Origin of the sequence: Sulfurimonas sp. (genome assembly GCF_050296975.1) — a bacterium.
Classification (GTDB): domain Bacteria; phylum Campylobacterota; class Campylobacteria; order Campylobacterales; family Sulfurimonadaceae; genus Sulfurimonas.
On the sequence record NZ_JBNKRX010000031.1, the window covers coordinates 1 to 57,671 of the forward strand.

Annotated in this window: 56 protein-coding genes, 2 tRNA genes, 1 other RNA gene and 1 pseudogene; 33 read left to right on the forward strand and 27 right to left on the reverse strand. The window is 34.3% G+C overall.

All coding sequences use genetic code 11. The annotated features are described in order from the left end of the window. From ACQY56_RS08955 to ACQY56_RS08965, 3 genes are all read right to left on the reverse strand, one after another. Positions 1 to 1,300: TonB-dependent receptor (locus ACQY56_RS08955; RefSeq protein ID WP_428743751.1), on the reverse strand; the 1,300-nt coding region annotated here is incomplete at its 3' end. Between the two features lie 147 nt (positions 1,301 to 1,447). After that, positions 1,448 to 2,017: an acyl-homoserine-lactone synthase gene (locus ACQY56_RS08960; RefSeq protein WP_428739539.1), complete on the reverse strand. Its 570-nt coding sequence runs from the start codon at positions 2,015 to 2,017 to the stop codon at positions 1,448 to 1,450. 120 nt (positions 2,018 to 2,137) lie between these two features. Next, the gene (locus tag ACQY56_RS08965) at positions 2,138 to 2,776 is read right to left on the reverse strand and encodes an acyl-homoserine-lactone synthase (RefSeq protein WP_428739540.1); all 639 of its coding nucleotides are present in this window, start codon (positions 2,774 to 2,776) and stop codon (positions 2,138 to 2,140) included. Between the two features lie 174 nt (positions 2,777 to 2,950). Between ACQY56_RS08965 and ACQY56_RS08970 the strand changes: the two genes are divergently transcribed. Continuing rightward, a complete protein-coding gene (locus ACQY56_RS08970; protein ID WP_428739541.1) occupies positions 2,951 to 4,906 on the forward strand; it encodes a diguanylate cyclase in 1,956 nt (651 codons plus the stop codon). A gap of 86 nt (positions 4,907 to 4,992) precedes the next feature. Further along, positions 4,993 to 6,255 carry a sensor domain-containing diguanylate cyclase gene (locus ACQY56_RS08975; RefSeq protein ID WP_428739542.1) on the forward strand — a complete coding sequence of 421 codons (1,263 nt, stop codon included), beginning with the start codon at positions 4,993 to 4,995 and terminating at the stop codon, positions 6,253 to 6,255. Here the strand turns inward: ACQY56_RS08975 and ACQY56_RS08980 are convergent. After that, the gene (locus ACQY56_RS08980) at positions 6,242 to 7,090 is read right to left on the reverse strand and encodes a TraB/GumN family protein (RefSeq protein ID WP_428739543.1); all 849 of its coding nucleotides are present in this window, start codon (positions 7,088 to 7,090) and stop codon (positions 6,242 to 6,244) included. The genes ACQY56_RS08975 and ACQY56_RS08980 overlap by 14 nt on opposite strands. A gap of 93 nt (positions 7,091 to 7,183) precedes the next feature. Here ACQY56_RS08980 and ACQY56_RS08985 point away from each other — a divergent pair, with 93 nt between their 5' ends. Beyond that, entirely contained in the window at positions 7,184 to 8,119 is a 936-nt protein-coding gene (locus ACQY56_RS08985; protein ID WP_428739544.1) for an A/G-specific adenine glycosylase, read from the forward strand. On the opposite strand, the gene ACQY56_RS08990 is transcribed toward ACQY56_RS08985, so the two are convergent. The 3 genes from ACQY56_RS08990 to ftnA form a co-directional block, all read right to left on the reverse strand. Beyond that, positions 8,082 to 8,504 carry an N-acetyltransferase family protein gene (locus ACQY56_RS08990; RefSeq protein ID WP_428739545.1) on the reverse strand — a complete coding sequence of 141 codons (423 nt, stop codon included), beginning with the start codon at positions 8,502 to 8,504 and terminating at the stop codon, positions 8,082 to 8,084. The genes ACQY56_RS08985 and ACQY56_RS08990 overlap by 38 nt on opposite strands. Beyond that, complete coding sequence (locus tag ACQY56_RS08995) at positions 8,501 to 9,481, reverse strand: DUF2156 domain-containing protein (RefSeq protein ID WP_428739805.1); 981 nt, start codon at positions 9,479 to 9,481, stop codon at positions 8,501 to 8,503. The genes ACQY56_RS08990 and ACQY56_RS08995 overlap by 4 nt, the downstream gene beginning before the upstream one ends. 204 nt (positions 9,482 to 9,685) lie before the next feature. Next, the gene (gene ftnA / locus ACQY56_RS09000; protein ID WP_428737919.1) at positions 9,686 to 10,180 is read right to left on the reverse strand and encodes a non-heme ferritin; all 495 of its coding nucleotides are present in this window, start codon (positions 10,178 to 10,180) and stop codon (positions 9,686 to 9,688) included. A 651-nt stretch (positions 10,181 to 10,831) separates the two neighbouring features. Between ftnA and ACQY56_RS09005 the strand changes: the two genes are divergently transcribed. The 4 genes from ACQY56_RS09005 to ACQY56_RS09020 all read left to right on the forward strand — a co-directional run bounded on the left by ACQY56_RS09005 (position 10,832) and on the right by ACQY56_RS09020 (position 13,706). Further along, positions 10,832 to 11,959, forward strand: coding sequence for a hypothetical protein (locus tag ACQY56_RS09005; protein WP_428737920.1), 1,128 nt, complete (start codon positions 10,832 to 10,834; stop codon positions 11,957 to 11,959). Further along, positions 11,959 to 12,369 (forward strand): hypothetical protein, encoded by a 411-nt coding sequence (locus tag ACQY56_RS09010; protein ID WP_428737921.1) that lies wholly within the window; start codon positions 11,959 to 11,961, stop codon positions 12,367 to 12,369. Before ACQY56_RS09005 ends, ACQY56_RS09010 begins: the two co-directional genes overlap by 1 nt. Continuing rightward, positions 12,369 to 13,064 carry a hypothetical protein gene (locus tag ACQY56_RS09015; RefSeq protein WP_428737922.1) on the forward strand — a complete coding sequence of 232 codons (696 nt, stop codon included), beginning with the start codon at positions 12,369 to 12,371 and terminating at the stop codon, positions 13,062 to 13,064. Before ACQY56_RS09010 ends, ACQY56_RS09015 begins: the two co-directional genes overlap by 1 nt. 117 nt (positions 13,065 to 13,181) lie before the next feature. Further along, the gene (locus tag ACQY56_RS09020) at positions 13,182 to 13,706 is read left to right on the forward strand and encodes a GGDEF domain-containing protein (RefSeq protein WP_428737923.1); all 525 of its coding nucleotides are present in this window, start codon (positions 13,182 to 13,184) and stop codon (positions 13,704 to 13,706) included. 3 nt (positions 13,707 to 13,709) lie between these two features. On the opposite strand, the gene ACQY56_RS09025 is transcribed toward ACQY56_RS09020, so the two are convergent. The 9 genes from ACQY56_RS09025 to mraY form a co-directional block, all read right to left on the reverse strand. Further along, the gene (locus ACQY56_RS09025) at positions 13,710 to 15,089 is read right to left on the reverse strand and encodes a PhoH family protein (protein ID WP_428737924.1); all 1,380 of its coding nucleotides are present in this window, start codon (positions 15,087 to 15,089) and stop codon (positions 13,710 to 13,712) included. 176 nt (positions 15,090 to 15,265) lie between these two features. Further along, positions 15,266 to 15,649, reverse strand: coding sequence for a HepT-like ribonuclease domain-containing protein (locus ACQY56_RS09030; RefSeq protein ID WP_428737925.1), 384 nt, complete (start codon positions 15,647 to 15,649; stop codon positions 15,266 to 15,268). Beyond that, positions 15,633 to 15,920, reverse strand: a complete 288-nt coding sequence (locus ACQY56_RS09035; protein ID WP_428737926.1) for a nucleotidyltransferase family protein — start codon at positions 15,918 to 15,920, stop codon at positions 15,633 to 15,635. The genes ACQY56_RS09030 and ACQY56_RS09035 overlap by 17 nt, the downstream gene beginning before the upstream one ends. 60 nt (positions 15,921 to 15,980) lie before the next feature. Then, positions 15,981 to 16,356: a transfer-messenger RNA gene (gene ssrA, locus ACQY56_RS09040) on the reverse strand. A gap of 83 nt (positions 16,357 to 16,439) precedes the next feature. Continuing rightward, positions 16,440 to 16,515 (reverse strand) — tRNA-Phe (locus ACQY56_RS09045). A gap of 22 nt (positions 16,516 to 16,537) precedes the next feature. Beyond that, positions 16,538 to 16,613, reverse strand: a tRNA-Phe gene (locus tag ACQY56_RS09050). A 48-nt stretch (positions 16,614 to 16,661) separates the two neighbouring features. Further along, complete coding sequence (locus ACQY56_RS09055; RefSeq protein WP_428737927.1) at positions 16,662 to 17,261, reverse strand: trimeric intracellular cation channel family protein; 600 nt, start codon at positions 17,259 to 17,261, stop codon at positions 16,662 to 16,664. Continuing rightward, positions 17,249 to 17,812 (reverse strand): phosphoribosylglycinamide formyltransferase, encoded by a 564-nt coding sequence (gene purN / locus ACQY56_RS09060; protein WP_428737928.1) that lies wholly within the window; start codon positions 17,810 to 17,812, stop codon positions 17,249 to 17,251. The genes ACQY56_RS09055 and purN overlap by 13 nt, the downstream gene beginning before the upstream one ends. Further along, on the reverse strand, positions 17,809 to 18,870 hold the full coding sequence (mraY, locus tag ACQY56_RS09065) for a phospho-N-acetylmuramoyl-pentapeptide-transferase (RefSeq protein ID WP_428737929.1): 1,062 nt from the start codon (positions 18,868 to 18,870) through the stop codon (positions 17,809 to 17,811). The genes purN and mraY overlap by 4 nt, the downstream gene beginning before the upstream one ends. An 85-nt stretch (positions 18,871 to 18,955) precedes the next feature. Between mraY and gpmI the strand changes: the two genes are divergently transcribed. The 5 genes from gpmI (at position 18,956) to accA (ending at position 23,786) form a co-directional block, all read left to right on the forward strand. Further along, entirely contained in the window at positions 18,956 to 20,431 is a 1,476-nt protein-coding gene (gene gpmI, locus ACQY56_RS09070) for a 2,3-bisphosphoglycerate-independent phosphoglycerate mutase (protein WP_428737930.1), read from the forward strand. A gap of 18 nt (positions 20,432 to 20,449) precedes the next feature. After that, positions 20,450 to 21,196, forward strand: coding sequence for a 3-oxoacyl-ACP reductase FabG (gene fabG, locus ACQY56_RS09075; RefSeq protein WP_428737931.1), 747 nt, complete (start codon positions 20,450 to 20,452; stop codon positions 21,194 to 21,196). 63 nt (positions 21,197 to 21,259) lie between these two features. Further along, a complete protein-coding gene (acpP, locus tag ACQY56_RS09080; protein ID WP_428737932.1) occupies positions 21,260 to 21,490 on the forward strand; it encodes an acyl carrier protein in 231 nt (76 codons plus the stop codon). 125 nt (positions 21,491 to 21,615) lie between these two features. After that, complete coding sequence (locus ACQY56_RS09085; protein ID WP_428737933.1) at positions 21,616 to 22,833, forward strand: beta-ketoacyl-ACP synthase II; 1,218 nt, start codon at positions 21,616 to 21,618, stop codon at positions 22,831 to 22,833. Between the two features lie 17 nt (positions 22,834 to 22,850). After that, the gene (gene accA, locus ACQY56_RS09090; protein ID WP_428737934.1) at positions 22,851 to 23,786 is read left to right on the forward strand and encodes an acetyl-CoA carboxylase carboxyl transferase subunit alpha; all 936 of its coding nucleotides are present in this window, start codon (positions 22,851 to 22,853) and stop codon (positions 23,784 to 23,786) included. Between the two features lie 2 nt (positions 23,787 to 23,788). Here the strand turns inward: accA and ACQY56_RS09095 are convergent, their stop codons facing one another. Genes ACQY56_RS09095 through ACQY56_RS09115 form a run of 5 tightly spaced genes read right to left on the reverse strand, consistent with a single transcriptional unit; the run spans position 23,789 to position 28,066 of the window. Continuing rightward, positions 23,789 to 24,592, reverse strand: a complete 804-nt coding sequence (locus ACQY56_RS09095) for a 3'-5' exonuclease (RefSeq protein WP_428737935.1) — start codon at positions 24,590 to 24,592, stop codon at positions 23,789 to 23,791. Continuing rightward, positions 24,579 to 25,166 carry a phosphoribosylanthranilate isomerase gene (locus ACQY56_RS09100; protein ID WP_428737936.1) on the reverse strand — a complete coding sequence of 196 codons (588 nt, stop codon included), beginning with the start codon at positions 25,164 to 25,166 and terminating at the stop codon, positions 24,579 to 24,581. Before ACQY56_RS09100 ends, ACQY56_RS09095 begins: the two co-directional genes overlap by 14 nt. Positions 25,167 to 25,175: 9 nt before the next feature. Next, on the reverse strand, positions 25,176 to 25,817 hold the full coding sequence (rpe, locus tag ACQY56_RS09105; protein WP_428738062.1) for a ribulose-phosphate 3-epimerase: 642 nt from the start codon (positions 25,815 to 25,817) through the stop codon (positions 25,176 to 25,178). A gap of 51 nt (positions 25,818 to 25,868) precedes the next feature. Continuing rightward, positions 25,869 to 27,263 carry a chemotaxis protein CheX gene (locus ACQY56_RS09110; protein WP_428737937.1) on the reverse strand — a complete coding sequence of 465 codons (1,395 nt, stop codon included), beginning with the start codon at positions 27,261 to 27,263 and terminating at the stop codon, positions 25,869 to 25,871. Then, entirely contained in the window at positions 27,260 to 28,066 is an 807-nt protein-coding gene (locus tag ACQY56_RS09115; protein WP_428737938.1) for an HDOD domain-containing protein, read from the reverse strand. Before ACQY56_RS09115 ends, ACQY56_RS09110 begins: the two co-directional genes overlap by 4 nt. Before the next feature lie 157 nt (positions 28,067 to 28,223). On the opposite strand from ACQY56_RS09115, the gene rpmB reads away from it, so the two are divergent. The 7 genes and pseudogenes from rpmB to ACQY56_RS09150 all read left to right on the forward strand — a co-directional run bounded on the left by rpmB (position 28,224) and on the right by ACQY56_RS09150 (position 33,074). Then, the gene (gene rpmB, locus ACQY56_RS09120) at positions 28,224 to 28,412 is read left to right on the forward strand and encodes a 50S ribosomal protein L28 (protein WP_428737939.1); all 189 of its coding nucleotides are present in this window, start codon (positions 28,224 to 28,226) and stop codon (positions 28,410 to 28,412) included. Positions 28,413 to 28,429: 17 nt separating this feature from the next. Further along, a complete protein-coding gene (locus ACQY56_RS09125; RefSeq protein WP_428737940.1) occupies positions 28,430 to 29,560 on the forward strand; it encodes a potassium channel family protein in 1,131 nt (376 codons plus the stop codon). Next, positions 29,553 to 30,731 carry a bifunctional glutamate N-acetyltransferase/amino-acid acetyltransferase ArgJ gene (gene argJ / locus ACQY56_RS09130; RefSeq protein ID WP_428737941.1) on the forward strand — a complete coding sequence of 393 codons (1,179 nt, stop codon included), beginning with the start codon at positions 29,553 to 29,555 and terminating at the stop codon, positions 30,729 to 30,731. Before ACQY56_RS09125 ends, argJ begins: the two co-directional genes overlap by 8 nt. A 10-nt stretch (positions 30,732 to 30,741) precedes the next feature. Beyond that, entirely contained in the window at positions 30,742 to 31,329 is a 588-nt protein-coding gene (locus ACQY56_RS09135; RefSeq protein WP_428737942.1) for a TetR/AcrR family transcriptional regulator, read from the forward strand. Positions 31,330 to 31,407: 78 nt separating this feature from the next. Further along, entirely contained in the window at positions 31,408 to 31,890 is a 483-nt protein-coding gene (locus ACQY56_RS09140; protein ID WP_428737943.1) for a hypothetical protein, read from the forward strand. Beyond that, the gene (locus ACQY56_RS09145) at positions 31,880 to 32,305 is read left to right on the forward strand and encodes a PaaI family thioesterase (protein ID WP_428737944.1); all 426 of its coding nucleotides are present in this window, start codon (positions 31,880 to 31,882) and stop codon (positions 32,303 to 32,305) included. Before ACQY56_RS09140 ends, ACQY56_RS09145 begins: the two co-directional genes overlap by 11 nt. 11 nt (positions 32,306 to 32,316) lie before the next feature. Further along, positions 32,317 to 33,074, forward strand: a pseudogene (locus ACQY56_RS09150) (ATP-binding protein). 9 nt (positions 33,075 to 33,083) lie between these two features. On the opposite strand, the gene ACQY56_RS09155 reads toward ACQY56_RS09150, so the two are convergent. From ACQY56_RS09155 to ACQY56_RS09165, 3 genes are read right to left on the reverse strand one after another with little or no spacing between them, the layout of a single operon-like run. After that, positions 33,084 to 33,617, reverse strand: coding sequence for a gamma carbonic anhydrase family protein (locus tag ACQY56_RS09155; RefSeq protein ID WP_428737945.1), 534 nt, complete (start codon positions 33,615 to 33,617; stop codon positions 33,084 to 33,086). 9 nt (positions 33,618 to 33,626) lie between these two features. Then, positions 33,627 to 35,720 (reverse strand): RNA degradosome polyphosphate kinase, encoded by a 2,094-nt coding sequence (locus ACQY56_RS09160; protein ID WP_428737946.1) that lies wholly within the window; start codon positions 35,718 to 35,720, stop codon positions 33,627 to 33,629. 56 nt (positions 35,721 to 35,776) lie between these two features. Beyond that, entirely contained in the window at positions 35,777 to 36,991 is a 1,215-nt protein-coding gene (locus tag ACQY56_RS09165; protein WP_428737947.1) for an apolipoprotein N-acyltransferase, read from the reverse strand. An 84-nt stretch (positions 36,992 to 37,075) separates the two neighbouring features. Here ACQY56_RS09165 and yajC point away from each other — a divergent pair, with 84 nt between their 5' ends. From yajC to ACQY56_RS09235, 14 genes are read left to right on the forward strand one after another with little or no spacing between them, the layout of a single operon-like run. Continuing rightward, positions 37,076 to 37,342, forward strand: a complete 267-nt coding sequence (gene yajC, locus ACQY56_RS09170) for a preprotein translocase subunit YajC (protein WP_428737948.1) — start codon at positions 37,076 to 37,078, stop codon at positions 37,340 to 37,342. Next, positions 37,332 to 38,897, forward strand: coding sequence for a protein translocase subunit SecD (gene secD, locus ACQY56_RS09175; RefSeq protein ID WP_428737949.1), 1,566 nt, complete (start codon positions 37,332 to 37,334; stop codon positions 38,895 to 38,897). Before yajC ends, secD begins: the two co-directional genes overlap by 11 nt. A gap of 2 nt (positions 38,898 to 38,899) precedes the next feature. Then, positions 38,900 to 39,871, forward strand: coding sequence for a protein translocase subunit SecF (gene secF, locus ACQY56_RS09180; protein WP_428737950.1), 972 nt, complete (start codon positions 38,900 to 38,902; stop codon positions 39,869 to 39,871). Between the two features lie 13 nt (positions 39,872 to 39,884). Continuing rightward, entirely contained in the window at positions 39,885 to 40,223 is a 339-nt protein-coding gene (locus tag ACQY56_RS09185; protein WP_428737951.1) for a DUF6394 family protein, read from the forward strand. A 25-nt stretch (positions 40,224 to 40,248) separates the two neighbouring features. Continuing rightward, the gene (leuS, locus tag ACQY56_RS09190) at positions 40,249 to 42,702 is read left to right on the forward strand and encodes a leucine--tRNA ligase (protein ID WP_428737952.1); all 2,454 of its coding nucleotides are present in this window, start codon (positions 40,249 to 40,251) and stop codon (positions 42,700 to 42,702) included. A 3-nt stretch (positions 42,703 to 42,705) separates the two neighbouring features. After that, positions 42,706 to 43,227: an LPS assembly lipoprotein LptE gene (gene lptE / locus ACQY56_RS09195; RefSeq protein WP_428737953.1), complete on the forward strand. Its 522-nt coding sequence runs from the start codon at positions 42,706 to 42,708 to the stop codon at positions 43,225 to 43,227. A gap of 2 nt (positions 43,228 to 43,229) precedes the next feature. Then, complete coding sequence (locus ACQY56_RS09200; protein ID WP_428737954.1) at positions 43,230 to 44,771, forward strand: GGDEF domain-containing protein; 1,542 nt, start codon at positions 43,230 to 43,232, stop codon at positions 44,769 to 44,771. Positions 44,772 to 44,773: 2 nt separating this feature from the next. Continuing rightward, positions 44,774 to 45,919 carry a bifunctional folylpolyglutamate synthase/dihydrofolate synthase gene (locus ACQY56_RS09205; protein ID WP_428737955.1) on the forward strand — a complete coding sequence of 382 codons (1,146 nt, stop codon included), beginning with the start codon at positions 44,774 to 44,776 and terminating at the stop codon, positions 45,917 to 45,919. Then, positions 45,912 to 46,865, forward strand: a complete 954-nt coding sequence (locus tag ACQY56_RS09210; RefSeq protein WP_428737956.1) for a M23 family metallopeptidase — start codon at positions 45,912 to 45,914, stop codon at positions 46,863 to 46,865. The genes ACQY56_RS09205 and ACQY56_RS09210 overlap by 8 nt, the downstream gene beginning before the upstream one ends. Positions 46,866 to 46,879: 14 nt before the next feature. Continuing rightward, positions 46,880 to 47,140, forward strand: coding sequence for a bactofilin family protein (locus ACQY56_RS09215; protein WP_428737957.1), 261 nt, complete (start codon positions 46,880 to 46,882; stop codon positions 47,138 to 47,140). Continuing rightward, the gene (locus tag ACQY56_RS09220) at positions 47,124 to 50,105 is read left to right on the forward strand and encodes a DEAD/DEAH box helicase (RefSeq protein ID WP_428737958.1); all 2,982 of its coding nucleotides are present in this window, start codon (positions 47,124 to 47,126) and stop codon (positions 50,103 to 50,105) included. The genes ACQY56_RS09215 and ACQY56_RS09220 overlap by 17 nt, the downstream gene beginning before the upstream one ends. Beyond that, positions 50,105 to 50,914, forward strand: a complete 810-nt coding sequence (locus ACQY56_RS09225; protein WP_428737959.1) for a TIGR00282 family metallophosphoesterase — start codon at positions 50,105 to 50,107, stop codon at positions 50,912 to 50,914. The genes ACQY56_RS09220 and ACQY56_RS09225 overlap by 1 nt, the downstream gene beginning before the upstream one ends. Positions 50,915 to 50,932: 18 nt before the next feature. After that, positions 50,933 to 51,607, forward strand: coding sequence for a response regulator transcription factor (locus ACQY56_RS09230; RefSeq protein ID WP_428737960.1), 675 nt, complete (start codon positions 50,933 to 50,935; stop codon positions 51,605 to 51,607). 20 nt (positions 51,608 to 51,627) lie between these two features. After that, entirely contained in the window at positions 51,628 to 51,948 is a 321-nt protein-coding gene (locus ACQY56_RS09235) for a hypothetical protein (protein ID WP_428743752.1), read from the forward strand. Positions 51,949 to 51,952: 4 nt separating this feature from the next. Here ACQY56_RS09235 and ACQY56_RS09240 read toward each other — a convergent pair whose 3' ends face one another. From ACQY56_RS09240 to ACQY56_RS09250, 3 genes are all read right to left on the reverse strand, one after another. Beyond that, on the reverse strand, positions 51,953 to 53,680 hold the full coding sequence (locus ACQY56_RS09240) for a DNA polymerase III subunit gamma/tau (RefSeq protein ID WP_428737962.1): 1,728 nt from the start codon (positions 53,678 to 53,680) through the stop codon (positions 51,953 to 51,955). 70 nt (positions 53,681 to 53,750) lie between these two features. Next, complete coding sequence (locus ACQY56_RS09245; RefSeq protein WP_428737963.1) at positions 53,751 to 55,001, reverse strand: DUF3999 family protein; 1,251 nt, start codon at positions 54,999 to 55,001, stop codon at positions 53,751 to 53,753. Next, on the reverse strand, positions 55,002 to 57,671 hold the full coding sequence (locus tag ACQY56_RS09250; protein ID WP_428737964.1) for a DUF2339 domain-containing protein: 2,670 nt from the start codon (positions 57,669 to 57,671) through the stop codon (positions 55,002 to 55,004).

Sequence of the window (57,671 nt, forward strand, 5' to 3'; positions counted from 1 at the left end):
CATCTTGCAATGAAAATATATAAGTGTCACGTTTAGCATTTTTATCAACGAATGGAAATGTCTCTGTATAATCAACTAAAGCTGCATCTCCTGTTGACCAGTTTGAGAGTTTAGAGGTCATCTTGACAGTTTTTTCTTGAAGTACTCTATATCCAGTTGTAATGGCATGATTATCAAATCCATTATAAGTAAGATAAGATGACTGGTACAATGTTCGTTGTCGTGCTTTATGCTCACCATACATACCATTAGTGAAGTTAACATCATTGATAGGATGAGATGGATTTGTACTAAATTGATAATAATCAATGAATTCAAGACCATCAGGAGCTAACTTTGCTTTTGAATCAAATGTATCAAATTTTACACCTGCTTTTATATCAATTTCAAAATCATTTATAGTCTTATCATACCCTAATTCAATGTAGCCAGTTGGTGTTTTTAATCTATCGCTATCTTGTGGTAAAGAGAGATTAATCCCATATGCACTCCCTTGTGTATGCTCTAACATACGACCTTTAAGTGTAAAATCATAATATTTTAAATTTACTCCTAAAGAGTAGTCTCGCATCCAAACTGGTGCATATCCTGTTTGAGAAAGTCCTGTATTATCATGCCCAAAACCACTCATAGAACCTTGCGAGTAACCATCAGGTCCAGCATAAAGTTCTTTATTATCCTCTTGATAATAAAAGTCTATTGTAGCATCAAAATTGTCTGCTTGAAACTTTTTAATAAATTCAGCCATTCTATAATCGTATGAACCATACTTGAAAACAACTTTGTCATTTGATTCAAAATCTTTAAAATCTTCTGCATAGGTGATGATGTTAATTGAACCGGCATACGCATTTACACCATTAGTTTTACTTCCAGGACCTCTAACTACTTCGATACGTTTTATCATCTCAATTGGCATACCAAGATATTCTGAATAGGAATCAGAAAAAACATTGTTGACAAGTACATCATCAATAAATAGTTTAGTTTGTCCATATGCTTGTGTATTTGAACCACGAAAAATTGGTGTTTGATTGTTGAAGTTATCTGTAGCCATATCAACGCCAGGGACAAGTTGCAGAGCTTCTTTAAGGTTTGAGACTCCTAAATCTTCTAACTCTTTGCCTTTAAATACAGAGATGATATAGGGTTGATAATGTTCGTTCTGTTTAGTTATAGTTGCAACGCTGTTAAAATACTGCATATCTTGTGTTATTGAAGCTAAAATATCATCACTTTGAGCATTTAAATTTACAGAACAAGCTAGTAAAAGTGAACTACTACTCAAAAAATTTAACACAAAACTACGCTTCACACAATTTCTCCAGACAGAAAATAGGTTACATTTTATAATTATATATTTTAAGATAACCTAAAGGAAAGATTATATGCACTGAATTAACTATTTTTATAAATAATTTTTAACATAAATATTAATAATGTATTTTTACAATTTTTGAAGATGAGGGTTTTGTTCCTCTAAGTCCTTGACATACATCATACTAGGGTGTTTCATTCTGTCATAATTTCGTTGTAAATCACCTATAGGTTTGTAAGGAATTTTAAACATATTTACAAGTCTTATAAATTTTGGTTCCATCATCCCATAACAAAACTCAATATTGTGTTCTTTGAGCTTTTGATAGACTAAAACTTTAGTTATCGTAGTGAGGAAAAACTTTGTTTCTTTTATATTTCTGTGTTTCATATCTATAAATATTCTAGACATTTCGGAAAGTTTAGTTCTATCAAATTGATATCTTTTTTGAGACAGATCTAGAAAGTTTTCTGTAGGGTATCCTATAGGTGAATGGTGGATTAAACGCAAAGTTGTGCATATATTTTCCTCAACATCTAAGATGGCAAATTGATCACTGTAGTCATCATAGGGGTCTCTCTCTTTAAAACTTTCATTAACACCTATCCAGTGTAACTCATCATGCATCACTTTATATCTAAAACGATGAACTTTATCTAAAATCTCTTCATCTGTAACATGGATAAAACTATATTGCATTTCACAGCTCCTTTCGTCACTATACAATTGAGAATATTGCTTCGATTCAAAAGCTAACAACACCTATTATACTACTTTTTATTTGAAATTGTTATTTTCATATGTAATTAAGCAGTACGATTAAATTATAATTTGGTCAGGTTTAATATTTGTATCAAGATGTAAAACAGAGATTTCTTTATGTATATCCCAATACTTTGCAAGTTGAGGGTTTTGTTCCTCTAATTCTTTGACATACATCATACTCGGTTGTCTGAAGCGACCATAACTTAAGTGTAAGTCAGCTATAGGTTTATAAGGAATTTTAAACATATTTACAAGTTTGATAAATTTAGGTTCCATCATACCATAACAATATTCAATACCGTACTCTTTAATTTTTTCATAAGCAAGACTTTTGACAATACTACTAATAAAAATTTTAGTATCGCGCATATTTCGGTATTTTGAATCGATAAATATTCTAGACATTTCAGAAAGTTTTTCACGATCATATTGAAATTGTGTTTGTGAAAGGTCTAAAAAATCTTCTGTGGGATACCCTATAGGTGAATGGTGGATTAAACGCATACTAGCACATATCTCTTGATTAGCATTTAAAATAGCAAATTGCTCACAATAATCGTCGTAGATATCTCTCTCTTTTTTATCATTAGCATTCCTAATCCAACCGAACTCTTCATGCATCACTTTATATCTAAAACGGTGCACTTTATCTAAAATCTCTTCGTTTGTAACATGAATAAAACTATACTGCATTTTCAAGTTCCTTTCATCACTATATCATTCAAAATTATTGTCTAGAGTTAAAAGTTGACAACACACAGTATACTACTTTTTATTTCAAAATATTACTTTTATATACAATTAAATATAATTGAAGTAGTATGATATTAGAGAGTCTTATATTAGAGGTAAAAAAGGGGTTTAGTAATGTTAAACAAGGTGGATATAAGTAACTACAAACTTATTGATCTTATTGATAACGAAGCATTTACAACCCTTTTAGAGAGTTTTTTTAAAGCCACAGGTGTGCCAAGTGGTGTGGTAGCAGAAGATGGTGAAATTATCTCTCAAGTTGGCTGGGTGAGTGCTTGTGCACATTTTCATAGACTCAATCCATTAAGTAATCAACACTGTATAAGTAGCAACTTAGAGCTGATGGATGGGCTTCAAGATGGTGAGATAACTTTTTCCAAGTGTCAAAATGGATTGTTAGATTATGCGACACCTGTTGTTATAGAAGGGCAAAGGTTAGCCACTATCTTTTTGGGTCAAGTGTTCAATGAAGCTCCTCTATTATCTTATTTTGAAGAACAAGCAAACAAATATGATTACGATCAAAATAGATATATAGAAGCGATAAACAGTGTCCCTATTATTTCAAATGACGAGATGATAGCCCTTATGGAGTGTGTAGTTGGGATGGCTAAAATGTTGGCTTCAAGTGGACTGGCAACTTTGCGTCAAAAACTTTTACAACAAGATTTGCAAGTTGTCACACAAAAACATATTCAACTTGAAGATATTTTAAACTATTCTCCAGTTGGAGTAGGGTGGTCAGATCAAAATGGAAAAATAGAGTATGTTAATGAGCATTTTACAGAGTTATTTGGTTATACGCTTGAAGATATCCCTGATCTTGATACCTGGTACACAACAGTGTATCCAGATAAAGAGTATCGAGAAAAAATAGTTGAACCGCAATATGCAGCTGTAGAAGAGGCACATAAAAAAGGTTTGAAAATTCCCAAAGTTGAGTTAAATATCACATGTAAAGATAAGACACAAAAACATGTCATTATAGGTTTTTCATATGTTGGAGAAAAACAACTAGTTAACTTTAGTGATATGACAGCGCATTGGAAAAGTGAAAAAAGAAATCAAGCACATGATAAGATGCTTGAAAAAGTTGCTAAAGGTTCTCCTTTACCAGATATTTTGCATACGATTGTACTTGCAATTGAGTCAGAAGAACCAAGTGCAATATGTAGTATTTTATTGTTAGATGAAGAGGGGAAACATCTCCATAATGGTGCAAGTTTACGTCTACCAAAGTTTTATGCTGAAGCAATTGATGGAATAGAAATAGGTCCAAAAATAGGTTCTTGTGGAAGTGCAGCTTACTTAAAAAGAAGAGTAATAGTAGAAGATATTATGACACATGAAAATTGGCAAGGGTATACTAACCTAGCAAAAGCAGCAAATTTAAGATCATGTTGGTCAGAGCCTATTGTTTCCTCAGAAGGGCAAGTTCTTGGAACATTTGCAATTTATCATGAAAAACCTTCAAAACCAAATAGTGTCGATAAAGAACGCATTGGTTTTGCAACAAATCTTGCTGCAATTGCTATTGAAAACAAACGCACACAAGAGGAGTTAGAGAAACGAGCTTATACAGATTATTTAACTGGTTTAGCAAATAGACGTTCATTTATGGAAAAATTTGAAGATGAATTATCTCGATTGGATCGTTATGGTGGGCATCTCTCGTTACTAATGTTTGATATAGATTGGTTTAAGCGTATTAACGATACATATGGACACAATATAGGGGATAGAGTTTTACAAAAAATTTCTACAATTTGTTCAAAGATATTACGTGAAGTAGATATTGTTGGGCGTATTGGTGGTGAAGAGTTTGCTGTTGTTTTACCACAAACAGATATAGAAAAAGCTCTACAAGTTGCACAAAGATTACGCACTACAATAGAAAAAACTCAAATGAAAGTTGCACAAAACGGAAGTTTTAATTTTACAGTTTCTATGGGAGTGACACAAACATCAGCTGGAAAAATGGATGTAGATGAACTCCTTAAAGAAGCAGATAGAGCACTTTATACAGCAAAAGAGAGTGGACGAAATTTAGTTTGTATTGCTGAGAGTTAATATAAAAAAAATGTTTGCCTTAAAAAGTTTAAGAACTCTTTTTTAAAAGAGTTGTATAATCCCTATAAAATATAGACAGGATGGTAATGGATCAGTTTGTAGCATTGTTTAAAGGGATGTCTCAAAAGTCTTTATATGAGATTTTTGAAACATCTTTTGATCCAGTTGCAGTGACAGATGCAAACTGGGAAGAGGGACTTAAAATCATCTATGTCAATGAAGCTTTTTGTAGTGCAACAGGCTATTCAAAAGAGGAGATGCTTGGGCAAAATCCTAAAATACTCCAAGGTAAAGAATCAAACTACAAAATTTTAAAAGAGTTAAAAAGAGAACTCAAAAAAGGGAAAACTTTTGTAGGTCAAACTACAAATTATAAAAAAAACAAGACACCATACTTTGTGAAATGGTCCATCATACCTATTAAATCTAAAGAAGAGAAGATTTTAGGTTACATCTCTTTTCAAAAAATCATTGATAAAAAAAATCTTGATGTAAAACACGATAAGTTACTGAGTACCATTGTAGACATCTCCACAAATTTAATCTTAGTGACAGATTTAGAAGGGGTTATTGTTTATATCAATCAATCATTTAGTGAAAAACTAGGTTATAGAAAAGAAGAACTTATTGGAAAACATTCACGAATTTTAAAATCTGATGCACAAAATAAAAAGTTCTACCAAAGGATGTGGCATTCGATTTTGAAAAAAGGGAAATTTAGCGATATTTTCATAAGTCGAAAAAAAGATGGCACACTCTTTTATGATAAAAAAGATATAAGTACGATTATGGATGATGATGGAAATCCTCTGTATTATGTGAGTATTAGTCAAGACATCACACAACAAATGGAAAAAGAGAAGCAGTTAGAATCCAAAGTATATACAGATACATTGACAAGACTGTTTAACAGAAGAAAATATAATGAGATTATCAAAGAGGAGATAGAGCGTTTTCATAAAAATGAAAAACCATTCTCTTTAATTCTCATTGACATAGATCATTTTAAAAATATTAACGACACTCATGGTCATGATATTGGAGATTTGATTTTAAAAGAGTTAGCATCACTTTTAAAAGAGAATATTAGAAATGAAGATATGGCATTTCGATGGGGTGGTGAAGAGTTTGTTTTGATTGTACATACATCAAATGATATAGCAGCTATTATTGCTGAAAAACTAAGAATAATCATTAAAGAAACTGAGATAGCAACTTTAAATATTACAGCAAGTTTCGGAATAGCTCAAATCACGCATAATATGGATGCAGATACACTTTTTAGTACGGCAGATAAAGCACTTTATAAAGCAAAAAAACAAGGAAGAGATCAAGTTATAGTTTTGTAACACTATACCCTTTTTGTTTTAATGCTTCAAGTAAACCATCTGGACCGATAAGGTGCCCAGCACCAACAAGTACAAACTCTGTTTGTTGTGTTTGGAGATAGTGTTGAATTTTTGGTAACCAAGCTTTGTTTCGTTTGACAATGAGGTTGTTATAGAGTTGTGGTGATTCACGTTTGAGTTCAAGTATCAAAAAGTCTGAGAGTTTTTGCTCTTCTCCATTTTTCCAAAACTTTATGGTTTTTATAAACATCTCATTGATATCTTTCATACTCTCTAAAGTATATCTTACAAAAGCATCTTCATCCTCTTTGCCTATATCTAAGATGATGCTTAGTTGTTCCTCTAATGTTTCAAAATAATCAGTTTGTTTCTGATCGCTAAGGGCTTGTTTGTAAAAATAGCTATCTACACCATCTTGGCTTATTCCAAGTTTCATAAGTTCTATTTGTTCGATAGTCATTGCCACCATTGAAGCACGCATTTGTTGCATCATTTGTATGTTAATGTTATTTTTTTGAAAGTACTCGCTGAGTGCTTTATATGTCTTGGCAGAAAGATGTTGTTGTAATGTTGAACTATCTGTATAAAGCATTTTCCCCATCATTTGTTGTTGAAACTCTAGATTGTTAAGTTTACCCATCTCGGTCTCAAATGTTAATATATCAGACTTTTTATAAGCTTGTTCAAACTCTTTGGGCAATGGAAAGTCAGCTGGGCGCAGTAAATGAATCGTCCCACCTAGATATAAAGTCGAGTCTCCCTTTTGCACTTTCCAAACAAAAGAGTGTGCAAAGATAGAGTATGTAAAAATAAACAGAAAAAAGATAATTCGCATAACAACTCCTAAAAAAAGAGATACTCTATCACATTCAATCTTTGAAAGTCAACTTTACTTATTTTGTGTTACACTAAAAAAAAGGTTATAGAGTTGAAAAAGACACGAGAAAAGTTACTGATTTGGTATGAAAAACATGGTAGACACGATCTACCGTGGAGAAATACTGACGATATTTACCACATATATCTCAGTGAGATTATGCTGCAACAAACGCAAGTAAATCGTGTTCAAGAGGAGTACTATCCTCGATTTTTAGAGCGTTTTAGTAGTTTACGTGTTTTAGCAGAAGCTAGTGAAGATGAGGTTTTAGCATCGTGGAGTGGGCTTGGATATTACTCTCGTGCCAGAAATTTGCATAAAACAGCAAAACTCTCAAAAGATGGGCTCTCAATGTGTGAAAAAGAGTTGGTAAAACTCCCTGGAATTGGTCGTTATACTGCAAGTGCAATCTGTAGTTTTGGATACAAACAAAGCGTTCCAGTTGTTGATACAAATATTGCAAGGGTACTTAAACGGTTTTTTGCACTGAGTCAAACAAATGAAAAAGAGATTTGGCAAAAAGCAGAATTTTTTCTCAATTACCAAAACCCAAGGGAACATAACTTAGCTTTGATGGATTTGGGTGCGATAGCTTGTACTCCAAAAAATCCAAATTGCAAAGAGTGTCCCTTAGAAGTTTTATGTCAAGGAAAAATGGAACCAGAACTTTATACTCAAACAAAAAAAACAGAGTATGAAACATTAGAATTATTTTATGGCTTATTTGTTAAAGATGGGAAAGTTGCACTCAAAACTTCAAATGGTCCTATGTATAAAAATATGCTTGAACTCCCGAGTGTTGATCCGATAGAGGAAAATTTTGTAGGGAGTTTTAAACACTCTTATACGAAGTATCGATTAACTGTAAATCTATACACAATTGAAGAAAAAAGTGATGATTTCGAGTGGTATGAACTCTCCTCTATTGAAAATGTACCCATCTCTTCACTTACGAAAAAAGCATTAAAATTCCATCAACATTATTAGGATAGTATGAGGGTAAAGTTTTTACTTTTTTAAACCCTAGTTTTTCATATAAACTTATCGCTTTTTTATTTGTAAATTTTACCTCTAAAGAGAGCTTTTTATCACTTAAAATATTTAGGGAGTATTCTAAAAGTGCTTTGCCAAGTCCTTGTGAGTGAAATGATTTTAATATGGCAAGAGAGTAGAGACGAAAGTAATTTTTTCGCTCAAGCCACAAGATATAGCCAACTATCTCCCCACTAACTTCTACAACATAAACAAGATTATTTTTGAGATGATAACGGATGGAAGCTCTTGAGAGTCTAAAATCTTGTGCAGTAAAATTGTTATTTTCTACTGCTTGAATCGCATCTATGTCATCTAATGAAGCGGATCGGATTGTCATTTTTGATAGATAGTATACTTTGGAATGAGTTTATCTGGTCTATAGGACATCTTCACTTTTTTGAGGTTTTCAAATCCCATGTCATCGCCTACATTGATATATTCGCTCCCGTAACGCTCTTTGAGTATTTTGGAAAATTCACGGAAAATAAACTGTGCACAGCCAAAAATCTCAAAGTCTGTTTTTTCAATAATGACACTTGAAGTATTCTCACTGATTCGCTCACCTACAGTAAAACCTTTAAGCTCATCATCGATGTAGATGACAATACCGATGAGATCAAGTTTGTCATAGTCATTTACAAGTCTTTTGATGGCAAAACGTTCAAAATAGATACCATCTAAAAATACCTCTGAATCTTCATGCGGCATATGTCTTGTTCTATCACTGACCCATTTGTTAAAAAGAGCAAGTACTTTATCTCCGTGAGCTTGTTTATCGAGTATCTCAATTCTATAGTTTGGGTATACATTTTTAAAACGGTTGATCTCATTGCGTTTGACTTTGTACGGGTTGCCTTTTAGGTCTATCAAGTCATCTGTCTTGTAGATATAATCAACAAGTTTTTTTTCTATAATGAAGTCTTTGAGCATATCAAAGATAACAGTACCCTCTTCAAGATAATCTAAAAATCCCTCTAAGATATTTTCATGAACGTACTCTATTTTTGAGTATCTTTTGTCTTCATTATGTGCGTTCATAATCTCAAAACACTCTAAAATAGCATCATATGTATCTTCTTGTTTTCCAAGAGGTGGCAACAGCATTGTAAGTACACCGCTAGAGAGTATAAACAGACAAAAAGTATTGTTGACAATGGCGTAAAAACCAGTTGAGTTTGAAAGCCAAATATAATTACCTGCAAAGGTATAATCGCTAAGGTCTACGTCCACCATTTTAAGGTAGTGATCCATAGTCTCCTTCGCACTTAGGTTAAAGTGTTTGAGCACACGCTCGTTGACAATAAGGCTTGACATTTCCCACCTGATTTTTTTTAAAATTATATATCAGAATTATGTTTTTGCAGTCATTATTTTTGTATGTGGCAATAACAACTGTTTTGTTGCTTGAGTAATTTAAAATAGTATGGAATACTAGACGACCTACTATCATACTTTTAGATAGTAGATCTGTTGAAATTTTAAAAAATTAGTTTATAGGAAGGAAATAAATAAGCTGATTTAGTGGATTGTGATGTTGCCAATCTCTCTATCAATCATAAACAATCCTCTTCCATCTAAACCTATCACTTCTATTTTGTCTAAAATAGATTTGAAAAGCTTTTCTTCCTCATGTTGTTCTGCAACATACCATTGTAAAAAGTTAAAAGTTGAAAAATCTTTTTCACTCAATGCAATGTCAACCAGTTCGTTAATCTTGGAAGTTATCATCTTCTCATGCTCATATGTTTGAACAAATACCTCTAGAAGATTTTCAAAAGCAATAATAGGTTTTTCAATAGTATCAATAATCGCTAATGCTCCAGTATCTTGGACATAACTAAAAATCTTTTGCATGTGTGACATTTCATCATTAGCATGATCTCTTAGAAATTTTGCTGATCCTTCTAAACCTTTGTGATTACACCACGAACTCATTTGTAGGTATAAATTGGATGAATAAAATTCTAAAGTGACTTGTTCGTTCAATTTTTTTAATAAATTTTTGCTTAACATTTTTTACTCTCTTTTTGTATTTGTTTTTTATTTTTTAATAATTCGGTTAAATTTATGTTGACATATTTCCTCCTTCTTTTTTTATAATTTGTGTTATTTCTGATTGTAATTGAAAGTCAGACATTTTGAAAAATTTTAGCAGTATGTTGCTTTAATGAAAATTAAATTGATAATCAATATCAATTAATATTTCTCTTTCAAGAGAAATATGTTTTGTGACTTAATTAAAGAAATTGGCTCCTGAAAAGTTAATAAAACTTCGCTAACATTGTAGTTAAACAATGCTCAAATTGTGCTTCTAAAAAGAATTATCAATGCCAAACACTACAAATTTGATTGAAGGTGGAGTGTTCTCTCCACTAAAATCCTAATTAAAATTTATAGAGGTTGGAGCAAAAGTTTGAAGTTGAAAATTGTAGATGACTATCTAATCAACTATAGGAAAAAGTAATGACAATGTTTCAGATAAGTGTACCCAGCTCCTACACTTAAAAGAATAACTAAAAGTATGATGATCTTTTTCATGAAAAGCCTTAGCATTTGTCTAATTCCATTATAGCACTTTATGGAAAAATGAAAAAAAATGTTTTTGAATGACATTTATTGGGGTATAATTGTAACTAATGGTCAAAGTGGTGTTTAGGTAGAAGGATGAAGTTAAAATTTTTACGTATATCTCTTTTTTTGTTGTTAGGGATATCTCTGTATGGAGCTGAACTTACAGATGGTGTGAATCTCAGTGGTTTTGGGACACTTGGAATTTCAACAAATGACAGAGATGATGTTTTATATCGTGCTTATGCTGAGAGCTCTTTAGTAGAAAAAAATGAGTTTGATTACCAAACAAATAACATCATTGGACTTCAAGGTAAAGTTGACATTTTAGATTCTCTTTCAGTCACCGCACAAGGTATCATGAAAGATAGCGAACAAGACAACTGGGACACCTCACTGCAATGGGCATATTTACAATATGAAATGCTCAACAACCTGACGTTTAGAGCTGGAAAATTTAGACTCCCTATATTTCAAACTACCGAACTAACTTATGTAGGTTACGCAAGAACGTGGGCAAATCCAACGCTATCTTTTTATGGTGTGAGTGGATTTGAGTTTATGGAGGGTGCTCAAGCTATATATAGTACGGATTTAGATCAGTACACTTTCACATTTCGGTTGAATTACGGTCGTAGTGATGATACATTGCCTAAACCTAAAAATCCTGATATAACTTCTATAGAACTCCAAACAGATAATATTGCTATAGCTTCTATGAAGGTACAAAATGATTGGTTTTGGGTAAATGTCGCTTATTCACAGCTTGATGAACAGATAGATACACATAAAGTCAGTGGAGTTGTTGATAGTATTTCATCAGAAGCAAAAGCGTATAGTATAGAGTATAGTGTAGATATTGACCAGTTAAACCTGATGGGTGGTTTTGCATTGGCATATAATTCGCAAATGCCAGATGAACGTTTGATATATCAGTCGATCTCTTACCGCATAGATAAGTTTAAACCGTTTGTTTTATATAGTGCCAAATTTTTTAGGGATTATCCAGTAGCTAAAGGACCAATGGCACCTGCTTTTGATGAATCAAAAACAAGAGATAAACGTTTAGCGTTAGGGTGTCGTTATGATATATATAATGGTTTTGCACTCAAGTATCAATTTGATCGAATTGACAATGGTTTTAGTGCTGTAAGTACGATAAACACAAGTGGTGATACTGCTGTGAATCATGTACACACTTTAGTGTTGGATTGGATGTTCTGATGAAAGCTCTTCTAATCTTACTCATTTTTAGTGTACTGACATTTGCTTCAGAGTTTGTGATAATTGTTAATCCAAATATGGAGATAGATAAAATCAGTAAAAGTGAACTTGAAAAAATATTTTTATCAAAAACAAATACACTCCCCGATGGTACAAGAGCTAGACCAGTAGAGATTGCCAAAACAAAGTTAAAATCCCATTTTTATACTATCATAGCAAACAAGAGTGAAGTTGAACTGCGTTCATACTGGGCAACTTTGATCTTTACTGGAACTGGGCGACCACCAAAACAGATGCAAACTATAAAAGAGATCATTGAGTATGTCAGAACAACGCCTGGGGCGATAGCATATATCGAAGATAACAAAGTAGATGATGCTGTAAAAAAACTAACTATAAGTGGTCTTTGATGTTTTCACGTTTGTCTATCTTTCATAAGATTATAATTCCTCCAACGATTGCGCTATTGCTTTTTATAGTTTATATGATTTATGTATATGCACAGTATACTAAGAGTAGAGAAGACTTTGATATCATCAGAAAAGAGCACTTCCCTATACTTCAAATAGCAGATAAAAATTTACTCCTTTTAGAAACTATGAAAAAGTCGTTTCAAGATGCCATTACTGCAAATGAAGCTAGTTGGTTTTCATTGGCACAAGAGAATAAAACAAGTATAGAGCAAAATCTTATAAGCCTTCAAAAGTTTCATTCACTGCAAAATTCAAAAGAGATTCAAGAGATGGCAGATGATTTAAATGATTTTTATTTTCTCTCTTTAAAAATATCTAAACAAATGATTCAAGAAGATACTGACAACTCATATGATGACACTTTAGTAGTCGCTTTTGAACAAGCAAGAGTGGAGTGTGATAAAGAATTTAGTGACTTTAAATCTTACCAAATAAACCTCTTTAACCAAACGATAGATACTACAAATGAAAAACGTAAATCGATTGTCTATACAGCATTTGTACTTGGTCTTATAACGTTTGTAACGGTCATCATTTTAACTTCTATAATCTCTTTGCGAACACGGGATTCTCTAAGGGCACTTTTACAATCTGTGCACAATATGGTAGATGAAAACCCAGATTTCTCATAAAGAATCAAACACGATGCGCAAGATGAAGTAGGTGAACTAGTTGAACAGTTCAATATATTTACAGATAAACTAGAGCGAGACTATGATGAACTAAATTCAGCTAAAAAAGAGCTCGAAGTGTTAAATGAAAAACTAGAAAAACTCTCTATTACAGATGGATTGACAGAGGTTTATAATAGACGCTATTTTAACCAACTTGTAGAGCGTTTATGGAAAGAGAAGATGCGTAGTCAAACCCCTTTGTCACTCATCATCATAGATATAGACTTTTTTAAAAAATATAACGATTTTTACGGACACCAAGGTGGAGATAGTTGTCTTATAAATGTTGCAAAAGATATCGGCTTAACGCTCCATCGTGCGACAGATACTTTGTGTAGGTATGGTGGAGAGGAGTTTTGTGTATTGATAGATGGTGATTTAGAAAATGCTAAAGAGATAGCTGAGCAAATCCAAATAAAAATCACTGAGTCTTCGTATGAACATCTACAAGCACCACTAAAAAAAGTGACACTCTCTATGGGAGTTGTTAGTGCTGTACCTCAAACTGGTGTCGAGGTACACTCACTTATATCACGAGCTGATGAAGCTCTGTATAAAAGTAAAGAAGATGGACGAAACCGTTACACTGTAGCTGAGTAAAAACTACCTTTTTTTATTTTCAAAAATTCTCTCTGTAAACTCTGCAAATTTTCCTCTAACAGCACGATCAAGTGTGATAGCAAACATCTTTAGTTCTGGGTGTTCAAACTTTGTGTGCTTTAACAGAGTTGTTAGACCATTGTTGTACTTGTTGAGGTAGAGATTGTCGATCTGTCTGTTAGAACCTATGACGATCCCCATACACGATTCATCTAGCCTAGAAAGAATCAACTGCGTAGTATTTTCAGAAGAGTTTTGCCACTCATCCATGATCACAACTGCACCGCTAAGTGTTCGCCCTCTAGCTTCCCCTGGCCATAACATCTCTATGTTGTAACGCTCTATAAGATCATCTGTTTTTGACTGGATCGACTCAAGATTGTCTCTGTGTTCATTCTTTTTAAGTTTTTTCTTTGCGATAAATTCTAATGTATCATAAAGTGCCATATTGTAGATGCGAAACTTCTCTTCATTCCCAGCTAAATAACCTACATCTGCACCTTTGTCGAGCGACTCGATCGAGTTTCTTACATAGACGATCTTCTCATACTGCCCAATGTCGATCAAACGCATAGCACTCACTATGCTCATCAAAGTCTTTCCACTTCCTGCTTTTGCATCGATCACCATTAGGTTATACATATTTTCTAAAATAGCTTTGAGAAAAAACTTTTGTTTGAGGTTTTGAGGGCGGATGGCAAGATGGTGAAAGTCTGACTCTTCTATGAGAAGTATCTTATAGTTTGCTACGATTCCATACCTTGAGTTGCCATCGTCTGAGTGAAACTCATAACAGAAGTTTTGTATAGTGTAGCTTTCATCAAGATCACGGATATCTTGGAGGTGTAGAGAGTTAAAATAGATCGAATCTACACTAATCGACTTAACAAACTCAAACTCTGGAACATCTGATCTGTCATCGTGAAGTGTTTCTGTTTTAATGTTTTTAAACAGAGCAAATGTTCTTGCATAGATGTCGATCGAAAGAAAGATAACCTTGAGCCCTTTGTAGTACTCTTTTGCAAGTTCTGCTACTTCGATGATGCGCTTGTCGTTGCTCTCGGCAAGGTTGTGTTCAAGCATCTCACTCTCGTACTTGTCCTTTGAGATGATGTGTAGCTGCACGTTGTTTTCATCGTAGAGTTTAACGATCTTGCAGTTTTGTTTGTGATCCACTTCTTTGATCTTTGCATTTTGCAAATACCTAGCAAACTGACGTGACTGGTAACCAAGCTCGTTCATAAGCTTTTTTTTGTCTTCCATCTCGATGAGCACTGTTTCAGGCACTACAACAATGTTTGTCCCATTGTCAGAGATGTTAAAAATGTTTTGCATATTTTGCAAAATAACATTGGTGTCAACTACATATACTTTTGGATTCATCTGTAACCTTTTATAGAGTAATAAAATTATAGTAGCAGATTTTTATTATGAAGGGGTTACATTGGTTGTGTATTATTTGAGCAGGTTTGGTTTTTACTCATATTTATAGAATATGGGTAATTTTTTAAATATTTTACCCATATTATTTATAAATGTTTTCGATTAAGAAGCTTATATTATTTCAGTAGGTCGTTTTTCATCTTTTTTAAAACTAGAAGTAGTTCTTCTATTTCATTTTGACAAACATCAAAGATAACATCAGCGTCCAGATCAAAATAATGATGAGAGATAAAATCTCTTATACCTTTGATTTTTTTCCATTCGATTGTTGGGTATTGCTCTAGTAGTTTTTTGTCAGTAATTTTGTCTATATTTTTTAAACTTTCACCAACAGCGATAAGTTTCATACAGATACCATCTAGTTTTTCTTGCCCCTCTTTAGTGTCACAAAAATCATCTTGTGTTTTTGCGAACTTGCATCTCTCTTCTACTATTTCTATAGCATCTATGATTTGAGTTAGTATCTCTATCACTAAGCTTTTATCAAACAAACAAACCATCCTTGAGTATACGATCTTTTAAATAGGAGTTCATTTTTGGTCGAAGTCTTACAATATCAACTTTTTTATGTAGATCGTTTTCGATTTGTTCTTTTATGGAAATGATATTAAATAGTTTTGGACTCATAGATACTGCAATATCTATATCGCTATCTTCAGTTGCTTCATCTCTGGCATAGCTACCAAATAGTCCTATACGCTCAACATCATATTTGCTATGAAATTCGCTGAAATGCTCTTTTAGATAGTTAAGTATATTAGATTTAGTCACAATAAAACCTTTGTATATCTTATTAATTGGAGGTATTATAGCATATTGGGAAAAGATAATTGGTGGAGCTGTGCGGAATTGAACCGCAGTCCGAAACTTAGCTACTAGTAACGTCTACATGCTTAGAGAAGTTGTTTAATTTAATCCTGCTTCACACAACTTGCAAAGCTACACAAGACGAGTCTCAAAGATTCGTATTGCGCTGAGACAGACGCAATATATATCTGCATAAGGGTTATACTTCGAATCCTATCTATCCAGAGTCCATAGGTGAAGCAGCCCGCCTCTTAAAGAGGGGTTAAAAACTTAAGCTACTGCTAAAGCTGGGCGATAATTTGTATTGTTTGCGTTTATTCGCAGCGAGCCGTGTAACGGAAGTGCTCAGTCCGACATGCAGTTAAAAGCTACCAAATCCCGTCGAAACCAGGTCAGCCCCAAGTTTTGAAGAACTATAAATATAGCGTTTGAAATTATAACAAAAAGATTCCAATAATTTGTATGATTTTTTTGTTTTTGAAGTGGTGGCCAATCTCGGAATCGAACCAAGGACACAGTGATTTTCAGTCACTTGCTCTACCGACTGAGCTAATTGGCCAGTGTTGTAAATAGTATAAAAGTGGTGGCCAATCTCGGAATCGAACCAAGGACACAGTGATTTTCAGTCACTTGCTCTACCGACTGAGCTAATTGGCCTCTCTTTTAAGAGGACGAAATTTTATCTATAATGTACTGAAAGTTTGCTTATGTTAGAGGTATTGACCATTTGCGGTAAAACGCTAGAAGTCTAAGTGATAAGAAAAACACAAAAAGTATAGTAGTTGAGAAAATATTTACATAACCATAAATGTGTAAGATGTATACACTCAGTGCTATAAGTATCGCAATCGTTCCATAAAACCCAGTTTTAAAAACAAAGGGTATTTCATTGATGATGACATCTCTGGCTATACCACCGCCAACAGCAGTTATAAAAGCCACAGCGATGATCCCTGTAAGATTAAAACTAGCTTGTATGCCGATTATCGCACCAGAGATGCTAAAAGAGACCAAACCTATAGAGTCACTCATAATGAAAAGAAGTTTGTTTTCGATAGAATCGCGTTTATGAAATTTGAAAATTATCATCAAAAGCATAACACTCAAAATAATAAGTGCAGGATAAGTGTGTGAAAATGTAAACGGAACACGATCAACGATCACATCACGGATGATGCCACCACCAAGAGCAGTTAAAAAGGTAGATATGAGTACACCTAAAAAATCAAGATGATTTCTCACTCCCACAAAAAAACCACTCATTGCAAACGCTATGATACCGATGTATTCACTTAGTTCAAACATAGTTTTAGTGCCTCTACAACTGCGCTTTGTTCAAGCTCTTTTACTTTTCTCTCAAGTGTCTCTACACTCTCATCTGGAGTTAAAAAAAGCTCTTTTTGTAAGATGATTTTCCCCTCATCATACTCCTCATTAACATAGTGTATAGTTACACCACTTTTTGTTTCATTATTGTTTATGATGGCTTCGTGGACATATCTTCCATACATCCCAACACCGCCATATTTTGGAAGTAAAGATGGATGGGAGTTTATCACTTGAAAGTTTGAAGTGATGTCTGCGGAGAGTTTTTTCATATACCCAGCTAGAACCACTACATCACAAAGATTTTCAGTTAAAAGTTGAGTTATTTTTTGGTCTGGATTTTGGCTGTTTTTTTGGTTGAGTACAAAATGTTGCAAGTTATACTCTTTTGCTTTTTGTAGTACATTTGCATCTGAGTTATTTGATATAACAAGAGAGATGGTAGCATGAAGTTGATTGTTTTGTATTGCATTATAGATCGCATCTAGGTTTGAACCGTTGTGCGATGCTAAGATTGCAAGTTTTTTCATCTGAGTTTGAGAGTTATAAGTGCTAAAACGTTTGATAGAACTGCTATGATCCAAAAACGTACAATGATCTTATTTTCAGCCCAGTTTTTCATCTCAAAGTGATGGTGTATCGGTGCCATTAAAAACACCCGTTTGTTTCGCAGTTTGTAACTTCCAACTTGTAATATTACAGAGAGTGTTTCGATCACAAAGATAGAACCTATAAGCAGTAAAAGTATTTCACTTTTTGAGATAACTGCCAAGTAGCCCAAAAATGCTCCAACAGTAAGTGAACCGCTATCACCCATAAACACTTCAGCAGGGTGGCAGTTGTACCATAAAAAACCAGCTAATGCCCCGATGAGTGCACTTGCAACGATGCTTACTTCTCCTACAGGGATGTTTGGAATTAAAAGATACTCACTTATTTTTGCATGACCTGTAGCGTAGATGATGATGCTAAAAGATGTAAGAGCTGTGATGGAAGGTACAGTTGCTAAACCATCAAGACCATCTGTAAGATTGACGGCATTTGAAGTTGCAACAATTACAAGTATCCAAAGACCAATAGCAAACACACCCATATCGATCACAGGAGTTTTTATAAATGGTAGATAAAGATCAGTGTTAAAATCTGCAAAAAGACATAAAAAACATGCAACAACTAAAGCTGAGAGGATTTGAAGGGCTAGTTTTGTTTTTGCTTTTAAACCAGCTAAGTTTTCACTCTTTTTGATCTTTGCATAGTCATCTTGAAAACCGATAAGTACAAAAAGAATAAGTGTTAATAGTGCTCCTAAGGCATAAAGATTACTAAAGTTAATCGTTAAAACAGAAGCGATAAGTGTCGCACTGATAAATACAACACCACCCATCGTTGGTGTTTTTGCTTTTTCTTGGTGGCGTTCTGGTGCCCAGTTATTGATAGGTTGAACGCTAGAAGTTCTCTGTGCCCATCTTATAAATTTTGGCATGATAAAAAGTGTTAAAAGTAAAGCGATGAAAAATGCAATCCCTGCGCGGATAGTGATGTAACCCAAGATATTTATATCTAAAAGTTGGTGTAAGTAGTAAATCAAATATTTGCCCTTGTTATAACTTCGTTTGTAAAAGTAAAAAGGTATTATAGTATAATACGATAAATTTTTACAGCTAGGAAAATATTTGACTAATAAAGCAATCTTGGTAATCACAGACGGTATTGGTTTTTGTGAAAAAACAAACAGCAATGCTTTTTTTCATGCAAAAAAACCAACATATGACAAACTTTTTGAACAAGTACCACACTCTTTAATCGATACATTTGGACTGAGTGTTGGTTTGCCCGAGGGGCAGATGGGAAACTCTGAAGTTGGGCATATGACTATAGGAAGTGGACGAGTTTTATACCAAGATTTAGTAAAGATATCTTTAGCACTCCAAGAGCAAACTTTAGAAAAAAATGAAGCGCTAGTTGAGCTTCTTGAAACTTCTGGTAGATTACACCTTGTAGGGCTTATGAGTGATGGTGGTGTGCATTCACATATCGATCATTTTATGGGTTTAGCTGACATTGCAGCACGTCAAGGAAAAAAAGTATTTTTACACCTTATAACAGATGGTAGAGATGTTTCTCCAACTTCAGCGAGTAAATACTTAAAAATTGTACACGAACATCTAAATGAAAACGTAACTATCGCAACAATATCAGGACGTTTTTACTCAATGGACAGAGATAACAGATGGGAGAGGGTACAACGCGGTTATGATGCTATAGTAAGTGCCCAGCCAAAAACATCTATGAACCCAGAAGCGTACGTTGGACACTCATATGCTATCGGTGAAACAGATGAGTTTTTAGAACCAACTGCATTTGATGGATATGATGGTATGCAAGAGGGTGATGCAGTACTAACTGTAAACTTTAGAAGTGACCGTATGCGTGAGATGGTAACGGCACTTGCTTCAAATGAGTTTTCTGAATTTGAGCGAAAAGTAGCAAATGTAAACTTAGCAACTATTACAGAATATGATAAAAGTTTTACATATCCCGTACTCTTTAAAAAAGAATCACCAAAAAATACTTTGGCAGAGGTAATCTCAAACAATAATTTACATCAATTACATACTGCTGAAACAGAAAAATATGCCCACGTCACATTCTTTTTAAATGGTGGAATCGATGAACCTTATGCAAATGAAACAAGAGTTTTGATCCCATCGCCAAATGTAAAAACGTACGATATGAAGCCAGAGATGAGCGCACCAGAAGTTGGTGAAGCAGTTCTAGCAGCAATGGATGCAGAGTATGATTTTATAGTTGTAAACTTCGCAAATGGAGATATGGTTGGGCATACTGGTAATTTTGATGCAGCTATAAAAGCAGTTGAAACCGTAGATGCACAGCTTGGAGCGATTTTAGAAAAAGCACATGAAAAAGAGTACGCGTTTGTTTTGACAAGTGATCATGGAAATTGTGAAGAGATGAAAGATGATGCTGGAAATATCCTTACAAATCATACAGTTGGGAAAGTCTGGTGTTTTGTAGACGCTCCAAATGTTACAAAAGTTGAAGCTGGTGGGTTAAACAATATAGCTCCAACAGTTCTAAAACTTATGAATATTGAAATTCCATCTCAGATGGATCAAAGTTTAATCTAAAAAAGGAGAAAAATTTTAATGAGATTTACAGGAAAGAATGTTTTAGTTACAGGTTCAAGTCGCGGTATCGGTGCTGAAGTTGCAAAAGTTTTAGCAAGTTACGGTTTAAAAGTATGGGTGAATTATAGAAGCGGTGCAGAGGCAGCAGATAAAGTAAAAGATGAGATTGAAGCAGCTGGTGGAAGTGCAGCAGTTATAGGTTTTGATGTAAGTGATGAGGCTGCATTTAGTGATGCTATTAAAACTATCATAGACAGTGATGGAGAACTTGCATACTTAGTAAACAATGCAGGGATCACAAACGATAAACTAGCACTTCGTATGAAAACAGAAGATTTTATGTCTGTTATAAATGCAAACTTAACATCTTGTTTTATTGGTTGTCGTGAATTTTTCAAAGGTGCTAGAAAGAAAAAATTTGGTTCAGTTGTAAATATCGCTTCAATTGTTGGTGAAACTGGTAATGCAGGTCAGACTAACTACTCTGCAAGTAAAGGTGGAGTGATCGCAATGACAAAATCATTTGCACTTGAAGCAGCTACTAGTGGTATTAGATATAATAATGTTACTCCAGGTTTCATCGCAACTGAAATGACAGAAGTTCTTAGCGATGATGTAAAAGCAGAATTAAACGCAAAAATCCCAATGGCTAGAATGGGAGAAGCAAAAGAGATCGCTGATGCTGTGGCATTTTTACTCTCAGATCATGCATCATACATCACAGGTGAGACGCTGAAAGTTAACGGCGGAATGAATATGGCATAAATCTTTATCTAAGATATTTATGGTATAATTACGTGATTTTAAAACTTAAATACAGGAGCTATAATGGCACTTTTAGATGATATTAAAGAGGTAGTAGTTGAACAACTAAGCGTAAGCGCTGATGAGGTTAAAGAGGATTCAAAATTCGTTGAAGATTTAGGTGCGGATAGTCTTGACGTTGTTGAACTAGTAATGGCTCTTGAAGAGAAATTCGATATCGAAATTCCAGACGACGAAGCTGAGAAGATTCAAACTGTTGCTGATGTAGTTGCTTACATTGAGAGCAAAAACTAAGAAACATATAGTTAAGTTATAAAAGGGCTTTTTCCCTTTTATACAAAAGAAGTATTTTTATCAATCAATTTGAAAAAAGTTTATTTATAAAAATACTATAATTTATATATTTACGGAGATATTGAATGAGAAGAGTGGTAGTAACTGGATTAGGTATGATTAACTCTGTTGGAAACGACAAAGAAAGCGCGTTTAAAGCGATTTGTGATGGTGAGTGTGGAATTGACACTATCACTATTTTTGATCCAGAAAACTATTCTGCAAAGATTGCAGGTGAAGTAAAAAACTTTGATCCAGCAACTGTAATGCCTCCAAAAGAGGTAAAAAAAGCTGATAGATTTATACATTTTGGAATTAAAGCTGCGCAAGAAGCTATGGCAGATGCTGCTTTTGGAGATGATATAGATAAAACAAGATTTGGTATCTCTGCTGGTAGTGGTATAGGTGGATTGCCATCAATCGAGAACAACTCTATCATTTTAGAAACTAGAGGGCCTAGAAGAATTTCACCTTTCTTTATCCCTGGTGCATTAGTAAATATGCTTGGTGGATTTGTATCTATTGAACATGGAATCCAAGGACCAAACTTATCATCGGTAACTGCATGTGCAGCTGGTACTCATGCTGTAAGTGAAGCGTGTAAAACGATCATTTGTAATGGAGCTGAGCGAATGTTAGTTGTAACTGCTGAATCTGCTATTACAGGTGTTGGTGTTGGTGGATTTGCTGCTATGAAAGCACTTTCAACTAGAAATGATGATCCAAAACACGCTTCTCGTCCATTTGATGCTGGTCGTGATGGGTTTGTTATGGGGGAGGGTGCTGCTGCGCTTGTTCTTGAAGAGTATGAAACTGCTATTGCTCGTGGTGCAAAAATTTATGGTGAAGTTATAGGTTTTGGAGAGAGTGGTGATGCTAACCACATTACAACTCCAAGTCTTGATGGTCCAGCTCGTGCAATGAAAGCTGCATATGAGATGGCAGGTCGCCCTAAGTTAGACTATGTGAATGCACACGGAACTTCAACACCTATTAACGATAAAAATGAGACTGCTGCATTAAAAGAGCTTCTTGGTGGAAAAGAGAACTGTCCTCCAATGAGTTCAATCAAAGGGCAAATTGGTCACTGTCTTGGTGCTGCTGGTGGAATTGAAGCTGTAACTTGTTTAATGGCTATGAGAGATGGAATTATCCCTCCAACTATTAACTATGAAACTCCTGATGAAAACTGTGATCTTGACTATGTAACAGAAGGTGCAAGAAAAGCTGATCTTAACATTGTTATGTCAAACTCTTTTGGTTTTGGTGGAACAAACGGCGTTCTTATTTTCAAAAAGATATAAGCTAGTAAGGAAATAATGTGGCTACATACTTAGACTTTGAACACAAAATAAAGTTCATTCAAGAAGATATTATTTCTGCACAGGTTCGCCATGATTATACAGCTGTAGAAGATTTAAAAAACAAACTTGAAAAAGAGGTTGAAAAAATTTATGGAAATCTTAGTGATTTTCAAAAATTACAACTTGCACGTCACTTAGATCGTCCTTATGCACTGGACTATATCAATCTCATTATGCGTGATAAGTATGAGATTCACGGAGATAGACATTTCCGTGATGATGCAGCTATTATCTGTTATATGGGTTATATTGGCGATGAAAAAGTTATGGTTATCGGTGAGCAAAAAGGGCGTGGTACAAAAAATAAGTTAAAACGTAACTTCGGTATGCCACATCCTGAAGGCTACCGTAAAGCACTTCGTGCAGCAAAACTAGCTGAAAAATTTAACATGCCAATTGTAATGCTCGTAGACACTCCAGGTGCATATCCTGGAATCGGTGCAGAAGAGCGTAACCAATCAGAAGCGATTGCTAGAAACCTTTTAGAGTTCTCTGAACTTAAAGTTCCAACTATCTCTATAGTAATTGGTGAAGGTGGTTCTGGTGGAGCACTTGCTATTGGTGTAGCAGATAAATTTGCTATGATGCGTTACTCTGTATTTAGCGTTATTTCACCTGAAGGTTGTTCAGCTATTTTATGGAATGATCCGAAAAAAGTGGAAGCTGCAACAAATGCGATGAAAATTTTAGCATCTGATCTTAAAGAGTTAGATTTGATCGATGATATTATCGATGAGCCACTCATCGGTGCACATCGTGAAAAAGAAGCTTCTGCTACTGCCATTGCAGAGTATATTACAAACTCATTGGTACAATTAAAAGCGATGAGTGAAGAAGAGCGTATGGATGCTAGATACGCGAAACTAGTTAAACCAGGAGCTTTTGCAGAGTAGTTTTACTTTGTAGTCTCTTCCTCTGTTACCAAAGGATCAAACTTTGGACGTTTGAGCCGTTTAGCCTCTTTTGAAAAACGGATCAAATCCTCTACATTTTTTACATTTTCATCTATATGTTCTAATGATAATAAAAATAGCCCATAAGTAGTAAGTACATCACTCATAGCCCTATGATGTTGTGCATTTGGATTTAAGTTGAGTGAATCGTTAAGGTATGAAAGTGCATATCGGTACGAAACGATAGTTCGCTCAGCTAGAGCTAATGAACATAACGAACGATTTAGAAGTGCTGGTAAGCCAATTTTTTGCATACTTTTAGAGATAAACATATAATCAAATTTTACATCATGTGCTATAAATATAGCATCTCCTAAAAATGTTTTAAACTCTGTTAAAACCTCTTTGAGATGTGGAGCATCTTTTGTATCTTCCACTTTGATACCTGTAATCTCGGTAATGGCTGGATTGATATTTTCAACATATACTAAAGATTCAAAACGATCTATGATTTTTTTGTTTTGTACTTTGACAGCGGCTATCTCAATGATCTGGTGTTTCTCAATTTTAGAACCATTTGTTTCTATATCTACTATACAAAATTCAGCTTCATTAAGTGGAATAAATCGAGTATCAAAGTAAAAATACCCCTCATGTTTTACTATATTTAAACCTTGAAGTTTAAAAAGTTCAAGAGAGGTATCAAGCTCGTCATTGAGTTGATCTTTTAAAGTTTTAAGAGAGAGACCTTTGCTAGAGAGTCTTGAGATACTTCTATCATCTAGTGAAATATTATGCCTTAGCATTCGCGATAAACTCTCTCACTTTCTTATGATCTTTTTTTCCGTGACTTAACTCTACACCACTACTTACATCAACACCATAAAACCCATACTCTTTAAGAGAGGCTACATTTTGAGGATTAAGACCTCCAGCTAAGATAATTTTAGAGCAGTCAATATCTTCAAACCATTCTATATTGATCCGTTTCCCAGCACCACCATACGTTTCACAGTAGGCATCAACCAATCTGTACTCATCATTAAAGTTTAGAATATCTTCTTTTGTTTGTGCACGGATAACTTTAATATGTGGAGTTTTGAGTTGGTTGCAGAAATCTTGGTCAACCTCAAAATGAAGTTGTGCTAACGTAGCTCCTGTTTGTTGGCAAATCGTATCGATCTCTTGTGGAGTTACATTTACAAAAAGGGCAACTTTTTCAACAAAAGGGGGAAGTTGTGCAATTATCTCTTTCGCTTTTTGTGGAGTGAGATATCTTGGAGATTTCTCATAAAATACAAAACCAAGTGCATCTGCACCAGCTTCGATCGCAACCATAGCATCTCGATAAGAAGTGATTCCACAAATCTTCGTGCGCATAGTCATTATTTAAACTTGTAGACTTTTAATAGCAGCGGCTCGATCAGTCTGTTTAAATACATAACTTCCAGCTACAACAACATCGACACCAGCTACTTTGAGATCATAAACATTTTCATTATTCACACCACCATCAACTTCTATAAGACAGTTAGGGTTGAGGCGATCACGCATCTCTTTTAAACGTGCAGCTTTAGGGATAACACTCTCGATAAAACTTTGTCCACCAAAACCAGGATTTACACTCATCAGAAGTACCATATCTAAATCCTGAAGTAAAAACTCGATAGCTTCAGGTGGAGTATGTGGATTTAAAACAATAGCAGGTTTTATCCCATAACTTCTGATCTTTTGAATAAGTCTGTGAGGGTGTTTCTCCTCTTCAATGTGAAAAGATATATATTCAGGTTTGAGTGGTGCAAAAAGCTCAACAAAAAAAGTGTTATTTTCAACCATTAAGTGTACATCTAAAGGTTTAGTTGCTACTTTTGCAACTGCTTCAACAACAACAGGTCCAATAGTTAAGTTTGGTACAAAGTGACCATCCATTACATCAACATGTACTAGATCGCATCCACCCTCACAAATCTCTTTTACATCTTTCGCTAAATTTCCAAAGTCTGCAGATAAGATACTAGGTGCTATTTTAATCATTTTATGTTCCATCTCTTTTAGTTTTCAAATTATAGAAAAAACTAGCTTTTATCTTGTTAAGAAAAATACAAACTTATCATTACTAAAATTCAAATGAACCTCGACAGCACTTCTCTCTTGTGTTACTTCAAGTAAAGAATCAATATCAGGGTATGTTCTTGGCAGTGTAATATCAACACTATGGTTATCATCTGCTAGTAAAGTTTTTATTTTACCACCTACAATATTTACAAGTTCAGCTAGAGTATCTAAGATCATATCTTTGTCATCTGTAGCTTCACCAATGAGAAGCTCACACGCTTTTTTTGCAATAGCAAGAGGAAATACTAAAATAACCATCCCATCTAAGTCACCATAAAATCCTATAGAACTTGCGATTTTGTTTTCTTTATCTTTTATGACAATTTTATCTACTTTAGCACTCTCTTTAACAGCCTTAGCATTTGTCATCATCTCTATCGTTGCAACTGCTGCATCTATAAAGTTTGGTAGTTCAGTTACTACTTGTTTTGTTAGAGCACGTTTATTTTTTGTTGCAGCTGCACTACTTGCTCCTAGTTCATTGAGAAGCTCTTTGTTTTGTAAGATATCATCCATTTGATCAAAGAACATTATTCCAGAGTCTTCCATTGTCTCTTTAAACTCTTGAGGGGTTTTATCAAACGTCATCCCTACAAAACAAATAGTAGCATTAAACTCTGCTGCAGATGAGGCTAGTTTTGAGAAAAAGTTGAGGGCATGAATATTCATACTTACAACTTTATAAGCATCAAAAATAAAAAGGCGAAAGCCAACATGTAAAGAGTTGTTATGGTAAGCAATATTAAAAGTATTTCCAATCTCTGCGTCTAAAAATGAAGTTACTGTGTAGATAATGGCATTTCCCGTAACACGGGTAGCTACACTTTGCCCCATTTGTCCAAGATAAGTATGCTCAATGATAACATCGTATGAGCCTTCAGCTTGGGATTTTTCATCAAACTCCTCTTGAGACTGAGCGATAATAGGGTTATGCCCATTATCGTGTAACTCAATTGCCATCGCTGCACGTTGTGACTTATCACTACTATAAAGCAAGACATTTTTTTGTTGGTTTTTAAAACTTGTGGAAAAGAGTTCAGCAACTTCAAGGGAGTGAAATAAAGAGAAATTTAACCCTTCCTTGTAAAAACTTTTCATCGCTTTGTATTTTTTAGCATCATAGTCACAAAACCCTACTACTATGTGCTTTTCTGAACGTACTTTTTTGAACATTTTTACAAAAGCATCCAGACCATTTCGATTAAAAAAGATCACACGTTTTAATGAGACTAACACCATATCTACGTTTAATTTTGCAGTCGCTTCAATATCTTCAACACTCAGTAATGAGACTGCTGCATTACCATCTAAAAAGCCCTGAGGATTAAAAACACCTATACCATTTTTTACAACTGCTCTCATTGTTCAACTTCCGCTATATTCATAAAATCACCATAAATCTCTTCTACAAAATCTACTTGAAATTCGATAAAATCATTGAGCTGTGCAGCGATAAACTCTGGTTTTGATAATGTAAAAAACAGAAGTAAATGCATCCATTTTCCAAGTAACATAGTTTGTTCATCTTCGTAACTTTTTACACCCGAAGCTGCTTGAACTATCTCATATGTTTGTTGTTCCATATCCCATTTTTTCCCAATCTCTTCACAAATATCAAACAAATCCATAGCACACAATCTTTTTAGGATTGTATTGTAGTCTATATCATTTGCACTGCGTAATAAATGAACATCATTGATTTTTTCGCCAAAAAGAGCATCAGCTACGATGATACTAGCAGGAAGTAGGGCGATTGCACTCTCTATTTCTTTATCTTCAATATTGAGATGGGTAAGAATTTTTTTCCAAAGAGAGCTAAGGTGTGCTTGAAGTTCATAAAAAGTATGAGAGTTAAGTTCAAAGAGTGACCATTTAGCAGGGCTTAAAAGTGAAACCATATAGTTATAAACAGCTTGTTGTGAGCCTGAAAGCCCTAATATACCAAAGATTTGAGATATGTCACTTACTTCATTTCTAAAACCGAAAATGGGTTTATTGACAATATTTTTAAGATAGCTATTTAATGCTTTATCTTCGATAGCTACTTTAGCAGCCTTTGTAAGTTCTCCAGCATTTAATAGCATCATTGTTTGTTTTAATACTATGGGTGAGGGCGGAATTTTTTCTATAAAATCATCTATTTGAGCTTTTGTTATCAAGGGCACACTCTTCAATTATTTTGTAATTGGTTTAATTCTAGCTATAATTAGATAAAAGAATTATAAATTGTTATTTTGATGTAAGAACTATTTGGCTTAAGTTGAAGTTTTGCTTTAATTTGATATAATTCGCAACTTTAAAATATCATTCAAGGATACTAAAATGGCAAGAAGATGTGCTATCAGCGGCAAAGGGCCAATGAGTGGGAACAATGTTTCTCATGCGAAAAACAGAACAAGACGTCGTTTTTTACTAAACCTAAGAACAGTGCGTATCACATTAGAAGATGGTACAACGAAAAAAATTAAGATTTCTGCAAGAGAATTACGCACACTTAAGAAAAATTCGTAATTCGATAGGAACAGGTTTTGAATCTTTTAGAAAGGATTCGTAAATTTCTAAATTGGGAGTCTGCTCCCAAACCTGAACCAAAACTTCTACCTGAAGTTTACCCCCACTTAAAAGCATTTCGTTTACCCCTAATTTTAACTGTAATTGTCATGTTGATAGGAACTACTGGATATGTTCTTATAGATGATTTTCCAATTATTGATGCAATCTATCAAACAGCTGTAACATTTACTACGGTAGGTTTTGGAGAGATTCGTCCAATTTCAGATGCGGGTAGAATCTTTACAATCAATCTTATTATTGCAGGGTTTGCTGTATTTTCTAGTGCGATAGGTATTTTGATATCTGAGCTAAATAAGGGGCACTTAGTAGCTATATTTAAGGAGCGAAGAATGTTATATAAAATCGCAAGATTAAAAAAACATTTTGTTGTGTGTTATCATAATGACTACACTATTGAGGTGACAAAACAGTTACGTAAAAATCACATCCCTTTTGTTGTGATTGATCCAAGAGCTGAGATAGAAGCGTGGGCACTTGAGTATAAGTATCCACATTTCTTACAAGCTGAACCACATGCAGAAATGTCAATGTTAAAAGCGCATTTAGCTTCTGCAAAAGGTTTGATTACACTCTCGGATTCTATTGCTGATAATATTGCCTTAATTGCTTCAGTAAGGCTTTTTGAAAAAGAGCATTTTTTACCAAGACCTTATTATATAATTTCAGCCGCTGAATCTATGAGCGATGTTGAAAAACTAAAAAAACTAGGTTCAGATACAGTTGTAAGTCCAACAAAACTTACAGCACAAAGGGTTTCAGCGATGGCAGCTCGTCCAGATATGGAAAACCTGTTAGAGGAATTTTTATATAAAACTGATAATCCGATCGATATGCAAGAGATCGAAGTACCAAAATACTCTTGGGCAGTTCTGAAAAAACTCAAAGAGACACATATACGAGAGATCGCAAATACATCTGTAGTTGGAATTACAAAAAAAGATGGAAAATTTATGGCGATGCCAAAAGGGGATGTTTTAGTTACTAGTGAGTGTAAACTTTTAGTAATTGGGACACAAACAGGTATAAAAATAACAAGAGATATACTCAAGAAAAGATTAAAACCTAAGGAATTGAAATTTGTATAAAATAGAGCAAATAGAAGGTGGTGTATGCGCTGCAACTGGTTTTTTTGCTGATGGAATAAGTGCAGGTTTAAAGCTAAATAACAATAAAGATATGGCTTTTATCTATGCAGATACTTTATGTGATATAGCATCAACTTTTACGACAAATAAAATGGCTGCTGCACCTATTAAACACTTTAAAGCAAAGGGTGAGTTTAAAACAAATTTTGTACTCATCAATTCTAAAAATGCCAATGCGATGACGGGTATTGCTGGATTAAAAGATATAGAAGAGGTACTTTCACACCTACCAAGCCAAGTAAATAATCCTGTTATGAGTTCAACTGGTGTGATCGGTGTAAGACTTCCAAAAGAGAAATTAATTGCGGGTTTGGCAAAGTTTGATTTATCGCAAAAAAATCCAACTGCAGCAGCACAGGCTATCATGACAACAGATAGTTTTAAAAAAGAGATAGCTTTTAAAGTAACACTCAGTGATGGGAGTTTTTTTCATATAGGTGCTATGGCTAAGGGTGCTGGGATGATAAATCCTGCAATGGCAACAATGTTATGTTTTATAACAACAGATGCAGATATCGCTTCACTTAAGATGCAAAAGATACTTGATGATACAGTGATGACAACTTTTAATGCAGCTTCTGTTGATGGAGATACATCGACAAACGACACTGTAATGCTTCTATCAAACTCTAAAAGTGGTGCATTTGATGAGAGTGCTTTTGAAGATGCTTTATATCAAGTTATGGAATTCTTAGCTAAACAGATGGTAAAAGATGGTGAGGGTGCTACTAAACTAGTAACATATAAAGTCACAGGTGCAAAAAGTGATGATGAAGCTGAAGTTGTAGCTAAAGCACTTTCCAACTCTTTACTTGTAAAAACTGCACTCTATGGTGAAGATCCAAACTGGGGGCGTATAGCTTCAACTGTTGGTGCTAGTGGTGCATATGCAAAGGAAGAAACACTTACTATCTCTTTTGATAATGTTTGTGTATATGAAAAAGGGAATCTTTACTTTAATGCAGAGTTAGAGCCAAAAGCAGCGGCTATTATGAAAAAAGATGAGTTTACAATCTATTGTGACCTAGGTCTTGGAAATGGTACATTTACTGCATTTGGCTGCGATTTGGGATACGAATACGTAAAAATCAACGCGGATTATAGAACGTAAAAATTTTCTTATGGCTAAAAAACAAGTTACACGCGAGAAGTTGTTAGATATCACTTTTGAAGAGGTATATATTCATGGATATGCGGCAACTTCTATAGATGCCATTTTAAAAAAAGCAAAAGTTCCTAAAGGTTCTATGTACCATCATTTTAGATCAAAAAAAGCTCTTGTTTTAGCGATGATACAAGAGCGTTTATTTGTAAAGATGGATCAGATTTTTGTGTATGATAAACAGAAAGATAAAACAATTTTAGAAACTTTTCGGGATGTTTTTGCAAATCTTTCTAAGAATGCACTCCTTATAAAGTATGGGTGTCCACTCTATCGTCTTATGGTAGAACTTAGTCCTGTTGATGGTGAGTTTGACACCATTTTAACTTCAAAAGCCCTACAGATGAAAACTGGTATTAGCACATTATTACAAACAGGGATAGAGATAGGGGAGTTTGATGAGAGTTTAGATGTAGAGTCTTTTTCAGGCTTTATACTCAGTGGTGTATGGGGAATCCTCTCGTTATCTCCCTCTTTGTCTTCTTCAAAAAATTTTCTTTCTCAAAGCAAATATATACTCAATGAGTTAGAAAGCTATAAAAATTAGACTATTTAGTCTAATTTAAGCTAGATTTTTTTACACTATCACTAGACTAAATAGTCTAATATATTAAAAGGATAGTATATGTTTATAGTAGAATCAAATCCAAACCAAGAGATACAGATAGTTTTACGAAGAATAAAACAAAAGTTAGGGTTTATCCCTCCACATTTTGAGCTTTATGCAACAATAAATCCTCAAAGATTTATGATGTTTTTAGAGGAGATAAACTATATATCTAATCATAAAAATATTAATCCTGATTTTTTTATATTTCTTAGGTATAACATTGCAAAAAAGTACAATTTTGCATACTGTTATAAGTTTAATGAAAAGATGTTAAAAGCAAAAGGTTATAGCGAATTTGAGCCACTTCCACTTGATGAAAGACATCAAAAACTTTTTAATGTTGTTATGGATACTATGGGAAAACCAGAAGGTTTTAGTGTAATGGAAATTGAAAGTTTAAAACAACTTGGATGGAGTGATGCAGATATCTTTGATGCACTCGATCATGGGGCATTTTTATTTAAATTTTCTAAAATTTTACGTGCGTATGGGAAATAGTATGGAGAGTGTAGAGATTCCATTTGTCAAACATGTGGGTATTCAACAAACTGATGAAATCCTCTCTTTAGAGTATGACTCGCATCTACTCAATCACTTAGATACACTACATGCAGGAGCATTGTTTACTTTAGCAGAAACTGCAAGTGGTATTTATCTACAATCACTTTTTCCAGAGTATAAAGATAAAGCTCTTCCTTTACTTCGCTCTTCCAACATTCAATATAAAAAACCTACAACTAAAAATGTTTTTGCATATGCTTCTGTAGAGCGAGAAAGTCAAGAAAAGTTTGAACAACAGTTGCTTAAAAAAAATAGAGGTGTTATAATCATTTGTATTGATTTAAAAGATGCTGATGAAGTCATGGTTATGTCTGGGGAGTTTCATTGGTATGTAGAACTAAGGAAAATATAGTGGAACAAAAGATAGATTTTAAAAACTGTTATGCAGCGATATGGAGATCGAAAAAAGCTTTTTTAAAACCTGTAAAATATCTAGAAGATGTTCAATTTGAAAGCTTGATAGGAATTGAATCTCAAAAAACAGAACTTATCAAAAACACTAAGCGATTTTTACAAAAACTTCCCTCAAATAATGTGTTGCTTTGGGGTGCGAGAGGTACAGGAAAATCTTCTTTAATCAAAGCACTTCTAAGTAAATATAAGGATCAATCTCTCAGGGTAATTGAGATAGATAGAGATGATATGGATGACCTTATAGAGATAGCAGATATGATTAGAGATTTACCATATAGGTTTATAGTCTTTTGTATGATCTTTCTTTTGAAGAGGGTGAAAAAGGGTATAAAGGTTTAAAAAGAATCCTTGAAGGCTCTATAGAAGCTGCTCCTGAAAATATAAAGATATATGCTACATCCAATAGAAGACATCTTGTGCCAGAATACAACAGTGAAAACTTCAATACAAAAGTAAAAAATGATGGTGAGATACACTATGGAGATAGTGTAGAAGAAAAAATATCTCTTAGTGATCGTTTTGGGTTATGGCTTTCATTTTATCATGGTACGCAAAAAGATTATTTAGAGATAGTAGATAGTTACTTTCAAGATTATAAAGGGGATAGAGAAGCTTTACATAAAGAGGCTTTAATGTTTGCCCAAAGTAGAGCTTCTAAAAGTGGAAGAACTGCAAAACAGTTCTATAATAGTTTTTACAATAAATAGTGTATAAAATTAGTTATACTCGTTTTTAAAAGAGACATATCTTTTAGCTGAAGCGTATAATTCAGCTACTTCATCATCGCTTAGTTCACGTACAACTTTTGCAGGACTTCCCATAATGAGGCTTCTTGGTGGAAACTTTTTTCCTTTAGTCACTAAACTTCCAGCTCCAACGATACTCTCTTTACCGATCACTGCATCATCTAAAATAGTAGCGCTCATACCGATTAAACAGGCATCTTCGATTGTGCATCCATGTAACATCACTTTATGACCAACTGTTACATCGTTGCCGATAATTGTTGGACTTCCATCGCCTTGCTTTTGTCTATCTTCACCTTTATGGTGTGTAATGTGAACCATACTTAAGTCTTGAATACTAGTTCTATCGCCGATTTTAATATAGTGTACATCACCTCGTACTACTGTGCCAAACCAGATAGAACAATCTTCGCCAATTTCTACATCACCAATAACATCAGCTGAGGGTGCAATCCATGTATTGTTCCCAATTTTAGGGGAGTAGTTTTTAAAATCATAAATCATAATATTTTCCTAACTCTCTATAAATAATCGCTCAATCAAATGTTGAATATTTGTTGATGACTCTTTTCTAGTCGCTTTTGAGATTTTGTTGACATACTCTTCTAAAAGTTTATGGTTATTGATAGAACGCTCGTCAGCTTTTACTTTTGTATATGTCCCATCACTATGGAGTTCATGAGCAAGAACAGTATCTGAACACTGAAGATTTAGAATTTGAATAATTTTTTGTTGCGCATCTTCATCTTTAACAGCAGTTAAAAGCTCTATACGTCTCATTAAATTTCTTGGCATCCAGTCGGCACTTGAGATATATACTTTTGAAGTATCATTTTTAAAATAAAATGCACGGGCATGTTCAAGATATTTTCCTAGAATTGAGATAACTCTAATATTATCGCTTATCCCTTCAATTCCAGGTTTTAAACAACAAATTCCACGAACAATCAAGTCAACTTTTACACCAGCTTGACTTGCTTTATAAAGTGCGAGGATTACATCATCATCAACCAGTGAATTTACTTTTGCAATTATGCGACCATTTTCCCCTTGTCTCGTTTCGTTGTGTATAAGAGAAAGCAGTTTTGGTTTGATCTGTGATGGTGCCATATAGAGCTCATTGAGTTTTCCTTTTTTACTAAAACCAGTTAAAAAGTGGAAAAAACGTGTAAGATCATTCGTGACTTCATCTTTACTTGTCATATAACTCATATCTGTATAGATTTTTGCAGTTGATGGGTTATAGTTTCCAGTACCTAAGTGAGCGTATTGTTTCAATCTTCCATTTGTTCTACGAGTAACAAGTGCTGCTTTTGCATGTACTTTTAAACCTTTGATTCCATAAATAACGTGTGCACCAGATTTCTCTAGTGCTTTTGCCCAGATAAGGTTGTTTTCTTCATCAAAACGAGCTTTAAGCTCAACCATTACAGTAACTTGTTTTCCACTCTCACTTGCATCCATAAGTGCACGTACGATTGGTGAATTTTGACCTGAGCGATAAAGTGTCATTTTGATAGATACAACATCAGGGTCTTTTGCAGCTTGTTGGATAAGTTTAACAATTGGCTCAAAACTCTCATATGGGTGATACATAAAAATATCTTGTTTTTCTAATAGAGCAAAAAGGTTTTCATTTGCATCTAAAGGAGGGATATTTTTTGGTTTAAATGATGGTGCTAAAAGGTGTGCAAAATCTTTATTCCCAATAATTTGCCAAAGACTTGAAAGGTTTAAATCAGTATGAAATTTATAAATATCATCTTTATATACATTTGCATGGCGATTGAAAAAGTTGATGATTTCATCATCTGCATTACTTCCTACTTCAAGGCGTACCATTTCCCCTTTTCTACGAAGTTTTAGCCCCTCTTCAAGAATCTCCATAAAGTCATCAGCTTCCTCCTCTTCGATCTCGATATCAGCATTTCTAGTTACGCGAAATGAAGCGTATTTAAGTAGTTTATATCCTGGGAAAAGTTCTTCTACATGTTGCTCAACAACACTTTCAATTGGGAGATATATACCCTCTCCAAGTTCAACATAACGACTTAAAACACGTGGTACACGAACAATTCCAAAACGCTCAATAGTTTCATTTTCAGTATCTTGAAGTTTGACAATCAGTCCAAAACTTAAGTTATTTAAGTGTGGAAATGGGTGTGTAGGATCAACAGCAATAGGGATAATGACAGGATAGATATTTTCTTGAAAATAACGATTTATTTTGTGTTTATCTTGGTTGTTTAAATCATTGTAATTTTTTACAACAATCCCTTCAGCCTCAAGTTTTTTAAAAATCTCTGTTCTACAATGCTCTACCACTTGTTGCTCTTGATGTAGGTAATGTCTAATTTCACGTAGTTGTTGCAATGGTGTAAGTCTATCTGCACCTGAGACGATAATACCAGCAGAAAAGAGTTTTTTTAGACCTGCAACGCGAATCATATAAAACTCATCTAAATTTGTTCCATAGATAGCAAGAAATTTAAGACGCTCTAGTAATGGTAAAGTCTCATCTTGAGCTTGTTTTAAAACTCTTGTATTAAACTGTAGCCATGAAAGTTCGCGGTTATGATAGAAATTTGGATTTTTAAGATTTAACATAAAAACGTATCCTAATCTGTATAGAATTTTTGCGTATTATATCTAAAAATGCGTTTTTATTTGATTACACCGCTGCCTTTGTAGTTTGCTGAGTGGTAGATTGTAACACCATATTTTTTTGCATAATATTTCATAAGAAGGTGCTGGAGTGTTGGTTCAATCGATGGGGCAAACCAAGCATTATTACTAATAGCTACAACATAATCAACATCTCCCTGATAAATAGCATCTGTTGTAGCTTCATAACAGATGGCATTTCTTATTTTTGCTTTTCCGATAGTAAAATCAGTTGGTTCTTTTGCAGTTACAAAATCGCTAGCACCGTTAAAAAAAGTATCGTTTACAAATTTTTTCATAAAAGAGGGCAGTGGAATATACTCGCCAAAAGGGACAAGGACTACTTTTTTTGCTATAGAATATCTTCCATAGTCAAACATATAGGTTACATTGTAATGTTTACCATCTTCAACAAATAAGGCTCCAGCTATTATGGTGATTTCTTGTGAGAGTTTTTGCAACTTTTCTATAAGTTTTGGATTTTTATTTAGAAAAAGAGGAAAAACTGATTCGGGGAGGACTACTACTTCATAGCCCTCTCGTTTTGCCTGTACAATTTCCTTAAAAATCATCTCAACAGTGCTATAAAGATTTTTTTCTTCCCATTTATCCTCTTGCTTTATATCTGTTTGTACAACTTTCACATTTAATGGAAGAATTTTTTGATGCGGATAACCAAAATTGATGGCAAAGACAAGTAAAATAAGTGGAAAGTATTTGTATTTTGGATAATGTTTATAAGCAAAAACTGCGCCAGATAATGCAAATAGTACGATAGCAAACTGATATTTATATACCCCTATAAAACTATCTATAAAAAGAAGTTCAGGTTTAAACCAGTTCCAGTTAAAAGGTTGGAAATAACTCAGCCCGAGTAAAACCATCGCACGAAAAAATGGATTTGTTGTAAAATACATAGGGAGAAATAAAAGCATATAAAGCAGTCCAAATCCTAGAGTGACTATAGGGATCATAAAACCAACCCCTTGATACTCAAAACTAAACCCTATCCAATAAAACCAAAGTACCCCAATCGAAAAACCAGCTACCAAAACTGAACGCTTAGGTATGTATAAAATTGATGCAATAGCTATCAAACCTACAGCAGTGTTGAGAAGTTTATTTTCTAGTCCAATTGCACTTAAATAAATAAATGCACTAAACAATATAGCACTAGCGAGTCCAAATAAAATATCTTTTGTTTTTTCATTCATAATAACATTTTACACAATTTTACTAAGATATTAGTATTGTTTTTGTATAATCTCCCAATTTTATTCAAATAAGGAAGTTTAGGTATGGAATTAATCTCTCAATTATTACCGTTTGTATTTCTAATCGCAATTATGTACTTTGTGATTATTCGTCCACAACAAAAAGAAGCAAAAACTAAAAAAGATATGATCGAAGCACTTAAAAAGGGTGATAAAGTTATCACTGTTGGTGGCTTTATTGTTGTTGTTCATAAAGTTGAAGAGAATTTCTTCAGCGTTGAGATGAATAAAGACGTAATCGTAAAAATCACAAAAGACTCTATTGCAAAGAAGTATGAGGATGAAGCTTAATTATCGTATTGTAATCTTCACTTTAGCAATTATTTTTGGGATAGTTTTCTCTATCCCTTCACTGCTTCAAACTGAAGGTGGAAAAAAAATCACTCTAGGTCTTGATCTTCAAGGTGGTCTACATATGCTTCTTGGTGTCAAAACAGAAGAAGCTACAAAATCTCGTATTAAATCTATCACAGCTAGTATCAAACATTTCACAGAACGTAATGATATTTTAATTGATGGTTTGACATTTGATGATAATAGTGTAAAGTTTGAAGTTTTAGATGGTGATGAGATTGCAAAAATTAAAGAGTATGTTGCAGATATTGAGGGTTCAGTTGTAAGCATTAATAATCAAATTATTTCAGTAACTCTAACTCCACAAGAGATTGAAAAAACAAAAAAAATGGCAATCGATCAAGCGATTGAAACTATCAGAAACAGACTTGATCAGTTTGGTTTATCTGAACCAGTTGTTGCAAAACAAGGGGAAGAGAAAATCTTAGTTGAACTCGCAGGTATCAAAACACAAGAGGAAGAACAGCGTGCTCGTGAACTAATTAGTCGTGCTGCAAAGCTTGAGCTAATGGCTGTAGATGAAGATAGAGCAGGTCGTGTTTATAATATGAGTGCCTCAGATGCTGCTGCGTATGGGGATACTATCTTAGAAGATGTAAAAAATCCACAGATAAAATACCTAGTACGTGAAATTCCAATACTTGATGGTGGAATGTTGACAAATGCAAATGTAGGATTTGACCAAAATAACCGTCCAGTAATTAACTTTAAACTTAATGCTGAGGGTGCAGAGATATTTGGCGATTTTACAGGGAAAAATGTAGATAAACGTCTAGCAATTGTACTTGATGGCAAGGTATATTCAGCACCAAATATCAACGAGCGTATAGGTGGAGGTTCTGGACAAATCTCAGGAAACTATACAGTTGTTGAAGCAAAAGATTTAGCGATTGCTCTTAGAAGTGGAGCGTTATTAGCACCAATTTACATGGAAGAAAAACGCTCAGTTGGACCAAGTCTTGGAGCTGATTCGATCCAAGCTTCTATGGTTGCACTTATTGGTGGATTTGTTTTAGTTATTGCATTTATGGTTGTGTATTACCGTATGGCTGGTGTAATTGCAAACATTGCACTTATTGCAAACCTCTTTTTACTTTTAGCAGTAATGTCTCTTTTTGGTGCGACACTTACACTTCCTGGTATGGCTGGTATTGTTTTAACAGTTGGTATGGCAGTTGATGCCAATGTAATTATCTCTGAGCGTATTCGTGAGCTTATCAACGAGGGTAAATCAATGCATAAAGCGATAGAAGATGGATATGCAAATGCGATGAGTGCAATTTTAGATGCAAATATTACGACACTAATTGCTTCTGTTGTTTTATATGTGTATGGAACTGGGGCTATTAAAGGTTTTGCTATTACGATGAGTATCGGTATTTTAGCGTCGATGCTTACAGCAATACTTGGTACACACGGGATTTATCAGATGTTAGAGAATAAAATGATGAAAAGTAAAAACTATAAATTTTGGTTTGGGATCAAGGGGTAGAGATGGAATTTTTTAAATATACAAAACCTTTTGGATTTATGGGCAAATCAAAATTTGCTGCAATTATCTCTATTGTGATGATCTTGGCTTCTTATGCAGTTTTGGCAACAAAAGGGCTGAATTATGGTGTTGACTTTGCTGGTGGGACGATAGTTCAAGTAAAATACGATACAACTGCACCGATCGATGAGATGAGAAAAAAACTAGATGCTAATGAAGTTTTTAATAATGCTTCAATTACTGAGTTTGGATCGAGTGATGAAGTAGTAATTCGTTTAAAAACTACAACAGCAAGTGTAACAACTGATATTGGTGATCTTACACGTCAAGCGTTACAAGGAACAGGAAATTATGAAGTTCGTCGTGTAGATATAGTTGGTCCAAAAGTTGGAAATGAGCTGCGTGAAAAAGGGATCAAGGCGATGCTCTTAGCAATCATTGGGATTTTAGTGTATGTAGCGTTTAGATTTGAGTGGCGTTTTGCTGTTGCTTCTATTGTCGCATTAATTCACGACGTTTCAATCGCACTTGGGGCTGTAAGTTTATCTGGAATCGATGTAAATCTTGATGTGTTAGCAGCCTTGCTAACACTTCTTGGGTATTCTCTCAATGATACTATTATCGTTTTTGACCGTATTCGTGAAGGGATTGAAACAAGTAAGCAAACTGTTCTTGGAGAGATTATAGACGAATCAGTGACTAGAACGTTAGCTCGTACTACACTTACATCATTAACAACTTTCTTTGTTGTACTGACACTCTTTATGTTTGGTGGGGAGATTATCCATCCATTTGCATTTACGTTGTTAGTGGGTATAATTGTGGGAACTTATTCATCAATATTTGTAGCATCACCGATATTGATGTGGTTTGGATTTAATGTAAAAAATTATCACGAAAAATTAGCACAAAAAGCAAAACGTGAAGCAGAAAAAGAGAGAATGCGCCAACAGTTTGAATCTGGCGTAATGTAAAAAAGGAGATACAATGGATTGGGGTAAAGTAATATACGTATTTTTTTCGTTAATGAGTTTAACATCAATTGCAGGATTTTTATATGAAAATACTGCTATTTCACTGTTTGTTGCAGCAAGTGTAAACTTAGTTTCAACAGTTTTAAAAATAGGGGTTAGAAATCTTCTTTCAGCTGAGCTTCTTGCATCTTCACTCGTTGCTGATCTACATTTAATACCAGCATTTATATTTTTAGTAATTGTTGGAGATGATACTTGGGCTATTGCACTTGCAATTGGTGCACTTATTGCCAATGTATTTTCTATGGGACTTGTATATATTGAGAGTTCCAAAACACACGAAGAATATTAAGAACTATTTATCAAGGAATATTTAATTGGAATATAGCGCAAAAAGTATTGAGCAAAAATGGCAAAATTATTGGCAAGAAAACAATAGTTTTGAACCAAGTGAGGATTTTACAAAAGAGAAAAAATATATCCTCTCAATGTTCCCTTTCCCAAGTGGACGTTTACATATGGGACATGTTAGAAATTACTCTATAAGTGATGCTTTTGCACGTTATCACAGACAACAAGGTAAAAACGTGCTTCACCCAATCGGGTTTGACAGTTTTGGTATGCCAGCAGAAAATGCAGCGATCAAAAATAATGCAAACCCGAAAACTTGGACATACGACAATATCGACTATATGAAAAACGAGTTTTACTCACTCGGTTTTTCATTCTCTAAAAAACGTGAGTTAGCTACTTCAGACGAGTTATATACAAAGTTTGAACAAGCATTCATTATCGATATGTATGAAAAAGGTTTGCTTTACCGTGAAAAAGGGATGCTTAACTGGTGCCCTCACGATCAAACTGTTTTAGCAAATGAGCAGGTAGTTGACGGGTGTTGTTGGAGATGTGATACTCCGATCGTAAAAAAAGATATGAACCAGTACTACTTTAAGATCACGGCGTATGCTGATGAGCTTTTGGCTGATCTTAAAAAGCTTGAGGGTGGTTGGCCAAAACAAGTGCTTACAATGCAAGAGAACTGGATCGGAAAATCAAACGGTCTAGCATTTGATCTGTTCTTTGATGAGGATTCAAAAGCAAAACTTGGCGGCGCATTTGAGAGTTTTGATGTTTTCACAACTCGTCCAGATACTATTTACGGTGTAAGTTATACAGCCCTTGCTCCTGAGCATAAAATAGTTTCATATATGATCGAGAATAAACTGATCACAGATGAAAAAATTGCGCAGATTGAAGCTATGATCAACGCTTCAAATATTGACAGACAAAAAGAGAAAGCTGGACTAAGTTTAGATCTCAACGTAGTACATCCTTTAACCGGAAAGAAAATCCCTGTATGGATTGCAAACTTCGTACTTATGGACTATGGTTCAGGTGCAGTTATGGCAGTACCTGCACATGATGATCGTGACTACGAGTTTGCTACAAAATACGGCTTAGAGATCAATGCTGTTATCAAACCTTACGAGGGTGAATTAGAGCTTGATAAAAAAGCATTTACAGATGCTGGTGAGCTTTTTAACTCTTCAATCTTTGATGGAATGAATTCAAAAGAGTCTCAGGCAAAGATCATTGAGCATTTTGAAGCAAATAAACTTGGTCAAAAAACTACAAACTACAAACTAAAAGACTGGGGTGTTTCACGTCAGCGTTACTGGGGTGCGCCTATCCCTTTTATCCACTGTGATAATTGTGGATTAGTTATGGAAGATAAAGCAAACTTACCAGTTGCACTTCCAGAGGATGTTGTAATTACAGGTGAGGGAAATCCATTAGAGAAACACCCAACTTGGAAACACTGCAAATGTCCAAAATGTGGTAAAGACGCAGTTCGTGAAACAGATACTATGGATACATTCGTTGAATCTAGTTGGTACTTTTTACGTTTTTGTGCATCTGAGTTAAACTGGGAAGACGAAGCTTTTTCAGCAGAGCAAATTAAGTACTGGATGGGAGTAGATCATTACATTGGTGGGATTGAACATGCGATACTTCACCTTTTATATGCAAGATTTTTTACAAAAGTTTTCCGTGATTTGGGTTACTTAGAGTTTGACGAGCCGTTTGATAGATTGCTTACTCAAGGAATGGTGCTTAAAGATGGTGCAAAGATGTCAAAATCTAAAGGCAATACAGTTGACCCTGATGAGATTATTGCAAAATATGGAGCTGATACTGCACGTTTATTTATCCTTTTTGCAGCACCACCAACACAAGAGTTAGAGTGGAATGATAGTGGTGTTGAAGGTGCATATAGATTTATCAAACGTTTTTTTGAACGTTCAGTTAATGTGAATGTGACTGATACAATTCCAATAATCGATCATGCAACACTCTCTAAAGAGGAGAAATTTGCGCGTAAAAAAGTGTATGAAGCATTACAACGTTCAGAGGAAGTTTATAATGAGAGATACACTTTTAATACAATGATTGCAGGTGTTATGGAAGCAATGAATGCACTCAATGCGCAAGATAATGCAGATGTTTGGACTGAAGCTTACTGGATTTTTACTTCAATTTTAGAGCCGGTTATTCCACATACTTGTTGGGAGATAAGTGAAAAGTATTTTAATCTTAAAAACCTTGATAAACAAACAATTTTAGAAGAGGTTTTTATTGAAGACTCTATCATGTTAGGTGTTTCAGTCAATGGGAAAAACCGTGGTGAAATTGAGGTCTCAAAAGATGCTTCTAAAGAGGATATAATAGTTAATGCCAAAGAGGTTGTGGCTAAATGGCTTGATGGTAAAGAGATTGTAAAAGAGATAGTAGTACCTAATAAGCTTGTAAATATTGTAATAAAAGGTTAGATTTTGAAAAAGTATCTACTCTATTTTACATTGTTATCACTTTTGACAATAGGGTTCAATAGTTGTGGATACAAACCAAGCTCAAAATTTTCTCGTAATGTTACTGGAGAAAAAATCTCTACGAGTGTATACATTTCACTTGTTGATCCTGAAAATACTGTAATTATTAAAGATGCAGTAGATGCTGCAGTCGTCTCTGTATTTCATAATTCACTTGTTGAGAGAAAAGATGCAGATACACACTTAGATATACAGATGTCTTCACCCGCTTATACACCAATTCAATATAATAGTGATGGTTACGTTATTGGATATCGAGCAAGAGTTGTCCTTCATATCACAAGAGAGAGTGGTACTGAAAAAAAAGCTTACACGTCATATGGAACGTATGATTTTAGTGTAGAACCAAACGCCATTATTACAGATCAAGAGAGATTTAATGCGATTAAATACTCTGCTGCAAAAGCTATTGATTCATTTATTGCTAAAGTCTCAGCAGAGGGATCTTTAAAAAATAGGGAGTAGTTATGACTATCCAGGCTATTATCAACAATGCAGTTAAACGATTAAAAGATGAGGGTAAACTCCTCACTCCGGATTTTTATGCTGAGGCATTTTGTAAAGAAGCAACAAAAGCCAATATGAATATTGAAGATTGTAATCATCTTGTGAAATACAAAGAGATGCTCAATAAAGAACTTCAAAAAGACCTCAAAAACTATCGTATCAATACTATGCATGAATTCGCTAGGTTTTTAATCTCCAAAATAAACCGTACTAATCAAACTTTATGTTCCGATACACTAGAAGCACAATCTATCCTTACAAAAAGAATTTTACAAGTTGTTGAAGTCCTTCATAATAAAGAAGCAACTCAGTTAGCTCGTAAAACGATTGATCTGCTTGATAATGCCCCAAAACCAGATCAGCTAGATAGTTTTAGACAAAGATGGGTAAATTTTATAACTCTGTATGATGATACTTTTTTACATAAACTCAAATCTTTAGGCAAACTCGATACAACAGACCTTAAAAAGACAATAGAGGGGTTACAAGAGATAGATTATGGAGTTGTAGAAAATAATATAAGTCTTGAAAAAGTAGCAAGGTTCTTAGTCGCTTCTTTTGTACCATCTATCGCCTCTAGCGTGAATGATACCATCGCAGATTTAAGTGAAAAGATTCGTAAAAATCCACAAATTCTTGATGACGATAGTATAGAGAATGAAGTAAAAGCTGCTATTGCTCTTAGAATTGCACTTGATAAAAAAAGTGTAAAAGAGATGATCGAGTCAATCGATGGAGTGCTTGATAAACTTTCACTTCGTTTAATTGATATGATTGAAAAATCTGATAGCTCTAATGTTGAGATACAAGAGATAAAAAGAGAGTTAGAATCATATAATGAAAAAACAACTTCAAACTTTAAACTAGCACATCAAAAGCTTTTTACTATAGCAGTAGCACTAGAGAAAAATACGGCTGCTCTTTCAAAAGACTTAAAAAATCATAATCAAGATGTTATGGCTATGAGTGTAAAAATTAAAAAGCTTGAACAAGAGTTAGAGGAAGCTAAAAAAGATTCTAAAGAGGACTTTTTAACAAAACTTTACAATAAACGCGCACTTGATGAGTTTTTAGACTTAAAAGAGGGTGAGTTTAAAAGATATGAGCGAAATTTTACAATCATTATGTTTGATATAGATCACTTTAAAAAAGTAAATGATACTTATGGACATGGTGCAGGAGATGCTGTCCTTTCTGCTTTTGCAAGAATACTTAAAAAAGAGTGTAGAAATGTTGATATCGTAGGGCGTTATGGTGGTGAGGAGTTTATGGCACTGCTAAGCGATACAGATGTTAAAGGTGGTGTTGTGTTTGCAAATAAAGTTCGTGAGCATGTGAAAAAATCAAAGTTTATGTATAGAGGTGAGAGGATAAATGTCACTGTAAGTGCTGGAGTGAGTCAGCGAAGAGATTCTGTTGGACTAAAAGATGCCTTAGAACATGCAGATAAATGTTTATACAATGCTAAACATAATGGACGTGATCGTGTGGAGTCTAAATAAGCGTGTTACGAAATTTTTTAGAGGCTAAACCACTCTACTATACAGAGATAGATTATACGCGTATGCCACGTGCATATGAATCTATAAAAGATAAACTCCAACTACCAAAAATTATTCATATTATTGGTACAAATGGGAAAGGGACAACAGGACGATTTTTAGCTACTGCTTTACATAATCAAAATTATAAAGTTTTACATTATACCTCTCCTCATATTTTAGAATTTAATGAACGTATTTGGATTAATGGAAAAAATATAAGTGATGAGCAATTAGAATCTTTACACCAAGAGTTGCTAACTTTACTCAATCAAGAGTTTATAGAGAGTTTAAGTTATTTTGAATATACCACTTTTTTAGCGGTTTTAGCAGCACATGAATGTGACTATCTCATCTTAGAAGCTGGACTTGGTGGTGAACATGATGCAACATCTGTATTTGAAAATGTTTTAACATTAGTGACACCAATAGATAAAGACCACGAAGCTTTTTTAGGTAAAACTATTAAGAGTATTGCTACAACGAAGTTAAATGCAGTGCAACATAAAGCGATTTTAGCAAAACAAAAACATCAAGATATATATTCAGTTGCTAAAAAGATAGCCTTGCAAAAAAGCGTTTCAATAACTACAGTTGAGAACTACATCACAAAAGAAGATGACGAGAAGATTTCTCAAATTACACAGCAAAATACTCTTCCTACATATCTTATAGAGAATCTTCGTTTGAGCATATCTGCATTAAAAGAGTTAGGGATTGAATATACCTCAAACGATTTTTTAAACTCAAAATTATTTGGAAGACTTACACAACTGAACCAAAATGTTTTAATAGATGTTGGGCACAATGCTTTAGCAGCTGAAGCGATTTATGAGGTTTTAAAAGGTTCAAAATATACTTTAGTGTATAATAGCTATAAAGATAAGGACTATAAGCAAATTTTAAAGATTTTAAAACCAATTATAAAAGAGTTATTGGTTATCAAAGTGGTTGATAGTAGAATCGAAAAAAGGGAAAATTTAGAATCTGCGTTAATTGAGTTAAATATTTCATTTAAACAGTTTGAAAAAGTAGATGATAATGAATCATATCTCGTTTTTGGTTCCTTTAGTGTTGTAGAGGAGTTTTTAAAGGTGTATCGTGGATAAACATTTTACTATTACCATTCATGATGATAACGGGGTAAAGCAGTTTAACTTACATCAATTTTTCAAACAGATTTTATTTTATGTAGTTGTTTTTTTACTTACATTAGGTTTGATTGGTGTTGGGACGATCCTTTATTTAAACGATTCAGTAAATCAGATAGAACTTAAAAAAGATGGGGTTGAAAAAGCCTATGAAGATCTTCAAACACAAAATAATCTTCTTTTAGAAAGTATGACTGAAACACAACTATTACTCACTTCTAAAAAAGAGGAATTAGAGGAGTTATCTGATTCACTCTCAGAGATTGAACAGATGATTGGTTTAAAACCAATCGATGAAGAGAGTTTACAAGAGAGAGTTTCCCTGGCAAAACTCTCTTCATCACAACGTTCTACACTTTTAAAACTTATCCCTAGTGGAACTCCAGTTGAATATAATGGAATCACAAGTAAATTTGGTTATAGAATACACCCAACACTCAATACAAAAGAGTTCCATCGTGGAACTGATTTAAAAGCACAAATGGATACACCAATTCATGCGACAGCAGATGGTGTAGTAGAGTGGGCTGGTTTTCATAAAAGTAGTGGGTATGGAAATCTTATAATTTTAGAACATGTATATGGTTTTAAAAGTTATTTCGGACATTTAAATAAAATTGTGATAAAATCAGGGCAATTTGTACAAAAAGGGCAACTTATAGGCTATACTGGAAACTCTGGTATGAGTAATGGTCCACATTTACATTATGAAATTCGTTTTATACATAGGGTTTTAAATCCATACTATTTTATAAAGTGGACACAACAAAACTACGATGAAATCTTTGAAAAGGAAAACAAGGTACCATGGCAATCTTTAATAACAGCGACGTCGAGACTAACATATCAACCGACACTAACACAACCATCATCACAACTGGCGCAAAAATCAAAGGAGAAATAGAACTCTCTTGTAATTTGTATATTGATGGTGTTTTAGAGGGAAATATCAACTCTACAAAAGAGGTAAATATCGGTAAAAATGGGCATATTAAAGGTTCTGTTGTAACGAACAGACTTATAGTTCAAGGTTTTATTGAGGGAACTATCGATGCGGATAAAGTTGAGATCAAAGCTGCTGGACGTGTAAGTGGTGAGATTAAATCTGCTGAGTTAGTGATTGAAGCTAAAGGGATTTTTGAAGGAAATTCAGTTATAAAAAATGACTCAATTAGTTAATTATTTTAAAACTTCAAAAGATGAACTCGAAGTTTTAATTTGTGAAGATATAAAAGAGGCACATGAATTAGAGAGTGTCTCGAAATTTTTTAATAAAGATGTTTTAGTTTTCCCTGATTTTAGGGCTGCTAAAGGGGATGATCTTCGCTCATACAAAGAGGAGTTACAAGAGCTCCTTTATAAACTCAAACTCTATTATGAGGCAAAAAAAAAGCCTTTAGTAATAACTCCATTAAAAACACTTCTATTTCCACTCCCAAAAAAAGAGTATGTTGATTCACTAACACTAGAGTTTGGTGGGGAAGTTAATCTAAATTCTTTTAAAGAACAAATGCTTCATTGGGGGTATACCTTTGTAGATATAGTTCAAGTAGAAGGGGAGATTTCTCATCGTGGAGATATTTTAGATATCTTTGTACCCTCTACAAAAAATCCTGTACGTATCTCATTTTTTGATGTTGAGATTGAGCAGATCAAAGAGTTTGAAGCTGATACGCAGCGAACAACAGGTGAAGAGTTAGATAAAGTAGAGATTAGCAGTGCTTTTTTTGCTCTAAGCGGAGATGATTTTAACACACTTAACTCTAAAGTTGAATCGAGTGAATATGATGCACTCTCTCGTGATATAGCTTCACTTGGGTTTTGGCATTTAGATGAGATGGCTGAGAACTTTTTAGAGGGGAAAAATGTAAAGTTCTCTAAAAATTTAGATGATCTACTGAAAGATGCGTATGGAATTAACGATCCAATAATTTCAAGAGAGTATTTTAACTTAGATATTTTAGAGCAAAACGATGATATTAAAGAGCTTTTAGTCGCAGATGTTTCCCAACTGCTACGTGTACATGCCGATAAAAAGATCACAATTATTGCAGCAAACAATGCAACGATCAAACAAGCTGGGATTTATGATACGAACAATATCAATATTGTCCAAGCACCTTATATTTTAAATATTATTACACCTGATGAGGTGATAATTTCACTCAATAAACCAGATAAAAAACGTCGTCGCCGTAAAAGCTCGATCTTACTTGATGATCTTAAAGCTGGGGATTATGTGGTCCATGAAGAGTATGGTGTTGGGATTTTTGAAAAGATTGAACAAGCAGAGATACTTGGTGGTGTAAAAGATTTTATAGTTATCAAATACATTGGAGATGATAAAATTCTTCTTCCAGTTGAGAATTTAGACTATATCGATCGTTACATTGCAAGTGGTGGTGGAGTTCCAGTGCTTGATCGTCTTGGAAAAGGGAGCTTTGGAAAACTTAAAGAAAAAGTTCGTAAACGCCTTTTAGAGATAGCTGGGCAGATCGTAAACATTGCCGCAGCACGTGCACTGATCAAAGCACCAAAAATCTCGATCGATCAAAAAGAGTTAAAAGAGTTTCAAGCGCTTAGTGGTTTTGAGTACACAGAGGATCAAAGTCAAGCTGTAAATGAGATCATCTCACAAATGGCATCTGGCAAAATCATGGACAGACTTTTAAGCGGAGATGTCGGTTTTGGAAAAACGGAAGTAGCGCTCAATACTATTTTTGCAGCGTACAAGTCTGGTTATCAGTCTGCTTTTATAGTGCCTACAACATTGCTTTCTGCACAACATTTTAGAAGCTTGGATGAGCGTTTTGGTAAGCTAGGTATCCGCTATGCAAAACTTGATCGTTTTGTAACTACAAAAGATAAAAACAACATCATAAAAGCGCTATCTTCTGGGGAACTGGATTGTGTTGTGGGGACACATGCACTTTTTGGATTAGATTTTAAAAACTTGGGTGTAGTGATCGTTGATGAGGAACACAAGTTTGGTGTAAAGCAAAAAGAGAAGATCAAAGAGTTGTACCACAATGTACACATGCTCTCAATGTCGGCAACTCCAATTCCAAGATCACTCAACCAAGCACTTAGCTCGATCAAAACGATGAGCCAACTTTTAACACCACCAAGTGAGCGTCAAGGGGTGCGTACCTTTGTAAAAGAGTATGAAGAGAAACTTGTAAAAGAGGTAATTTTACGTGAGCTTCGTCGTGGTGGGCAGGTGTTTTATGTGCATAACTCTATCGATCATATGCCGATCAAAAAAGGGGAGATCAAAGCGATTTTACCTGATCTAAGAATCTTAATGCTCCACTCAAAAGTCTCAGCGGCAGAAACAGAAAAAGAGCTGCTTAAATTTGAAGCGGGTGAGTATGATATGATGATTGCCACTTCGATCATTGAGAGTGGTATCCATATGCCACGTGTAAATACGATCATCATTGATGGTGCGGATCGCTTTGGAATAGCAGACTTACACCAACTCCGCGGACGTGTTGGGCGTGGTCATGTAGAGGGTTTTGCGTATTTTATAGTTGAGAATAAAGAGAATCTAACTGATGAAGCAAAAAAACGTCTTTTAGCACTTGAATCAAACTCATTTTTAGGAAGTGGATCGGTTTTAGCACACCATGATTTAGAGATCCGCGGTGGTGGAAACTTAGTTGGTGATGCACAAAGTGGACACATCAAAAACATTGGATATTCGCTTTATCTTAGAATGTTAGAAGATGCAATCAAAGAGCTTAGTAATACAGTTGAAGATACAAAAACAAAAGTAGATATTAAACTCACAATTTCGGCATATCTTTCAGATGAAATTATCCAAGAAGATCGTCTTCGTTTAGATATTTACAGACGTTTATCACAATGTGAAGAGGTAGTTGAAGTGTACGAAATCGAAGAGGAACTCATCGATAGATTTGGCGAACTTGATGTTGTAACTAAACAGTTTATAGAGTTGATGGTTATTAAATTGTTAGCATTAGATAAAAAAATAAAAACGATTATGAATTACGGACAAAATATCACGTTTACATATTTAAATGATGCAAAAGAGACAATTAAATCAGATTCAAAAGACGATGATGATATCATTAAAGCAACACTTTTCTATTTAAGAAATAACAAACCAAAGGTACTATAATGAAATTAGGATTTATTGGAGATATTATTGGACGCCCAGGGCGTGAAATGCTCCAAAAATACTTACCCAAACTCAAAGAGGAACATAAACTCGACTTTGTAATCGCTAATTATGAAAATGCTTCACATGGTTTTGGGCTTACAACTAAAAACTGCTCAGAACTGTTCTCTTTTGGTGTAGATGTTATGACTGGTGGAAATCATACTTGGGATAAAAAAGATATCATTCCGCTTCTTGAAACAGAGAATATGCTTCGTCCAGATAATTATCCAGACGGTGTAGCTGGAACAGGGTGCAGAGTGTACGAAGTTGGAAGTGAAAAACTAGCAGTATTAAATATTATGGGGCATTATGGGATGCCTTATGTTGATAATGCTTTTCGATGTGCTGGGGCTAGGGTAGAGCAGCTTCACAATGAGGGAATTAAAAATATTTTTTTAGATTTTCATGCAGAAGCGAGTAGTGAAAAACGTGCAATGATGATATTGCTTCAAGGAAAAGTTAGTGGTATAATTGGTACACATACGCATGTTAGTAGTGATGACTTTCAGATAGTTGATGGTACTGCATATTTGAGTGATATAGGTCTTAGCGGATGTCGTGATAATGTGATAGGAATGGATGCTAAGCAGCCATTAAATCAGTTTTTAACAGGTCTCAAAGGACATTTTGATATCCCAAAAAAGTGTAAAAAGATTTTACAGATTGCAATTATGGATATAGAAGATGGAAAATCAAAAGAAGCGTATAAACTTAAAGTTTTTGATAATGGAAATATCATTAAAACAGATGCGTGGATTGAAGAATAAAAAAGGGGAGAACTTTAAATGTCAGCAAGTATTGTAATTGTAGAAGATGAAGAAGATTTACTTGAACTTTTAGAATATACACTCCAAAAAGAGGGGTATGAAACGATAGGGTTTTTAAATACAAAAACTGTAGTACAAATCCTTGAAGAAGAGGAGATCGATCTGTTAATCATGGATCGTAACCTTCCTGGTGTTGAGGGGAGTGAATTTGTTGCAAAATTGCGTGATGATGGTATAGATGTCCCTGTAATATTTTTAAGTGCAAAAGATAAAGAGGAAAACTTAGTAGAGGGATTTTTAAGAGGGGGAGATGATTACATTACTAAACCTTTTAACATGAAAGAACTTCTTTTACGTGTGAAAGCACTTTTAAAAAGAACAACAAAAAAAGTAGCAGAGGGAAAACTTTCTTATAGAGATATGGTGTTAGATAAAAGTACGCGAGAGTTAAAAGTTGATGGAGAGAGTGTTGAGGTTACAAAACTGGAGTTTGATTTGCTATGTGAGTTTATTACAAATAAAAATAGTGTACTAGATCGTGATTACTTGCTTGAAAATGTTTGGCAAGATTCACAAAACTACCAGTATAAAACGGTTAATGTAGCTATAAACAGACTCAAAGAAAAGATCGATCCAGATAAAACAAAAGACTATATCCAAACAGTTCGTGGAGTTGGTTATAAACTATGTTAAGTATACAACATAGAATATACATGCACATGTTTATCATCCTCAGTGCTGTTTTTATTATTATAGGCTTGGTACTAAAGTACACTTTAGCAGGTGTAGAGCTTCCAAAAGATTTTTGGTTTTCTTATTTTGAACTTGTTTTTATTTTATATGTTGTAAGTTACTACGCCTTAAAAAAGTTTGTTTTTAAACTCGATAAAGATATAAATGCTTTGACTTTGTACTTAGAAGAGTTAAATGATAAGAACTATGACGCACAACTAGAGATACACCACAATTTAGAGTTTTTAAAAATTTCATTGCTTTTAAAAAATATAGTCAAAAGACTTTACAAAAAGAAATAATCATCTATATTTTCGACTGCACAGTCACTTTCTTCGCTTCAAAAAGCTCTATCGCTTTTTGTATCATTGGTTCTTGGGTTATATCAGTTCCGTTTACTTCATCCTGATGTGATGGCTCGTCACAGTTTGTTACACAACTCGCACCACCACCAGCTTCAACATCTGCAACAGTTGAAGCACTTTGTGGTGCTTCTTCAGATATCTGTGGCTCTGGCTGTGGTGTTGGAACTTCAACCTCTAGCTCTTGTGCTGATTTGCTACAGGCTATCCCCTTGATTTGAGTTTCAAAACCAAAGGTTTCACGTACAAGTTGTTTGATCGCAGAGTAACCGTATTTGAGAGATTTTTTACACTCTTCTCCAGCACAACTCTCCCAAGTAAGTACGTTATCTTCAAACGAAACAAAAGTGATGTTGTTTTTAAAACACTCTCCAAGTTCGAAGTTTCGATCAGAGATAGCAGCTACAAGTGCATCAAATTTTGCTTGATGTGGTTTTACAACTGCAATAGGCTCTGGCATACTTTCTTGAATAGGAATGCTCACTGGCTCAGGTGTCACTTCTACATTTGTGATAGGTTCACTCTCTTGTGGAGTTGGTTTTACAGCCATCTCTGGAGTTGTACTTTGGAGCTTTATTTTTGAGACTGGAAGATCTTGGTTTGCTAATCCTTTTTCAAAAGACTCGATCATCTGATCGATCTCTTTAATCTTAAGTGCTTCGATCATTTTAAAAAAGATCATAGAAAGTACAAAAGAACCATCAGCATTGATGCTAAAGAGGTACTTCGCATCGCTTAAAATTCTAAAGAAGCGATCAAGAACAAGAGTTGAAAAAAGTGCATCGTGGTTGTACATTTTCTCTTTGAGGTATGCGATCAGCTCATCTACAACCATCTCACTATCGTAATCTTCTAGTGTTTTTGTAAGCTCAACAAGTTTTGCATAATCTTTTGCAAAGACTGCGTTAAAAAGTTCCGCTAAAAACTGCGGATCAACAAGACCAAGCATATCTGTAACAGTTGGGATATCTACATGACTTTTTGAGTAGATGATCGCTTGGTCTAGTAGTGTCAAGGTGTCACGAAGTGAACCGCTCCCGCTACGTGCAAGAATTTCAAGTGCATCGTGTTCGTAGTTAATCCCCTCAAGGTTTAAAATATGAGCTAAATGTTCTACGATCTTGTTTGTTGCAATGCTTTTAAAACGAAAATGCTGGGTACGGCTTAAAATAGTTGCCGGAAGTTTTAGCGGATCGGTAGTAGCAAGAATGAATTTCACATACTCAGGTGGCTCTTCAAGCGTTTTAAGAAGCGCATTAAAAGCCTCTTTTGTAAGCATGTGCACTTCATCAATGATGAAAATTTTGTATCTTGCAGTTGCCGGGCGGTATTTTGTCTGCTCGATCAGATCGCGGATATCATCGATCTTACGACTTGATGCACCATCCATCTCGATAATGTCCATGTGACGATTTTCAATCGCCATAACACAGTTTTCACATACGCCACAAGGGTGGTGTGAAACCCCTTGCTCACAAATGAGTGCTTTTGCAAAAATACGTGCAGTTGAAGTTTTCCCGCTTCCTCTTAGACCTGAAAAAAGGTAAGCGTGAGAGAGGCGTTCAGAGTCAAGTGCAAGTGAGAGAGTTTGTGCGATCGTATCTTGACCAATGAGCTCATCAAAGTTCTTTGGACGATATTTTCTCGCTAATACTTCAGATGTTTTTTTCACACTTGACTCCACGTATATAGATGTAGAGATTTTAGCATTTAAAGAGTTAAAAGATTATTAGTATCTTTGTTTATTCTTTTAGTTCTTTGACAAGTCTATAACTCATAAAACCTAAAATTAAAATTCCGACTGTTAAAGAAATCCAAACAAGTATGGCAGTGTAATCAGGTTCTTTTTCTATCTTTTTTGCATCAATATTTAAAACTTTTTCTTCACCTAATGTTGCTAAAGCTGCTGTATTGTCTTGTCGCATAGTTTTTAGACTTGTTTGTGGAATGCGTTGTTTTATACTATCATACACCAGAGTGTAAGGAGCTTTGCCTTGAGCTAAAAAGTAAAGTTCAGTTGGATGATATTTAAAAGCAAGTTGTAACTCTTCTGGTAGATAAGAATTGTCTGTAGCTTCTAAACGAAAGTGTCTTAGATTTGTTACTAAAGAACTTTCTAATTGAGAGAGCTTTCCATTTTGAAGTGTATAAATGGTCATATGATCTATATAAAGCCATGTATTTTGATTATCATCTTTAGCGTATAGTTTGAGTTTATAGAGCTGCTCTTTTTTTGGCAATATAAATTGTAAATTTTGAATAGGTAATTGTTTTGGAATTGTAAACTCAATACCCTTGTTTACTTTATGAAACTCTAATTGTACTGGATCAGGTTCACTAAAAACTTTTTTTGTTTTAACGGCAAGGATATAATTAAAATTGAGTGGTTTTTGAGTATGGATTTTAAGATACTTACAACTATGAGTAAAAAGATTTAAACGTTCTTTGAGAATTTTGCTCTCTTGCATAGTAATGTTTGCAAGCATTTGTGAGTTTGTGATAGTGTACCAATGAAGTAAATCATCACTACACGCTACAGTTGTTTGGAGCATATATTCACTATCAGCACTCTTGATTTGTAAGTAATCTATACCATCTTTCATTATCGAAGCATCTACAATGTAATCTTCATCATTGATTTGTTTATTTTCAGAGAAGTTGATAGATGTTCCTTGATATTTAATATCTAAAGAGTTGTTTTTTTGCTCTTTTATAGTTTTAAAAAGGGAAAATGGTAAGTTGTGTTTTTGTGTATCTTGTTTTGTGAGAGTTATTTTTTCTATGGAGTATGGCATTACTTTATTATCTGCATCTATAATTGCAAGATCATTCATAGAAGATGAACTTAGATGGTCGTAAAGTGTGACAGGTATTTGAACTTTTACAAACCCTTGTGTCGCATTTGTATTAATTGCACGTTCATATACAAAGTCATTTTTTTCTATTGCTTCTAATGAGATAATTGTTATACATAATGCTAAAAAGATTTTCATTTACTCTCCTCTAACTTTTTCTTGTTCCTCTTTTTTTGGTGGCAGTGGTGCAATATATCCAATAACTAAGATAAGTACACCAACTACTAAAAATGAGATAATTCTTTCCAGTGAATCACGTTGTGCCATATCTGCTATTATGAGTTTAAAAATTACAGTTCCAAGAAGTGCAGCTCCTACTATCCAGACAGGACGAGATTGTTTGCGTTTTGAATAACTAATAATAGCTAAAGCGATGAGCGTATAAATAATTGAGATACCTGTTTGAAAGACGCCATTTCGTAGTAAAGTATCAATATTGTAAGGGATATCTCCATAATAATGAACTAAACGTGCCCAAAATATAGTGATAAATATTAACGACGCACCTGCAATGAATTTTAAGAGTAATGAACGTTCAATATTTTTACTTTTGAGCCAAAGTAGAAGTGTTATAATAACACTTACTTGCATCAATTCAAGAGGATTAAGTAGAGGGATATATGGGATAACTTTAAGTGATGCTGTGCCTAAAAATGCACCTACTTCCCATAGCAACATCATAACGCTTAAACCAGCAATACCGAGATTTTTATAACTTTCATATTGGGTTGTGAGTGGCCAAAATTTTGCTTGTTTTAAAACTATATAAACAGCTAATATTAAAACTAATGGCCAAGTGCTATAGGCAATGGTAAAAGAGATTTGCTTAATGTGGTAAAACATCTCTAAAGATAAAATTATCATCATTGCCCACAAACTTATAGCATGCCAATAGTAAGAAAGTTTGAATTGGACTTTATACAATAGGGTGTAAAGTACTACAAAAAATAGAGGAATAGCTAAGAGATTGTAACCTGCAAACATATGACTGAGTTGTTCTTGAGTTGCAACAATTAAAAGTAATGAAATTGGAAGGAAAAGCTCCAGTGCATAGTTCATCGTTTGCCAAGTGTAACGTGTGGCAATAAACATAAAAATAAGTGCTGAGATACTTAAAAAGATAAGTCCAAATTCAGGAGCACTCACTTGATCAAATCCAGAACCTATCCATAGTAATAAACCAAGTATCAAGAGTGGTATGTGAAAATAGTGTTCAAATTTTTTAGTTTTATCTTTGTATTTTTCATAGACAAAAGCACTTAGAAGTGTAGCAATAGAGAGGATGAAGTAGCCAAGATACACCTTATTTAAAAAAGGAGTGTATTGTGTACTATGAAAATAATTTATATTTTCATTGATGTATGTGACAACTGCATAAGCTTCAAGCCCAAGAGCAAATATACGGGCGTAGAGTCTATCTTGACGTAATGATATCCAAATGACAGCACTTGATTCTAGAGCGTAGATAACAGCACTAATCTCAGGTGAGAGAGCAAAAGCAAAGACAAGGCTCAAAAATATGATCCCAAGAGCTAAAAAAGACTCTGCTAAGAGAGAGAACTTTTCTTTATTTCTCAACCACCAAGCTAATGAAATATATATAGCTCCGGCACCAAGTGATGAATATGCTAAAAGGTATGGAATTGCCTCACTGATTGATGCTTGTAAACCAAAAGCAACACTAGGAACACCAAATACTAGTGCAGAGTCAACGTATGCTTTGAGCTTAAATGTTGTTCTATGTGCAAAGAATACTGAAATTACAACATAGAGTAGAAAAAAGAGAATTAAAAATGGTTCTGTTGTCGCAAAAAATTCACTTTGGTATTTTGTTACACCCCAGAGCGTCCCAATTATAAATGTAAAAGCAAAGCCAATGAGATTAAGTACTCGCCACGATTTGTACCAAGCGATAATTGCAATACTAAGATTAAGCAGTGCATAGTAACTAAAAAGCACTATATGACTACCATCTCCTGTTGATGTAAGAATAGGGGCTAAAAAACCACCAGCAGTTGCAAAAATAGCAAGATAAAAAGCATCTTGGATAATTGCTAATAATGTCGCAAAAATAACAGTTATTATCATAATCCCCAATGCTACAGAGAATGGGATGACTGAGAAAAATTTTGCTGCGGAGAAAATAGCAAGATAAAAGACTGCTATACCAATCCCCTGTAATATAAGACCAAAATACCCTTCACGTTTTCTATGTTTATATCCAACACCAATGAGACCTATAGCAAAAATCATAACACTAAGAAGACCAAACTCTACACTTACCATATCATTATTTACTGCAAATTTGATTAAAAACGAAAGACCAAAAAAGAGGATGACACCACCAATCTTTACAAGTGGATTACCAATTGTAAAATAAGTGATAAGTTTTCTTATAGCGATCTCTATAGGGTTAGGATGTATTTGGGGAATTGTTTTTTGAAATTGTTCTTGTTCAACAGATGTTGGTTGTATTTTTTGTTGTAAAGGTTGTGGTGCCTCTACCATTGTAGTTTGTGTTGTTTTTTCGACTTCTAATGCTTTGGATTTTGTCACTTTTGCTTGTTTTGTTTCAGTTTCTTCTTTTTGAGAATGTATGATCCCTTGCTCAAACTTTTTCTCTAAAGCTTCTAGCTTTTTTTCAAGAATAAATACTTTGTCTGAAAGTGTTTTATTTCCCAAAAGTAACTTGAAGATGGTGATAATAAACATGAGTATACCAACAGCTAAAGCATTCTCAAAATCAAAGTTTGCTAGTTGTACAAAGAAAATTATCCCTAAGATTATTATTGAAATTAGCCACAACAT

Excerpts from the sequence above, each read along its gene's own strand:
- ACQY56_RS09110 (WP_428737937.1), bottom strand. The coding sequence starts at position 27,263 with ATGAGAGCAGTTGTAAAAAATGGTATAGGTGTTTTTAATCCTCAGGGC.
- ACQY56_RS09160 (WP_428737946.1), bottom strand. The coding sequence starts at position 35,720 with ATGTTAAATCTTAAAAATCCAAATTTCTATCATAACCGCGAACTTTCA.
- ACQY56_RS09085 (WP_428737933.1), top strand. The coding sequence starts at position 21,616 with ATGAGAAGAGTGGTAGTAACTGGATTAGGTATGATTAACTCTGTTGGA.
- ACQY56_RS09140 (WP_428737943.1), top strand. The coding sequence starts at position 31,408 with ATGTTTATAGTAGAATCAAATCCAAACCAAGAGATACAGATAGTTTTA.
- ACQY56_RS08980 (WP_428739543.1), bottom strand. The coding sequence starts at position 7,090 with ATGCGAATTATCTTTTTTCTGTTTATTTTTACATACTCTATCTTTGCA.
- purN (WP_428737928.1), bottom strand. The coding sequence starts at position 17,812 with ATGAAAAAACTTGCAATCTTAGCATCGCACAACGGTTCAAACCTAGAT.
- ACQY56_RS09200 (WP_428737954.1), top strand. The coding sequence starts at position 43,230 with ATGACTATCCAGGCTATTATCAACAATGCAGTTAAACGATTAAAAGAT.
- ACQY56_RS09005 (WP_428737920.1), top strand. The coding sequence starts at position 10,832 with ATGAAGTTAAAATTTTTACGTATATCTCTTTTTTTGTTGTTAGGGATA.
- ACQY56_RS09025 (WP_428737924.1), bottom strand. The coding sequence starts at position 15,089 with ATGAATCCAAAAGTATATGTAGTTGACACCAATGTTATTTTGCAAAAT.
- rpmB (WP_428737939.1), top strand. The coding sequence starts at position 28,224 with ATGGCAAGAAGATGTGCTATCAGCGGCAAAGGGCCAATGAGTGGGAAC.
- ACQY56_RS09235 (WP_428743752.1), top strand. The coding sequence starts at position 51,628 with ATGCACATGTTTATCATCCTCAGTGCTGTTTTTATTATTATAGGCTTG.
- ACQY56_RS08975 (WP_428739542.1), top strand. The coding sequence starts at position 4,993 with ATGGATCAGTTTGTAGCATTGTTTAAAGGGATGTCTCAAAAGTCTTTA.
- ACQY56_RS09220 (WP_428737958.1), top strand. The coding sequence starts at position 47,124 with ATGACTCAATTAGTTAATTATTTTAAAACTTCAAAAGATGAACTCGAA.
- yajC (WP_428737948.1), top strand. The coding sequence starts at position 37,076 with ATGGAATTAATCTCTCAATTATTACCGTTTGTATTTCTAATCGCAATT.
- ACQY56_RS08970 (WP_428739541.1), top strand. The coding sequence starts at position 2,951 with ATGTTAAACAAGGTGGATATAAGTAACTACAAACTTATTGATCTTATT.
- ACQY56_RS09055 (WP_428737927.1), bottom strand. The coding sequence starts at position 17,261 with ATGTTTGAACTAAGTGAATACATCGGTATCATAGCGTTTGCAATGAGT.
- ACQY56_RS08995 (WP_428739805.1), bottom strand. The coding sequence starts at position 9,481 with ATGTCAAGCCTTATTGTCAACGAGCGTGTGCTCAAACACTTTAACCTA.
- ACQY56_RS09225 (WP_428737959.1), top strand. The coding sequence starts at position 50,105 with ATGAAATTAGGATTTATTGGAGATATTATTGGACGCCCAGGGCGTGAA.
- ACQY56_RS08990 (WP_428739545.1), bottom strand. The coding sequence starts at position 8,504 with ATGACAATCCGATCCGCTTCATTAGATGACATAGATGCGATTCAAGCA.
- ACQY56_RS09145 (WP_428737944.1), top strand. The coding sequence starts at position 31,880 with ATGGGAAATAGTATGGAGAGTGTAGAGATTCCATTTGTCAAACATGTG.
- ACQY56_RS09185 (WP_428737951.1), top strand. The coding sequence starts at position 39,885 with ATGGATTGGGGTAAAGTAATATACGTATTTTTTTCGTTAATGAGTTTA.
- ACQY56_RS08960 (WP_428739539.1), bottom strand. The coding sequence starts at position 2,017 with ATGCAATATAGTTTTATCCATGTTACAGATGAAGAGATTTTAGATAAA.
- ACQY56_RS09230 (WP_428737960.1), top strand. The coding sequence starts at position 50,933 with ATGTCAGCAAGTATTGTAATTGTAGAAGATGAAGAAGATTTACTTGAA.
- ACQY56_RS09155 (WP_428737945.1), bottom strand. The coding sequence starts at position 33,617 with ATGATTTATGATTTTAAAAACTACTCCCCTAAAATTGGGAACAATACA.
- ACQY56_RS09100 (WP_428737936.1), bottom strand. The coding sequence starts at position 25,166 with ATGCGCACGAAGATTTGTGGAATCACTTCTTATCGAGATGCTATGGTT.
- ACQY56_RS09135 (WP_428737942.1), top strand. The coding sequence starts at position 30,742 with ATGGCTAAAAAACAAGTTACACGCGAGAAGTTGTTAGATATCACTTTT.
- ACQY56_RS09030 (WP_428737925.1), bottom strand. The coding sequence starts at position 15,649 with ATGGTTTGTTTGTTTGATAAAAGCTTAGTGATAGAGATACTAACTCAA.
- acpP (WP_428737932.1), top strand. The coding sequence starts at position 21,260 with ATGGCACTTTTAGATGATATTAAAGAGGTAGTAGTTGAACAACTAAGC.
- secD (WP_428737949.1), top strand. The coding sequence starts at position 37,332 with ATGAAGCTTAATTATCGTATTGTAATCTTCACTTTAGCAATTATTTTT.
- ftnA (WP_428737919.1), bottom strand. The coding sequence starts at position 10,180 with ATGTTAAGCAAAAATTTATTAAAAAAATTGAACGAACAAGTCACTTTA.
- ACQY56_RS09165 (WP_428737947.1), bottom strand. The coding sequence starts at position 36,991 with ATGAATGAAAAAACAAAAGATATTTTATTTGGACTCGCTAGTGCTATA.
- ACQY56_RS09250 (WP_428737964.1), bottom strand. The coding sequence starts at position 57,671 with ATGTTGTGGCTAATTTCAATAATAATCTTAGGGATAATTTTCTTTGTA.
- fabG (WP_428737931.1), top strand. The coding sequence starts at position 20,450 with ATGAGATTTACAGGAAAGAATGTTTTAGTTACAGGTTCAAGTCGCGGT.
- ACQY56_RS09010 (WP_428737921.1), top strand. The coding sequence starts at position 11,959 with ATGAAAGCTCTTCTAATCTTACTCATTTTTAGTGTACTGACATTTGCT.
- secF (WP_428737950.1), top strand. The coding sequence starts at position 38,900 with ATGGAATTTTTTAAATATACAAAACCTTTTGGATTTATGGGCAAATCA.
- ACQY56_RS08965 (WP_428739540.1), bottom strand. The coding sequence starts at position 2,776 with ATGCAGTATAGTTTTATTCATGTTACAAACGAAGAGATTTTAGATAAA.
- ACQY56_RS09015 (WP_428737922.1), top strand. The coding sequence starts at position 12,369 with ATGTTTTCACGTTTGTCTATCTTTCATAAGATTATAATTCCTCCAACG.
- ACQY56_RS09245 (WP_428737963.1), bottom strand. The coding sequence starts at position 55,001 with ATGAAAATCTTTTTAGCATTATGTATAACAATTATCTCATTAGAAGCA.
- ACQY56_RS09095 (WP_428737935.1), bottom strand. The coding sequence starts at position 24,592 with ATGCTAAGGCATAATATTTCACTAGATGATAGAAGTATCTCAAGACTC.